The following is a 44,399-nucleotide window of genomic DNA, read 5'->3' as shown; positions in this document are numbered from 1 at the left end:
GGCAAAAATGGAGGCTTGGCGTCAGGACTACAACGAGGTCCGCCCACACAGTGCCATCGGCAATAAACCGCCGATATCGCTGCTCAATAGCTTGCCGGCGTGCTTGCCGGTTGAGCCCTAACCCCGGGAATTTCCAGCTCGCCCTGGCCTAAGATCGGGGAGCACTTTAGCAACCCACAGACCCTAACTCAAAACTGAGGGCACGTTCGGGGCAGGGTCAGGTGCCATGAACGCCGAAGGCCGCCTTTGGGGCGGCCTAAGCGTTTGTTATTAAACGGTTGGTTGCGGGGGCACGCAACCAAAGAAAACTGCTGCTTGCATGTGGCTTCGTTGACCGATTGGCATAGCAAAAAACGCCGGGATCCGATCACCCACTTACCGAGGGCAGTCAGAGTTTATATACGATACCTCAACGGATTGGTGATCAACACCACTTTTGCGCCCTGAATTTCCGCAGCCTATTAAGCTGCGGTTTCCGTTAAAAGAGCCCAACGGTCATGCTGCAAGGGCGACGCGGGCCGGATATCGCCCGGCATGAGAGGTCGTGCGCGATGCCATGGGCAGATCGGCAGGCACGGGTGCGGCGCGCTCCGTGGGAGCAGCGACCACAGCAAGCCCTGAAAGGCGGGCCTTTGCGGCTGTCAGAATTTCCCGAGAAATGTCGAATTTCAGGGGCACGGTCATGCGACCATCGAACCGGAGCGGCGAACCCAGGCGCCCAATCTGGCATCCGGTCCTAGCAAGAAGACGCTCCATTCCGGCATACGAAACCGAAATAAAGTTGCGCAGCCGGTTCGCCACTCCATATTCCAGAAGGGCGACCACAAGCTCCCCTACCGGATCGGTAACTGAGCCCAGACGCTCCCGCTCCGGCTCGACGACAAAGCGCGTTACCTCGAGGACGTCCTTACCCGTCGGCACGACGGTGCGTTCAAGATGCGGAAACAGCTCTCCGAGGAGAAAGCGCTGTGTTGTCTTGATGAGGCGAACGCCGGCGACGACTTCAACGCCGTTGCACACGAGAATGTAAGTAGCGTCTTCCGTATCGTAACTATCATACTCATGACCTGACGCGTCATCGTGTAATGGAAGATTCCATCTCAGCTTTTCGATGAAAACTCTATGACGAAGTCTCGCAAAAGACGCAATATAGTGAACATTAGGATTGATGTTTTTCGCGTTAACGACTTTAATCATCATTTTTCTCCAGCTTCGTTGCTGAAGTGAGAATGATGATTTGAGGTCATCCCGAGTAACCGGGCATACCACCCCCTTTATATGTACCCCCGGAATAATCCTGGGTGTTCGCAGCCTCTCAGGTCGACTGCGCAACCCCCGCTTCGCGCTCCGGGGCCTTCCGCGGTGGTGCCCCCATGATGGCCTTGATCTCCTGGTACGCATCCAATGCGCCATCGCCCCCCTCGCGCCCGTTCCCACTCTTCTTGAAGCCGCCGAATGGCGCTTCGAAATCAAACGCTCCATTGATTGATACTTGTCCCGCTTGCAGTTTCCGGGAAACGGCATAGGCAGCCTCGGTATCGGCGCCACTCACATATGCGGCAAGCCCGTATTCCGTGTCGTTGGCTATGGTAATAGCCTCCTCGATATCCTGGTAGCCGATTATCGCGAGCACCGGGCCGAATATCTCTTCCTGAGCAAGCGCTGATTTGGGATCAACATTGGCAAATATCGTTGGCTTGACGTAGAACCCATCCGGAAGACCCTCCGGACGGCCTGCCCCCCCTGCAACAAGACGGCACCGGTTCGCGATCGCGACGGCAATATGCATCTGAATGCTGTTGAACAAGGCTCTATGGGCCACAGGCCCCATTACAGGGTTGTCTGATGGAGCTCCGACCGTGATCCGTGACGCAGCGGTGCGTGCTTCCTCAATGACCTCCTCCATGCGCGCCCGGGGAACGAGCATTCGCGTGGGTGCATTGCAACTCTGGCCCGAGTTGAGCATCACTTGCCGCACACCACGGGCAACATTGGTCCTGAGGTTGTCGTCATCGAAAATGATGTGCGCGCTCTTGCCCCCGAGTTCCTGAGCCACCCGCTTGACGCCCGGCGCAGCCTTGGCCGCGACTTCGACCCCCGCCTGCACCGACCCCGTTATAGATATCATGTCCACACCAGGGTGAGCTGACAGTGCAGCCCCGGTCGTCCTTCCATCGCCGTGAACCAGGTTGAACACCCCTCGCGGCACCCCGGCTGCCGCAATGATTTCGGCAAGAACCTGCGCCGATGAGGCCGCCTGTTCTGACGGCTTGAGTACGATCGCACACCCTGCCGCCAACGCCGGGGCGACTTTGGCCAGTATCTGGTTCAGAGGCCAATTCCAGGGCGTTATGAAGCCACACACGCCTATCGGGTCACGAGCCAAATGCGTGCGTCCTCGAACGACAACCGCATCCTGCGCCAGAAGTGAGCGGATAGCGCCACTCAGGTGCGCCATACCCGCCGGCACCTGCGCCGAGCGCGCAAAACGGACAGGAGCGCCCATGTCCTCGACGATCGCATCAGCGAGCGCTCCAGACCGACGTGTATATTCTGCCAGGATGCTGCGTAAGAGGTCTGCCCTTTGTGCCGTCGAGACGCCTCTGTATCCAAGCGCCGCTCGCCTTGCCGCCGCCACGGCCCGGTCAATGTCAGCCTCGGATCCGACTGCGACAAGGCCGATGTTCCGGCCAGTCGTCGGGTCGATCCGCGGCACGGTATCCAAGCCCATTGGGTCAACCCACGAGCCATCAATGTAAAAGCTGCGAAAGTCCTGCATTTTGGATGATTCTCCGGATATTTACTTGTGCGCATCGTTCCTCCTTCCGAACGCTTGCGAGCACATTTCGACCAAGACAGTTAGTAGAAGCATGCCGGCCGGGCTGCCCTGCCGAATTTCCCCTGGGGTTTCTGCCAGTGCATGTTCGGATGCCGCGCATGCTTAAGTTGTCTCAGGGAGCAATCCTGATCCGACAAATAAGGACCCGGCGACATGAGCACCGTTACACAAACATTTTCCCACACGCCCTGGTGGGTTCTCGCGATCGCAGGCTTTCTGGTCTATCGCGGCATCCAGGCCGGCCGACCGAACACTACGCGCGTCCTGAGATTATTCGTCGTCCCGGCAGTATTCCTGTGCTGGGGCGGCAGCATCCTTGCGACCCGATATGCGATCAGCGTCGGGAACTGCATGCTCTGGGCGGCCTTCCTTCTCATAGGAGGCTTCGTTGGGCACCTAAGTGTGCACAACGAGGCTATCCTCGCTGACCATGACCGTGGCGTCATCAGTCGGCCAGGCGACAGGACATATCTTCCCCTGTTGATCGTCGCATTCCTGACAAACTACGCCTTCGCCACGATTGCTGCCATTCATCCGAGCTGGCTCGCCAGCCCCGGCTGCGCCCTGCTGAATATCGCGGTGGCCGCTCACATGGCCGGCATCTTCCTCGGCAAGGCAGTGACACTGACGCGGAAATACGCCGCGACCAGCCACACGTCCCTCCCCGTCGGCAATGTGATCGCCGCCTGAACCAGCACTCACAATCCACTCACTGCATGCGATTGGACCCGCCTCAATGCATTCCTTTCCACTTTCCGATGTCGGCGTTGTAGGTGCAACCCGATACCTTCCCGGGCCGCCACAAGACATATCCCGCTGGAGCACCGGCGAGGGCCTCGGCCAGTCGCTTGTCGACACTCTCACCGCCAACGGATGCCGGCATTTCCATGTCGCCGGACCCGAAGAAGACGATCTCTCCATTGTGTCGGCCGCCTATGCGGAGCTGAAGCGCACCGAAACGTTCGATCAGTCAGCCATTTCCATCGTGGCGCATGCTCACACCCAGGCTTTCAGCGTTCCACCTGCCCCTCGATCGATTGTCGCCGAGTTCGTCAATGCCGAAGGGCTGGCACCCGCACTGTCCTTTTCGGTGAGCCACCTCGCCTGCGCGTCCGTGATTAATGCAATCTGGCTCGTGGCACAGCATCTGCGGACCCAGTCCGCCGATGCACTTGGGCTGGTTCTCACCTCCGACCGTGTGTTCGGCGGCGGAGAATACCGGGTTCGACAGGATGCTGGCATCATGTCAGACGGGGGGTCAGCAATTTTGATTGGCCGGCGAAACCTCAAGACAAGGATCGCCCGTATCGGCCTGGGCAATTATTCAATCCATCATGCCGGGCCAATCAACTCGGCGGCGAGCGCCGCTATCGGCAAGACAGCATGGTATCAGACGCGAGACACGCTCAACCTGACCCTCGGCGCGGAAAACATCCCCTGGGATGATGTCGGCACCATCCTGCCGATCAACGCCGATCGCTCCTACTGGCGCATGGTTGAGCGCTCGAACGGGCTTTCCACAGGCACGGTGTTCGACCACAACATCAGTGCGAAAGGACATGCCTGCACGGCGGATTTCGCGATAAACCTGCTCGACCGTGGCCTTGAGGTCATTGAGGACGGCAAGGCGGTACTTGCTTGCGGACAATCCAATGTCGGCGCCCACGCCGTGGCCCTTATGCTGCCGCCGGACAGCACTGAAGACAAATACGCGAATGCCACTCCCCGCGTCGCGCCGGCTCTCGGCATCTACGCGATCGCGACCGACTTGCCGTCGTCACAGGAGGTTTCCAGTATTCGCGGCACGAACATAGTTGGTGTATTCCCGCACATGTTCTTTACCGAGGCCGGGCAACACTCGTGCCCGCCGATTGACGGGTTTGACGAAGTCCAGAGCATCGCTGCCATTCCGGTTGCACGAGGGGTCCGTATACCTGACATGGCGTCCGCCGCTGTGAACAAGCTCGGCCTCACGGAGGACACCTCCATCAGCCACGTGCTGCATGCGCAATGCATGCTTGACGAGAATATTCTCGGCTCGACTTGCCTTCGTATCCAGCACGACCATTTCCCGAGCGCCTTGTCTGCGATGTCACTGGACCAGCTCGGGACCGCGGGTGTTCCAACGGCGCTCAGGCTTGCCGGCCTCCAGCTCCTCGACAGCGACCAGAGCGGGCGGGTCTGCCTGAGTGCCGCCGACAAGTGGGTGTCCCCATTCTACCGCCGTCACCCGGGACTTGCGCCGCTTGGAGATGCAGCTGCAGCCTGCGTGGTCGGTCCGGCCAATTCGGAGGTGAAGCCGCTCGCCACTATTGGCGCCGAGTATCTTACGCTTGCTCAGGCTCCCGAAACACTCTGGGCAACCGTGGGCGATACCCTCGAGCAGTTCGTCAAAACCTCAGCACTTGGTGCAGTCGGTGGCCTTCTCTCCTCCACCGGAACAGATATCGATGCCATCGACCTGATCCTAGGCGACGGCATCGCCGATGCAACCCGGCGCGACATCGCACACTCGCTCGGCGTGCCGGCCGACCGCCTGTGGAACCCAGAGATCCACTACGGTTCCGCCGCCCCACTGTTCGGCATCGCAGAGCTGATCCGACGCGCAAAGAGCTCTTCCTTGCCGATGCGGGGCATCGTCTGGACGGTCTCATTGTCCGGCCACGCTGCAGCAATCTTGATCGAGTGCCCGGGAGAGAAACAATGAAACGGATCGCCCTGCTTACCCGCGAGGAAGGACCTGCATTTACCGACCTCGCTGGCCACCGTGTAATCGCAAGCCTCAATGCTGACATTGTGGTCCTGGCAGCCAGGGGTGATGCATCCTCGTTCAAGGGCTTGCGCAACGTTACCGTCGAGGTCGTCCGCTGGGATGTGTTCGATGATGAAAGCGCGCTGCTGGAGATCGTCTCCCGACATCACGCCATCGCCCCGTTCGACGCGATCCTGACGCTGAACGAGCTCCTGGTCGGCCGGGCAGCATCCCTGCGCGCCGCGCTGGGCGTGCCTGGCATGACGCCCAGCGTTGCCGAAGGGTTCCGCGACAAGATCCTGATGAAGGAGCGCGTGTCGGCGGCAGGTGTCGCAGTGCCCAGGCATGGGCCGGCCACGTCGCGGGAGCTCGCGGAGGAAATCCTCAAGGCCCACGGGCGGCTGGTCCTCAAGCCGCGTGCAGAGTGTGGCTCACGCGGTGTCGTGTTCTGCCGCGACATGGCCGCCTACGATGCATGGGTTGAAGAGTTCGCTTCCAGTAAACGGGGGGCGTCGATAGACCAGTATGAACTGGAAGAGTTTGTCGACGGAACCCTTTATCACGTCAACGGGCTGGTGATCGGCGGCACGCTCTCGCACATCGCGATCGCGCCCTATCTGCCAGGGCGGGCAAATATCGACTTTACAGCAGGCACCCCGTTCGTCTCGGCAATGCTCGAGCCTGGTGCACTGCATGACGAGCTCGCGGAGCTGGCCCAGAAGTCGGTCACGGGTCTCGGCATGGAGCGCGGTGTCATCCATCTCGAGGCCTTCGCCCCCGCTGGCAAGCCGGCCGTCTTCTGCGAGGTTGCCGCCCGCACCGGTGGTGGCGGCATCATCTGGATGATCGAGGCGCAGTATGGCTGGCACCTCCCCCTTGCCGCGCTTCAGGTCGAGCTCGGGAATGCGCCGGCTCCCGTCATGCAGGCAGGACACACATTCACGGCGGGCCTGATCGGCTTGCGACACGCACGAGGCGGCATCGTCAGCGCGGCGCCCAGCGAAGCGAGCTTTCAGGACCCGTGGATACTGCGAAAGCAGGTCAATGTCGCGCAAGGGCAGTTCAGGGCGTCTTGCGCGCACTGCACCGATTTCATCGGACTCTTCATCCTGCAGTCTGATGGCATCGACGACTTCGAGCAGAAGGCAGCTCTCATCGAAGAGCGCTTCTACGAAAAACTCGAACTCACCGCGCTGTAACGCCGGTTCAACTACACGAGCAAAGGAGACAGACAGCAAATGACGACAGTTCCACTCAGCAACTGCGACGTTCAGATCGTGGCACAGGACGGTCGCCTCGATGGCAGTACCTTCGAGGAAGTCTCGATGGAGAAAGCGACCTTCACCTCCGTCGGCCTTAATGACGCGGCTTTCCACCGTGTCAGTCTCGACCGCTCCACCCTGACTGCGGTCAGTCTCGTAGGAGTGGCAATCTCGAACAGCCGTTACGACGGAATGACAATCGAGGGGATTCCGGTCACCGAATTGCTGCGCTGCTTCGCCGAGACCACCTAGCGCGCCGCAGCCTGACCTTCCCCGCGTTCAATCACGATCCTTTCCGACAACCATCCGAAAACAGAAGAATTCCATCATGACCACCAACATGAAACTTCAGAAGCTCACAGCCGAAGTCGCCCGTATCCTGAACGTGGACTCCGTCGAGCCCGATGTCGGCCTGGGCGAACTCGGCGTGGACTCTCTGGTCATCGTCGAGCTGCTCCTCGCCTGCGAGCAGATCTACGGTGGGCGCGTGTCACCCGAAGACCTGAACATCGATCAGTACACGACGCTGAGCGATTTCGATCGCAACTTCACGAAGGCGGCCGCCGAGGCGCACGCTGAAGACGCCCTGGTCTGAGCCATGAACGCCGTCACACGCATCCCACCTCCGCCGATGACAACATCGACGAAAATCTCAACCCCAGCCTATATTTTTGATCCTGAAAGGGTGATCGAGAACTACACTGCATTGCGGTCGCGCCTGGGCACACGATTGATCGTCTCGGTCAAGGCCAACCCCAATTTCGAGCTCCTCCAGCGCTGCGCTCATGCGTTCGAGGACGGGGTCGATATTGCAAGCCTGGGCGAGCTCGACCTCGTCGTGGGGCGTGTGCGGTGCGAGCGGTACATCAACACCCCCGCCTGGGACAACACGTTGCTGCGCGGGGCCATTGCGTCCCGGGCAACGTTGATCGTGGACGACATCACCCAGGCGAAGACCCTCGCCGAAGTAGCCGGCGCGGGGTCGACCATCCGGCCTGTCCTGATGCGCGTCAACGTGGAATCCCTCATCGAGCCTCTCTCCGGGCACGGACCCGATCATTTCGGAATGAACCGTGACACGCTGGTCCAGGCCGCGCGCGTGTTGTCTGACGCGGGAATTAAGGTCCGGGGACTGCACGCCTTCGGCGGCTCGCACAGCTTCGTGCCACGCGGTATCGCTCTCGCACAGGCCATGCCGAAACTGGTTGATCTGATCGAGGCCACCACCGGGCGCAAGCTGGAGTTCGTCAATCTCGGTGGCGGCTTTCCCCGCGACTGGAGAAAGCTCGATTTTGGCCCTTATCTCGAGGCGATCACGCCGCTCGCGCAGCGCCTTACGGTAGCCCATGAGAGCGGGCGGGCAATCTTCGGTGATGCAGGCCAGTATCTCACGCGCATTCTCGCCGTAAAAGAGTTCGACGACCGGATCGTTGCGGTCTGCGATGGCGGCATGGCCCAGAATTTCCTCCTCGCTCAGACAGAGGCGGCCTACCGAAATTTCCAGGCACCCAGAGCCGTTGCCCGTGCGGGCGCGTCACTCACGCAGGCAAACAAGCCGGTCACCCTGACAGGAAGCTCGTGCAATCGTCAGGATCGTATCGGCAAGCTCGGACCCGAGGCTGACAGGCCCGCGGTCGGCGACCTCTACGCCTTCGAGGGATGTGGCGCCTACAACGCAACCTACACCGTCGCGAGCTTTCTCAGTCTCCGCCAGGCGCGGGTATATATCGGGAACATGCTGTCATGACAACAGGAATTGATATTCGCCAAGCGTCCTGCAGTGCCCGGGGCGTCCTGATCAGGGCACCTTTCGGCTCAGTGCCGATGGAGGTCGAGATGCGCTCGCCGGCCCTCGGCGACACGTCGGACTATGGCGCCCTCGAGGAGATTGCCAATACGTCGTCGACACCCGTCCTGCTGAATTACAGCCAGCATTACACCTTGCTGGCCGATCTGGTCAGCGAGGCCCGGGACGCCTTCAACGGTGTCACGATCTTCGCTCGGTTCTCCGGCCCGTACATGCTGTCGCTGCCGAAGTCGCTGCTGGCCCCTGACGTCTTCCTTGGTCACGATCCGCATACCTGGCTCGCCGGCGTGCCAGATCCGGGACCTGTGCTTCTGATTTCCGATCATTTCCGGCGGGACACCATCGAGCGGGGCGACAACAGTCTCACGTGCCAGGCATGGGGGATCGAAAACGATACCTTTACCTCGTGGTTCTCCCGGGCCCAGGTCACCGCCTCCCTCGGATCGATCACCTATGGCCACGACGCCGCCGAAGAGTGGCTCGACCATGCTGCATGACACTCCAGCCACCGAAACCCTCTCGCGCGCGACGTCGCAGCCCGCCATCTGTGTCTGGCGCGATGCGGGGTTCGGCAGGATTGCCATCGAAGCGCTCGCCCGCGGCACCGATCTCAGTGACGACCTTTGCGGCCTTGTATCAGAGGCCGTCACCCGGCTGCTGGACTCCGAAATCATCATCGAAAGCGCGTTCGACGGAACGCTGCGGGCACAGGCGGAATTTGGTTCCAGCACTACCCTGCCGGCCGACCTCACCGATCCGCTCGATGACATTGTCGAAACCATCAGAAAGGAAAGCCTTAACCCGCATCTTCTGACGCTGCTCAAAGGCTTCTCTCGCCTGACGCATCGTTTTTTCGTGGATGAGCGCCAGCAGGCCATAGGCCGCGAGTGGGCCCAACAGGGCTTCGGCACCCTCTTCATGATGACGGACGGGGGCGGGCCGGCACTGGCAAACTGGAACAGCGTGCTCAAGGTCGAAGACGGCGTACAGAAAATCCATGTCGACAAGTGCTGGATCATGGGGGCTAACAAGCCTGGCTTCGGTATCGTCGCGGTGCGAGCCGAGGGTGCGATGTACCCGATCCCCTATCTGCTGTCTCCGCAACAATGCGGCCAGCTTGCCAAGTCTAGCAATGGCGCGCCCTTCCTGGGGGGGGTGGTCCATCTCGGGGCATTCAAGGGCACAGTGGAAGTCACCGACGCTGATCGATGCGGGCGCGGCGGATTCACGATGATCAACCAGCTCCTGACAACGGTTCGGCCATTTTTCGTGCGCGCCGTCCTGGCGCATGTGCGCTGGCTGCACGACAGGGGCGACCTGAACCTGACCACCCGGCAGCGCGATCTCGTAGCCGAACTCGAGCGGATCGGCCACAGCATCACGGATGCCAGGCTCTACAGCAACCTGCTGCTCCAGCAGGTTCTCGCGCTGAAACTCGCCTGTAACGAGCTCCTGATGGACATCATCGTCCGCGGCAATGTCCGATCGCCCGCCATCGCGCGGGATCTTCAGGGCTTCGGAAAAATGGAGGGCAGCTCCTATCGCTGCTTCCGCGAACTTTATGGTCGCGCGACTCCCCCGCGACAAACAACCCGGATTGCACTCTCACAGGAATGGAGGAACGCATGAACTGCACGTCAGCAATGCGCGTGAATGATATGGGCGGGTCCGTTACCGGGCTGGCAGTCAAGCGCTGGCGACATCTGGAGACCTCGCGGCGCGAGGTGACCCAGGAAACGGCCCGGCTCATCTCGGAGTGGCTCGAACCCAAAACGGTGCACCAGTGGCTGGATTTCGGCGGCGGCCGTCAGACCTACACGCCCCAGGGCATGCATATCGCTAGCAGGTCGCCCGCCAACATGATCCGGGTCGTCACCACCGAACCCGATGGACGCCCGATCGGCGTCGTGGCCCTGGCTCACATCAACACCGTCTTCGGTACCGCGATGATCTGGGGCCTTCGACCACGCCTTCGCCCTCCCGCACGCACCAACATGGCGCGGGAGATGCGCGCGCTGATGCGCGAAGCCTTCGAGACACTCGATCTGCGCTCAGTTCACGCCTTCGTCGCCGACGGCAACACGATTTCCTGTGCGGGCATGCTCGCTGCCGGGTTTGTCGACGTCGGGCGTCAGCGACAGTGCCACGTCATCGACGGTGAAGTATACGATCGCATCCTCTTTGACATCACCCGCGAGGAGTTTTTTGACCAGGAGCGCGAACTAGAGGCCGAGCAGGCGGAAGCCATGTTGCAGGAAATGGCACTATGAGCACCCCGGACATCATCGAGATGATCGCACCATCGTTTTCAATGCCCGCGCCGCCCGCGCCCCCAATCGTCAACCTGACCGACATCCGCAAGGTGCACCGGCTCGGCAATGTCACGGTCGAAGCACTAGCTGGCGTGACCCTAACAATTCGTGAAGATGCATTCCTCGCCGTTACCGGCCCCTCCGGGAGCGGCAAGTCGACGCTGCTGAACATCATCGGGTGCCTCGACGCACCAACGAGCGGCGTCGCGGAAATCTGCGGCGTCGTACCGGCCCTGATGAGCGACAACGCCCGAACCGATTTCCGGTCACGGGAGATCGGCTTCGTCTTCCAGAGCTACAGCCTCGTGCCCACCCTCTCTGCCGTTCAGAACGTCGAGATGGGCCTGCCGCGCGGCGAGCGGGACCGCCGGGAACGTGCCCTGACAGCTCTCGAAGAGGTGAGCTTGGCCGATCAGGCAAGGCGGCGACCCAGCGAAATGAGCGGGGGTCAGCAGCAGCGCGTGGCCATTGCCCGGGCGCTGGTCAAACGCCCGAGCCTTGTCCTGGCCGACGAGCCCACAGCCAATCTCGACAGCCACTCCGCCGAGCTGGTGCTCGACGTCATGATGGAGATGCGGAGCCGCTTCGGCACGAGCTTCGTTTTCAGCACACACGACCCGCGCCTGGTCGAGCGGATGGATCAGATCGTCAACCTCCGCGACGGCAAAATCATCAGCCAAGAAGGACATGTGTCGTGAACAGTATCTTTCTCGCCGTTCGCAATATCCGCCGGAACCAGCGACGCTCGCTCGTGACTGGAGCCGCCGTGGGCATCGGTGGCGCAGTGATGCTGCTCCTGAGCGGCTTCGTGGCCCAGCTCGTATTCAGCTATCAGACTGTCACGGTCCAGAGCCGTGGTCACCTCACCCTGTACCGTGAGGGGTTCTACGATTTCGGAGCAGGCGATCCCGCAGCTTACGGCATTGCCGACTATGCGAAGATCGTCGATCAGATCCGCGAGGATCCGGTGCTCGCCCCCCTCGTTGTGGTCGCAACACCCTCCCAGCAGGTTTTCGGCGTTGCCAGCTACGACCCCGCGGAGCGCAGCAAGGTATTTCTGGGCACGGGTCTCGTACCGTCTGACCAGGACCACATGCGGGCATGGGACGGATTTGGCCTCGGCATCGGGCGCGCGCCGGAAGCCGTCGACATGAGCGACGAAATTACCCAGAGAGGCTTCGTAGGACCCGGCCTCGCCCGCATCCTCGGGCTGTGCACCGCATTGGGGCTGGAGCAATGCCCCACGCTGCCGCCATCGACCGCCGCGGCAAAGCCGGGCGCCGGGACCGCGGCAGATGCCGATATGATCCGCTCGCTCGGGGCAGCCGAAACCCCCACAGTGCCATCGAACCTCAAGTCCATCAACCTGCTCGCCTCAACGGCCGGAGGCGCGCCCAACGTGGTGCTGATGGACGTCGTGGCAGCACAGTCGCAAGGCTTCAAAGGGCTCGACGACAGCGCTGTCATCATGACCCTCCCCCTCGCCCAGCAGCTCGTCTACGGCCGCGGAATCCACAAAGTGTCCGCGATCACGATCCAGCTCCGCCACACATCGGACATCCCCATCGCGCGGAAGCGTCTGATGAATATCCTGGCGGGCGAACATCTCGAGATTTATGACTTCAAGCAACTCGATCCGCTCTACGGGCAGATTGTGGGCCTTTACTCGGGCATCTTCATTTTCGTCATGCTGGCAATGGCAGCGGTGACGCTTTTCACCGTCGTCAACACCGTGTCGATGAATGTCATGGAGCGCATCGCCGAGATTGGCACCATGCGTGCCCTTGGCGTGCGCCGCAGCGCCATCCGCTCCCAGTACCTGGCCGAGGGCCTGATCCTGGGCTCGATCGGTGCGACTGGCGGGCTTATCGCAGGCGGCGCGATTGCCCTCCTGCTGAACGGATCCGGGGCCCACTGGACGCCGCCGGGAGCCAGCCATTCGGTTGCCTTCCATCTCGACCTGACCGCGACCCCGATCCAGCTTGCCGCACCCTGGATGATCCTCGTCGTGGTGGCCGGCATCGCCTCCGTCAGCCCCGCCAGCCGCGCCGCCCGCATGAACGTCGTTGCCGCCCTGCGGCACGTTTAAGGAGAATACTGATGAGTAAGAACTTCGCCACACTGCGCCCCCGCCCGCTTTCGCTGTCGCGACGCTCGATACTGGGAGCCTTTGGCCTCACCATGATACCGGCCTTGTCGCCCCGAACGGCCCTGGCAGACGTCGTTGCACCATCTGCCGAAGCGGAGGTCACCAAGGCAGACGCAATCCGCAACCCCGGCGTTCCGTTTCGGATGACGAACACGATCGTCGACTACCGGGCGGGGGTCACCCAGAGCCAGGTCGTTCTCGAGACGTTCGGCAAGGTGATGGCGTCGACGGGAGAGTTCGCGAGCATCGTACGCTACCTCGAGCCCGAGCAGGATACCGGAAAGCTGTTCCTGAAGAACGGGAACGACATGTGGTTCTACGACGAGAATTCGAAGTCCACAACCCGGATCGCGCCGCAGCAGAGGCTTGTCGGCCAGGCATCCATCGGTGACGTCATCTCCGTCAACTACGCGAGGGACTACCACGCCGCCTCGATCGGCGAGGACGCGATCCTCGACGCGGCACATGCGGAGCGTGACTGCTGGCGCCTCGAAATGGTCGCTGCGGCGCCGGATGCGACCTATGCCCGCGTCCTCTACTGGGTGGAGCGCGAGACGAGCCGTCCGGTCAAGGCGCGCTATTTCAGCGACAGCGGCCGCGAGTTGAAGGTCATCTTCTACAAGGACTATGCGCCGATGCTGGGCGCGACCCGCGCAGGTACGGCCATCATCATCGATGCAGTGGACACCCGCCTCGCAACAATCATGCGCTTCAGCGATGCGATTGCCCGTGACGTGCCCGACCAATGGTTTGAGCGCGACTTCCTGGCGCGCCTGGCCGACCAATAATAACGGGGCCTTCCGGGAAGTTGCCATGATAATCGGGACCCGCGTTATTTTCGTCGCCCTGCCGACCGCCCTGCTGCCGATTACGGCATCTGCCGCTACCATTGGCAAGGGAAAGACCGTGCCGGCCGCGCACCATGCCCGGGCGACGGGTAATGCTACCGCGGCGGGCAAGGCGCCGGGTCCCACCAGAGGTCTGGCAGGCGCGGGCCCCGGCGCCGCATCCCGAGACGAGGCGAACCTCATCCCCGCCGTGGGCCTCTCCGTGCCAGGAGGTGCGATCCCAGAGGCCTCCGGTCCCGAGGCGCCTGTTCATCATGTTGTGGCGCACAGGTATGCCCGCCCCGAGGATCGCTGGGCTCTGACGGAGGAGACGATCGTCAACACGCCCCGCGGGGGAACGCCCGTTCCCGTAGCGCGGGGCATACCGTGGCTTAATTGGGTCAATCTCGATATCCGGCAAAACGTGCGTCTGGCGAAAAGCATAACCCTTCACGGAGGCTTTGGCTTCAACCTGTTTTCCGACCAGGCGCCGTCCATGACTCCCTATCGAGATTTTAGGTTCGACACCCGGGAGGCTTATGTCACCGTTGGAGCGGGAGATCATTTTTTTGTCGACATCGGTCGCTTCAACCTGAAAGCCGGTGTTGCCTCCGGATTTAACCCGACGGACTTTTTCCGCACCGCCACGGTGCTGAACGTCGATACGAACGACGTCACTGCCCTGCGGGAGCGACGCCTGGGTACCTTTATGGCCCATGCGGAGCTTTTCACGCCGACCATCGACGTGGCCGCTGCGATCGCTCCCAGGCTGACGCGGTCGCATGACGAACACTATCTTGCTGTTGACGAAAACTTCGACCTGGGCCTGGAGCGCACAAATCCCGACTGGCGGGAAGAGCTGCGCCTGACATTTCCAGGCGTTACCCGCTTTGCCCCGGCCGCCTACGTCTATCATGACAGGCACGCAGTCAAGTTCGGGGCATCCAGTGCCGTCTTGCTGAGCTCAAAGGCTACCGGTTACGCCGAATGGGCGGGCTGGAACCGCGGCACGATTGTGAGCGACGCCCTGACAAATGCTCTTGCGGCGGGACTGTTGCCCTCGTTTACCCCCGACCCCGACATCGGAGGAGGCGGCGAGCGCTTCCGCCAGCAACTTGCGATCGGCATAACATACGCACTGCTCCCCAAGGTGTCGCTGTCGCTCGAATACGACTACAGCGAGGCGGGGCTGACAAAAGGCAAGATGCAGCTTCTGACGAGCGCGGGCCAAGCGGGCGGGCTGGGTGCCGCGACATACTGGGTCGTGCGGCAATATGGGGTGGACCAACAAGATCCCCTGGGGCGACATACCGGTTTTGTCAGGTTCGCCTGGAGCGATGCGTTCGTACGCAACCTGTCTCTCTCCGCTATCGCCCAGATAAACCTCGGCGATGGCAGCGGCGCCTACCAGGCGTCCGTAACCTACAGTTTCCACGGCGGCTGGGCAGTTAACCTGCAAGGGAACCTGACAGCCGGAAGCACCCGTGGGGAATACGGCAGCGTGCCGCAAAGCGGCGCTGTCCTGACTCGTATCGTCAAATACTTCTGAAGGAAATTCGAAGCCATGGACACCACATTTGTGCAGGATCTCGGGGAGCGACCCTCCCGGGTTCCATGGAGACGCCGGTCGTTTCCACGAAGCGCCGCAAGAAAGGTCATCCTGCCCCCGGCGGAAACTCACCGCACGGTGCACAATGACACGGCTATCGACATTAAGACGATGTCGCTAAAGCGTGCGACCTTTAAAATGTCGGTCAATGAAGTGAAGGTCGGGAGCGGCCGCTGTCTCGCAATTGTCGGCCCGAACGGTTCCGGCAAGACCAGCCTCATGGAAAGCCTCCTCGGGCTCACCGAAGCGTCTGCCACCCTGTCCATCATGGGCCAGCCTGTTACTCTGGCCGCACGAAGCACATCTGCACGACGCGATATCGGAGTGCAGCTGCTCTCCGCCGGCTACCCGTGCATGCTTCGGGTCCGCGACCTGGTGGCAACCCACGCCCTGCTCTACGGCAAGGCAGCCCCCCAGGTGCACGAGTTGCTCGATATCGGGGCGCTGGCCGACAAGACATTTGGCGTCCTGTCCCAGGGTGAGCGTCAACGCTTCAAGCTCTACATGGCCTGGGCACATCGCCCCCGCCTCGTGTTCATGGACGAGCCTTTTACCGGGCTCGATCAAATGTTCGCGAGCGCCGTCGAACGACTGATCTCCGAGCGCGGTAGCACCACGGTCATGATGATCTGCCATTCCAGCGGAGAACTCGCACTGGCGGACGAGATGATCTGGATGACAGACGGGATCGTCCGGGATCATGGCCCGGTCACCGATATGAAGGACCGCCTCCTCGGCTCGCACAGGATCAGCATCCGGTGCGTCGACAAAGCAATGGTGGATTTTGTAACCGCATCCCTCAACGCGAGCGGCGAATTGCGCCATATAACGGCTCCGGACGGCCCCGGCCTAGTGGTCGCCTATGGCGGGGAGCAACTGGTCGCCTTGATGACGGCGGTGATGCGGGACCACGAAATAACGGAAGTGGCCATTGCTCAGCTGGGGCTGGGCAATCTTCTGACGTTCTGCGCAGCGGGAGGCGAGTATGTCTGACCTATTCCTGCGCCTCCTCCGCAACGAACTCACGATCATGCTTTCCAACCGCGCGGTGATCTTCTGGAGCCTGGTGTTCCCCGTCTTCCTTCTGACCGTAATGCTGTTCGCGTTCGGCTCGAAAGGCGGGCTTGGCAACGTCCCCATCGAGATTGTGGATCATGATCACAGCCCGGCATCGGCCAGATATATCGACACCGTGCCCTTGGTTTTTTCCTCCGGCGACGTGACAATCACCGAGCGCCGCCTGAGCGACGATCAGGCAAAAGCGCCGACTGCCGCCAGCAACGTTCGCGTAGAAGTGCCGAAGGGCTTCGGCCAGGCGGCGCCAGATCAGCCGGCACGTGTCGTCGTGTCCTACAGCTTCGGTGCTCCGATCGCGGTGAGAACAGTCGCCCATGCAATCGGCAATTTCAGCATGGTCTTCGACACGACGAGAACCCGCCCCAACCGGGTCGTCGACGTCGCCTACACCAACGCAGGAGGAAAAAATGTCGAGATCTCGTATGCCCAGTATATCCTGACCGGCGTCCTCGTCATGGTCATGATGTCGACCGGGATCATGACGACGTCGGTCGCCCTCGCAGCCTTGCGGGAAACCCAGACGATCAAGGTCTATGCCTGCATGCCGCTTCCGAGAACGGTATTCCTGGCCTCATTCCTGGCGGCACGCGCGATCATCGCCATCGCATCGGCGGTCGCACTCCTTCTCGCCGGACATTTTCTCTACGGCGTGCCGTTTAAGGCGACGCCGGCAGGCATCAGCGAGGCGGCCCTGCTTATCGTCCTCGGCACGACCATGTTTCTGGCACTTGGCCTGGCGCTGGGCGCTCGGACATCGAGCATCGGCGGCGCAACGATGATCGGCAACCTCGTCTACTTCCCGCTGATGTTCTTGGGTGACCTGACCATCCCGTTAAAAGATTTTCCGACCTTGGCGGGTAAAGCGCTCTCGATCCTTCCGGTGCATGGCGTTGTCTCCGCGCTCCGGGAGTGCCTTTTCACCGGCAGCCCGCCCGAAGCAGACCTGATGAAAATCATCGTAATCTTCGGATGGACCGCACTCTTTTTCGCAGTGTCGATCAGACTGTTCCGCTGGTCACAGCCCGCTTCCTGACAGCAGGGTCGCACGACCGCAAGACGAACCATTATATTCTTGGGAGACAACTCATGAGCAACAGAACGTCCCGCCGGGGTTTTCTGTCGGAAACACCGTTTGCGCCCGGTATCTCGTGCGGCCGCCTCGGCGAGGGCATGCCATTGCTGGTAACGCCATTTCCCGGATCCGCCTTGGCAACGGCCCCGGAAGCATGGCGGACGTGGCTTCGTGACAACAATGGCGCCGTCATGGCGGCGCTGAACGAAGCAGGCGCCATGCTGTTTCGTGGCTTCGCCCCGACGACGACCAGACAATTCGGCACCCTCTTTGATCATCTGATGCCTTTCTCCGAGGGCTGTCGCGGAATTGCCAACCCCCGCGCTACGAAGGATGGACGGGTGCTGACGTCAACGAGCGCGCCGCCCGGTTTCCGCCTGCATCTGCATCAGGAAATCTGCTATGCCCCCAGCTTCCCCGACCTTCTGGTCTTTCATTGTGTAAAGCCGTCACCGACGGGCGGGGAGACCACGCTGGGCGACATGCGCCGGATGCGGCAGATGCTTCCGGCGACCTTCAATGACAAACTCGATCGCCTTGGAATCATCTACCGTCGGCACTTCGTCCACCCTGATATGCCGCCCCACCCCTTCGCGCCGGCGATCCGGAATTTTCACCGGAGCTGGGACATGGCGTTCGGTACGAAGGATCGTAAGGAAGTCGAAGCCATCTGCTCCGATCTCGGATCGTTCGAATGGGGCGATGATGGAAGCCTCGAGATAACGTACGCAAGTCCGGGCACGATCGAACATCCCTTTTCGAGCGAGACCATATGGTTCAACCAGATCGCAACGCTCCATGCCAACCCCCGATCCCTGGGGCACTTCAGCAGTTCGATAAGGCGGCTCTACCCCCCAGGAGCGAAACTCCCAACCACTGTGACGTGGGGCGACGGCAGCGTCATCATCGACGCTGAACTCCAGCCCGTCTACGCGGCACTCGACACACTCACCGTGGCGACCCCCTGGGAGAGAGACGACGTGATGCTCGTCGACAACATCTCCACCGCCCATGGCCGCAATATCTTCAGCGGCGAGCGCGAAATCGAGGTGGCCATGTTTGACAACCTCCCGAATGAGGAATTCTGACCATGACAAAAAACGCATACCGGCACGACCGCCGCGAGATGTCCTTCTACCTAAATGAAATCGCCAAGCTCGACTCAGTTCTCGCCAACGCTCCCTACGACGGTCTGACTAGCGTCGACATCGAAATGCTGGTCGATCGTGCCGAGGAATTCTCGCGTCACCTCGGTGCCGCGTATATGCAAGCGGATCGGGAGGAGGCACGCCTCGAAGACGGTGGAAAAGTGCGGCTGCCCACCGTGTTTACCGATCTGTGGCGCCGTTACGTGACCTACTGGCGGGAAACGCACGGCACGGTAATCCCGTATGAGGCCCAGCAGGTTAACATGGAGATACTGTCGGGCGCCAATCCGGCATTCATCACCTACGGCGGCTTCAACATTCCTGCGATCCGTCTGATCAGCGAGCACGGCACGCCCCGTCAGAAAGAGGCTCTTCTGCCCAAGCTAAAAACCCTCGACTGGGACGCCTGCTTCTGCGTCACGGAACCCAAGGCGGGCAGTGACGTGTCGATGGTGACATCTTGCGCGACACCGGACGGTTCGGGTCTGCACTTGGTGACGGGTGAGAAAATCTTCATCTCGGCAGGCATGCACGAGATGACGGATAACACTGTCTACATCGTCCTCGCCCGCAGCAATGCGCGCAGCGCCGGCACTTACCAGATGACGTGTCTGCTCGTTCCAAAATATTGGCCGGAAGAGGATGGTACCTTCACGCCGAATAACGTGACCTGTGCCAAGATCGAGAAGAAGATGGGCTTGAAGGCATGTGCCAACGCCCATCTCCTGTTCGGCGCCGAGGGGCCCACGCGGGCCTTCGCCCTTGGCGATCGCGTAAATATCGGGCTCCTACAGCTGCAATCGGTCATGCAGGAAGCCCGCATGGGCACAGGCCTGTTTGCTCTGGGCATGGCATCGAGCGCCTATCTCCACGCGCTGGATTTCGCCCGCAAGCGGGTCCAGGGCCGCTCTTTCATGCGAAGCTTCGACATGAAGGCGCCTCACTGCCACATCATCGAGCACCCCGACGTCCAGCGCATGCTGCTCGAAATGCAGGGGCTGGTCGAGGGCTCCCGCGGCCTGATCGGCAAGCTGACCGGCAATCTGAGTGCGGCCGCCTCGGCCCGCGCTGCAGGCGACACCGAGCTCGCAGCCCGACACGCACAAATGGCGCAGCTCTACACCCCGATCGTCAAGGCATACGTCTCCGATCAGGCCTGGCGCGTCGCCGAATTGTCGATGCAGGTGCATGGCGGCGTTGGCTATTGTGCTGATCTCCCGATCGAACAATACGCCCGCGATATTCGAATCCTGTCGATCTGGGAGGGCACAAATTACATCCAGGCGCAGGACCTAGTGCGTGACAAGCTCGGCTTTGGGCGGAAATCACGCAACCTCGCGTATTTCGTCGAGGACTATAATGCGTTTCTCCTCGAGGGGGACGACGAGCCGTCCCTTGCGCGCGAATTTGCCGCTTGCGCCACGGCGCTCGAGGCCATCGTTCGCACGATGGAGTATATTGCCAGCGTGTCGGCCGGCGACACTCCGGAAGCCATCGGCCAGTACTGCACCCGGATCCTGCACATGTTCGGCACGAGCGTGGTTGCGCAGGTACTGCTCCGCGCTGCCGTCATCGCAGGAAAGCGCCTGAAGGAGCCAGACCTCTCGAGCGGGGACGTCACGTTCTACGAGGGCAAGATCGCCTCTGCCCGCTTCTTCGTGCACAACCTGCTGCCTGCGGTCGTCCGCGACAGCTCCGTCATTCTCGACAATTCGAGCTTCATCACCATGCACCACGGCATCGTTGCGCCGACCCACGCGGCTGACGAAGCAGGAGTATATGCGCTGTGACCATCGCCTCACCTTCCTACCATCGGCGCTCGATCCAGAGCGTCTCCGATATGCTTCGCAAGGCCGCTTGGGAGCGACCTGACAAGATCGCCCTCACTTACCGGAAGGATGCACTTGCGTTCGGTGCCTTCGATGATCGCGTCGACGCGATTGCCGCTGGGATGGTCGAGGCCGGGATCCGCTCGGGCGACCGTGTGGCGATCTACCTCGACAAGAATTTCGAATTCGCGATCGCGCTGGTCGCCTGCATGCGTATCGGCGCTATGGCCGTGCCGATCAACCCGCTGCTGAAAAACCAGCAGGCCGGACATATTCTGGCCAATTCCCAGGCGCGAGCCATCATTACCACCGGCCGGCGGTCGTCATGCATGGAGGCCGCATCCTTCGAGGGTATGCTGATCCGCACCGACACCAGCACCACCAACGCGCAAAACCTTGTCGAATGGAGCGACCTCGAGGCGTGTGGCGCGTCTCTGCCCGCACTCAACGGGTCCGAACTCGATCCCGCCGCCATTCTCTACACCTCGGGGTCGACCGGTGCTCCCAAAGGCGTTGTCCTTTCGCACCGCAACCTCGTCGCGGGTGCCCAGTCAGTCAACGCCTATCTCGGCACCAGGTCGGACGACACAATTCTCAGCGTGTTGCCGATGAGCTTTGATGCCGGGCTGAGCCAACTGACGACCGCGATTGACGCACAGGCGAAGATTCACCTGCTTACTTTCCTTGTCGCGGACGAGGTCGTGGCTGCCTGTCGCGAGCACGCGGTGACCTCCATAACCGGGGTGCCGCCCCTGTGGCATCGCCTGACTGCTGCGGACTGGGATGCCAGCACCGCCGGCACGATCCGGACGATCGCCAATACTGGCGGCCATATGCCTGCCCCACTTCTCGGCACGTTGCGCCGCACCTTCCCCAAAGCATCACCCTATCTAATGTACGGCCTGACCGAAGCCTTCAGATCGACCTACCTGGATCCGATGGAAGTCGAACGGCGCCCCAATTCGATCGGCAAGGCCGTCCCCAACGCGGATGTCCGCGTCCTCCGCGAGGACGGAACCGAGGCCGACAGCGGCGAGATCGGTGAGCTCGTTCATCGCGGCGCCTTTGTTACGCTCGGGTACTGGCGTGCGCCCGAAGCCACCGCCGCGCGATTTCGTCCCGTCCCCGACCCGTTTGGCGCCAGTCTGCGACAGGATATCGCCGTATGGTCCGGAGACCTCGTGCGCCGTGATGACGATGGTTTCCTGTATTTCATCGGCCGCCGCGACGGTCTGATCAAGACATCGGGCTACCGGGTGAGCGCAACCGACATCGAAGAGGCTCTTCTCGCTGCCCCTGGCGTCAGCGAGGCAGTGGCATTCGGCGTGCCGCACCCGACGCTTGGTCAGGCGATCGTGGCGCTCTACGTCGCCTCGGACAGCCATCCGGACAATGCGCGGGAAGGGCTGGATGCGATAGGACGCACCTGTGCACGATCCTTGCCGAACTATGCGGTTCCGCATGAGATCGTCATGCGGGCGGACCTCCCGCGCAACCCGAACGGCAAGATCGACCGGCCATTGCTGGAGGCCGAATACCGGCAGGTGTTCGCAACCCAATCCACGCTGGAGCCTGTCCGATGACCGGCCTTGTGCTTCGGGCGGCTACCTACCGCCGCTCGGGCTACCCGTTCGGTGGCGTGTCGGCATCTCCCCTGGCAGGCGCTGTCAGCGACCTTGCGCGATTGCTCGCTCAGGACGCACGTGAAGCCATGACCGCAACCGGCGTTGCGCCGGACCATGTGTTCGTCACATCGACAATCATGTCGCCGCGGGTGACCGAGCCCGGGCCAGAACAGCATGCCGTCACCAGGGCCCTAGCCGAGGCAACCGGTTGCACGCCCCTTTTGATCAACGCCTACGAATGCACCGGCTGGGGCTACATCCTACGCCACGTGACCCATCTCGGGATCACGGGGCCCATCATGATCCTCATTCAGGATTGTGATGTTCACAACTTCACTTTCTGGCGCAGGAACGATGCCTGGGGCAACTCAGGCTTCGGCATAACGACGCTCATCATCGACGTCGGCGCCGGGGCGGCGGCAGACGTATCTGTCGACGCCGTGCCGAAAGCCGGCGCGCTACGTAATTTTCGCAAGGCACTTGGCGTTTTCACCGCCGCCAAGCCAGCGCAGGTTGTCAGCACGCCGTTTTTCCCTGAGGCAACCCGCAAAGGGTTCCGCGCCACGTCACATCTACCAAACGAGTGCGCTGACCGTCACGGCGAATACGGCCACAGCTTCGGCTCTGATCCTTGGATCGGCTTGATCGAGGCATGCGCCGGCGCTAGGCCGGCAACCGCAATCGTCGGCTCTCTCGCCCTCAATGGCTACCACGCCATCGCCCATATTACCTTGTCGCCCAATGCGGTGATCGAACTCCACAATTCTGCGGCGGCAGACAAGACCTCGCCCCAGACCGCCATCTGATCCGAAGGAAGCAAGAAAATGAATATTGAACATGGTATTCCGAGCGCCATCGAAGCTGTCGCCAAGTTCCAGTTCGCCGACTATGTCGAGGACAACCCCACACTGTTGTCGCTCTACCACAAGGCGAAACGTAACCAGTGGGATGCGCACATGGACATCGACTGGACGTACGAGCTGAACGAGGACAATCCGCTCGCCATGCCGGACGGTACGATCGCGATCTACGGCTCGTCGACCTGGGACAAGATGTCGGAGAAAAATAGGGCCGACCTGCGCAATCATGTCCAAGGATGGAACATATCGCAGATCTTGCACGGTGAGCAGGGTGCCCTGTTCTGTGCCTCGCGGATTGCCCAGTCCGAACCGGACATGGTGATCAAATATTGCAACGCGGTTCAGGTTATGGACGAGGCGCGGCATATCGAAGTCTACAGCCGCCTGATGTCCAAGATGAAGAACAGCTATCCAATATCGGGGGCTCTGTATAAATTGCTCGAGCAGATCATGGGGGAGTCCCGCCATGATTTCGCATCCCTAGGAATGCAGATCCTAATCGAAGGCCTGGCACTGACTTTCTTCAAGAACGTGCAGGCATATTCCAACGATCCCTTCGTGAAAAACATGCAGGCGCTGGTGTTGCGCGACGAGGCGCGTCACTTCGCGACCGGACAGGTTGCCTTGAGCGGTTTCTATCCGCAGCTGATGGAGCATGAACGTCGAGAGCGCGAGGAATTCGTCGTGGAGGCCTGCCACACACTGCGCGAGCATCTGTTCGGAGAGGACATCTGGACCCCGATGGGCATCCCCCGCAGCGAATGTCGCGAGCTGATCCGCGCGTCCCAGATAAATCAGAGCATGCAGCGCTCCGTATTTCGGCACCTGGTGCCGGCCGTCAGCGGAATCGGCTTGATGGGTCGCGAGGCCACCCGGTTCTTCGACAATATCGGTGTGTTGTCCTACGCCGCGGCATAAGCACCATCTGACCGGAAGGCGACGAAGCAAAGTGCTGCGCGACAATCAGGGTGAGAACCCGTATTGCCTCATTGAAAAATGTTCCCGAGCGTCTGATTGTCGCCTCACCCTGTTGAACTCGTTGCCTCACGTATCGATCCCCGTTGCCGCCCGATCGGGCGGCAACGGGGATTCGGCCATACCGACCGCATAGAGCGCCTCCGCTGCCGCCCGTCGCCAGTCTTTGATCCGGCGCTGTACTGTTCGCAGCAGACCATTCGGATAGCAGCCCGGATAGGCGGTCTGGAGGCGTTCAAGCAAGTGCCGCCCTGTCCGCCAGGGCTCTTCGGTAAACCAAGCTTGTAATTCACCGACAACCTCGGCGAGCGGATCGGGTCGGCGCCGCTCCCGCGGTCCAGTCGTCTTGCGACGGTGGGTGGGCCGGATGATCGGGCCGTTTTCCCACGCCGTTTTCAAGCCGGCGAGGAATGCGTCCAGCGTCACCGCGTCCGGCGCGCCGTGGCTGCCGGGAACCGTTCCGTCCGACAGGCTGACCAGTTCCTCCTGTAACTGACGGATGGTCTGGAGCAATGCAATCGGATCCAGCGTCGCTGTCTCCACCGACAAGGCCGCCTTGACGCCATTGGCGATCCGATGATCGTCTTCAGCCCGTTGGCGCGGCGTCGCAGGCGCATGATACCGCTTCACGATGCGCGCGCCGTTCCGCTCCTTGCTCCGCAGCTTGAACGATGGCTGAAAAAAATTCACGTAAAGCCGAAGATGACCGTAAAAATGCGCCAGCAGGCGGGCCGCTTCCAGACCCTCATAGCGTCGGTAACCAATGGCGCGCCGCACGATCGATCCGTTCTTCTGCTCGACCCAGGCCTGATCGTTCTTCCTATAAGGACGGCAACGCGTCAACTCGATGCCGTGTTCAGCGCAATAGGTCTTGACCGTCTCGTTCATGAACACGCTGTCGTTGTCCGCGTCGATCCCCAACAGCGGAAACGGCAGGCGCGTGCGCACTTCGTCGAGAACTTTCGTCAGCAGATGCTGCTCGCGCACCAGCAGCGGCGCGCATTCCGTCCAGCCGGTCGCGATGTCCGTCAGCACCAGCGTCTGCACATAACTGCCCTTTTGTGTGCCGCCGCTATGTGCGACCAGGTCCATCTCCATATAGCCGGGCGCCGGGTCGTCCCAATCACGAACGTCCGGATCGGAATACTCCGGCGCACCGAAGGTACACTCGTCTTACGCCGCGTTGGCGGCCGGACGTTCTTGCGGTCCAGCGCCCGGTCTATCGTCGCCGCGCTCATCGCGATCAGCTTCGTTCGGATGTCCGGCGACGGCAATGCATGACCATGGCGTTCCATGGCATCGAGCAGAAGCGGAATCAGCACCTTCAGGCGGCGGCTGCAGATCCGGTCCGATGCCTCCCACAGCAGCACCAGCGCCTCGCGCGTGGCGTCGTTATACAGCCGCCGATCAAGGCGCTCTCTTTTCGGTGTCGGGCGCTCCGGGCGCAAAAGGCGCATCGCGTGCTTGCGATGAAACCCCGTCACGGCCGCGAACTCATCCAGAATTCGACCGCGTTCCTCCCGACCCGAACTCACGTAGCGCCGTTGCAGCGCCGCTACGATTTCATCACGTGTTGCCATGCTGACCCGCCTCATCCCCGTCTCCCCGAATATCATCCCAGGGAGCATTTCAGATGAGGCAACAACCGTCATTTCAGGAGCATTTTATACGAGGCAATGCGTCGCCAATGCCAGATGTCATGCCATGACCGGTCGCATAGTCGCGAAGCATTTCGCCGACGAACGCCCCCATTTGCGCGACCTTCCAGCGCATCCCTATGACGCCGTCCTGACGGTCGAACGCCGTGTCAGTCATGAAGGCATGGTCTCGGTCGGCGGCAATCTCTACAGCGTGCCGGACACCGCCCGACGACGCATTCTCGAGATCCAGAACCATCCGGCGGAAGTCCGGATTTTCGAGAACGGAATACTGGTCGCCCGGCACCCGGCGCTGGATGGGCGCAACCAGCGGCGTGTCGATCCCGCTCACCGTAAGACGGTGCCGGCAGCGCGACAGGTCAGGCCGCGGCCTGAGTGCGCTCATGTCGCACGCCGGTCGCTTGAATTCTATGAGGCCGTCGGCCGCAGGCTGGCCACCACAGGAGCGGGGGATCGGCCATGACACCGGTAACCGAACGCATCCGCCAGAGCCTAGCTAGTCCACCTGCATATGGCGCGGGCTCTGGAAACGCTCGACCAGACCCTCGGCCGTCTGGAGCGCGGCGACATCAGCGCGATCGAGGCGATCGACGAACTGCTGGCCGAGGAACTGAGCCTGCGGGAAGGACGTCGGATCGGCGTCGCCCTGCGGACCGCGCGTCTCTTGCCGATCAAGACGCTCGAAAGCTTCGATTTTTCCTTTCAGCCCTCTCTCGAGCGAAACCGGATCATGGCGATCGCCCAGCTCCAATTCATCGGCCGCGCGGAAGTCGTCCATTTCCTTGGGCCGCCCGGGACAGGCAAGAGCCACCTCGCCACAGCCATCGGTGTCGCGGCGGTCAAGGCGGGACGCAGCGTCTATCGCTGCACCCTCGCCGAACTGATCGAGGCGCTTGCTCGCGCCGAGCGCGAAGGCCGCCTCGCGGAAAAGATCCGTTTCTAGGCCCGTGCCGCGCTGCTGATCGTGGATGAAATCGGATACCTGCCGATCACCAGCGGTGGGTGCCAATCTGTTTTTCCAGCTGGTCAATGCCCGATACGAGAAGGGATCGATGATCCTGACCTCCAATCGCGGATTTTCCGAATGGGGCGACGTATTCGGGGATCCGGTGGTGGCAACCGCGCTCCTCGAACGCCTCCTGCACCACGCCATCGTCGTGCAGATCGGAGGGGGCCAGTTATCGGTTGCGTCAACGCGCGGACCTGGTGCCGGAACACACGCGCGCTCATGCCAGTCTCACCCCGCCTCCGCTACCAAAACGCCGTGGACGGCCACCCAGGAGAGAAACCGACGATCGAGGCTCTGGCTGATCCCCAAAAACCAGAAACTGGGGATTTTTCATCCAGCACTTCTGCGGACTTTTCATCCAGCATTTACAGAGCGCCGGAATACCGGGCCTGAGCAGCAGGAAGTGGGGAGGGGAGCAGGCCAAAGTCGGGATCACCTGCCCTGCCGGCCGGCTACACGTCTGGCCTGCTCCCATGACGTCGAACGCTCTGCGGGGAGTGCATTCATTGAAGCGACAAATGCGGGCCCGAGGCGCAGGTCGGATGCCAAGGCCGGGATCGATGGGGCTTTACCCGAAGGTAATGATACCCATAACAACGGCCTTCACCACGGCCTGCGTCCGGTTCGTCGCCTGGAGCTTCCGCTTCGTGGCATCGAGGTGGAAGTCGACCGCCTTCTCCGAGATGCCGAGAAGTCTCGAGACATCCCAGGTCGATTTGCCGCGGGCGACCCAGGTCAACACCTCATCCTCCCGTGGCGACAGGATCGATCGGCGGCGACGGGAATTCCGGGTCGCAGCCTCCTCGACGACGATCCGAGCCGCGCGGCTATGGAGGAATTCGCCCAGCAGGTGGACGTGATTATGGAGGCCCGGATCGTTCAGGGCCTCGGGGTCGAGCTTGTTCGGGACCAGACTGAGTGATGCAGTCTCCCCGCGGCGGGGCAGGAGGGGAATGGTCAGTCCATCCATGATCCCGATGCCCCTTGCGTCATCGAGCAGCCGCGACTGCTGGCGCGAGAGCGAGGCTGGATGGATGACACGGCTCCAGACGAACGGGGTCTTTTCCTCAAAAACCTTCTCAACTACCGGATCGTGGTTCACATATCCGTTCGAAACGTAATGCGCCTTCCAAGGCTCCGGATACGATGAGATGCCGGTGGCAGTGCGTGGCGCGACCTGGTCTATGTCCGGCGCCTGGATCAAATGGTAGGCAAAGCTGCCAAACCCCAGCGGCTCGATCACGCTCATCAGGTAATCACTGATCGCAGCACTGTCCGACAAGTCGGAAAGGCGCTCGGCGAAATCCCGGATGCTGGAACCCATGAACGCTGTCATATTTCTGCCTTCACGATCCGCCCCTGATCACGACAAACATTGGCCCTGGCGGGCAGCTGGCACGGTCGACTCTGCCATCTATTCCCCAGTTTCGCCCGTTTAAGGGCGCCCGCGCAAGCCCAACGGGCAATAGAGTCGCCAGAAAGCGGCTCATGCCAGAGAGACCCCGCCCGGTAGCTGAAGATGCCCCAATCACTGGGGAGGCCGAGGCTTGGTGCCACCATCTTGCTCGGCACCATAGGCGTCCAATATTTTGATCACCCGCTCAGTTCCATTGACGACAGGGCCAAGGTTGTACGCCGCAGCCTCATCGCGCAAATACCTGAACGCCATTCCAAGTCGCACAACCACTACCGATCGTGGCACATCCTCATCCGGTTGTGCCCGGATCAGGCCCGGGTACCTTTTCTTCCGCTGCTTGCTGCCTTTAGCCATTTTCTGCCACCTAGTTGAACGTTGCCCTATTCAACCGTCCTCCGCGGCCGCCGAACACCTGGCATTTCTCCCAGGCTTTGAACACGAGGGGCTTTGCGCCAGATGGTCGTTGCACTCAGGCTTTGAAATGGTCTCGCTGCAACACCATTGGAGCAACCGAAATGCTGAGGATCATCAATAGGCGCAACCTGGCTACAAACGCACACCGCGTCGCGGACTTTGCTGTACTGCGCCGCCGGGTATTTACCGACCGCCTTGGATGGCATGGTCCCGAGGCATCACGCGCAACGCCCCGGTCACCAGGACAGGAACAGGATGCCACACACGAGTACGATCGCTTCGATACGAGTGACACGATCTACATGCTGATGAGCAATACCTCCGATGAGGTGGTTGCAGGCCTAAGGCTGCTGCCGGCAAATGGGTCGTCGCTCATGGCCGAAATGTTTCCCGGACTCCCTGGTTGTGGAGCTGGCTGGCCGGACATGGTCTATGAGGTGTCCCGGTTCGTCGTTGACCCCTGTCGCATCCGGACAGCGGGGTGTGGCAATCTCGGCGCCCAGATGATCCAGGGTTTGCAGGATTACAGCATGCTCTGCGGTCTGAGCGAGTACATCTCCGTGTCCTTTAGTGGCATGGAGCAGCTTCTGCGGAATGTCGGCTGTCCGTCACGGCGCCTGGCGGCACCGATGATTATCGGCGGGAGGCGCTTCGTTCCCCTGGCGTTCGGCAAGGGGGCGCAGGCCGTTGCCAACACGGGCGAGGATTTCGACGTCCTGGAAAAGACCGGCGGCCCTCCTGCAATCGAAAATGCTGCCGCCGACACCACTGGAGCGGAGCCGCAAGAACTCACCTTGGCATAAGCGCGCCGCCGAAGGGACAGGTGCACGACTGATCGTGTTCCCCAGCCCTCGGGGGGCACGCTCGAAGCCGGAGCCTTGTCTTGGACATTTCATATGACGTTGAGAACTTTTCTCTATTCCATCCGTTGCGCGGGATTTTGGCCCGTGCTCTAATCGGTTCATTATTGTATCGATGGAGCTGGCCGTGAATACCACCGATGAACCATTCGACATCGACCGATTTGCCGACGATATTAACCGACTTAGCGACGGATCCAGCATTACTGACTGCGTCATGCAATATCTCGAACCCCTAGGGTATAGTAACTTCGCCTATCACATCGTGATGCGGGCCTCGGTCGAGGACGTGCGACCACGGGAGACCGTCGGCCTTACTTCATACCCGACAGAATGGGTAAAACATTACATAGCCAGCGGCTTCGTCAATGATGATCCGGTCGTCGCTCGGGTTCTGGCACAACGAAAAGGCTTCGTCTGGTCTGAAGGCGTCGACCCAGCGGATATCGGAGCCCGGCAGAAAGCGCTCCTGGAGGATGCGCGAGACGCGGGCATTTTCGACGGCGTCACCGTCCCCCTTCTCTCACGAGGCGGGGAAAAGGCGGCATTCAGCCTCCTCCTGACCAATCAGGCGGCATCATCGGCGACAAACCAGCAACGGTTCAATCTGCTTCGCCTGATCGGAGAACATTTGCATGCTCGTGCGGCACGCCTGGCCCAGGAGGAACACCTCATCAGCGGGTCCAGGCGGCGCAAATCGCTGCTAACGCCGCGCGAGACAGAAATGCTGACTTGGGTTGCCCGAGGAAAATCAACCTGGGACATCGCCCAGATCGTCGGTATCGGCGAGAAATCCGTCGAATTTCACCTCGACTCAGTTCGGCTGAAATTGCAGGCCTCAAACAGGACACAGGCCGTCGTCAAGGCTATCATGATCGGCCTCATCTCGCATGGGTGATATCCCGGTTACTATGCCGACGACCTGACACCAGAGAGAGGCAGCGTATGAACCGCATGCTTACCCCCGTTCAGCTTCGGGTTGTTAAGTATCGGAAGCGCCAATAGTTGCCCGCTCGACCAGAAGCAGCGACCGGGCATTTTCGAGAGTGGTCCTTTCCCTAACTACCTGACTGACGATGCGGAATGGAAGCTGATTGCGCCTTTGCTGCCGGAGCGCAAGCGTCTGGGAAGGCCCCGATGCCTTGACCTTCGTCGCATCGTGGAGGCGATCCTCTACATCGTCACGACCGGCTATCAGTGGCGGCAGTTGCCCGTCACTTCCCGCCCTTCACGACTGTGCAGAGCTATTTCTATCAGTGGATCCGCGAAAGGCGCTGTGAAGCGATCAACCATATCCTGGTCATCCTCTCGCGTGAGCAGGACGGACGCGAGGCGACGCCGAGCGCCGGGATCATCAACAGCCAGTCGGTCAAAACCGCAGAAAACGCTGGGCCGCGCGGCTATAACGCGGGCAAGAAGGTCAAGGGGCGCAAGCGGCATATCGCGACCGACACGCTGGGCCACATCGTGGCGGCCGTCGTGCATCCCGCCGATATCCAGGACCGCGAAGGCGCACCGCTGGTCGCCAGCCGGATCAGGTTCCTGGTCCCCTGGCTGCGCCACCTGATCGGTGACGGTGGTTATACGGGCGAGAAGCTTCGAAACGCCCTGGCCGAACTCGGCCAGTGGACCATCGAGACCGTCAAGCGCTCCGATCGCCCCAAAGGTTTTGTCATCCTGCTTAAGCGCTGGATCGTCGAGAGCAGCTTCGCATGGCTCGGACGGGGCCGACGTCTCACACGGGATGTCGAGGGAGCATTTCCTCATCCGAAGCGTGGCTCATGATCGCTCATATCCGCAGGGTTCCGCGGAAAATCAATCAGGTCGTTTTTTGAGCCAGGTAGTAGGACAGTTTGCGCTATTTTTGAGTTTATTCGGAGTAGGCTCGTAGCCAGCGAGCCGAATCGCACCGAGATTGGAGGCGACCCATCCTCGCATGCCACGAGCCACGTCCGCTTCGAGGAAACGTAGGGCTGTATTCCGGCATCCGGGATGGCGGCGGAAGCCGCCGCGGCAATCACGTCACCCGATCGGCTCGCGGCTTGCAACATCATTTCAGTGTAGCACCCGGCTGAAGAACCTTACCACATCCTTATCGAACACTTGGTGAAACGCCGCCCGATCAAAGCCCGCGGCGCTTTGGCAGATCGGCAGGGGCGCCGCACAGGGGGCCAGGAAATCGAAATGGCCGGCCTCTGGCACGTCATGGAATTCCGGCAGCCGGGTCAGGTCGGCACGCACTTCATCGGCGTAGAGCGGTGCCGGCAGAACATGGTCGTCATCGGCCCGCCAGAGCTGCACCGGGATCGTGACACTCGACAAGCCCTCGCGCCCGAACGTGTAGCCCAGCGCGGGCGCCGCGACCACGATCGCCTTGATCCTGCCATCACGGTGGCCGGTCCAGATGGGCAGCGGGCCGGGATGCTGCCTGACGAGCTGGCAGTCGTAATATTCGGGATGTGCGGAGCAATGCGCGGCCACACGGGAGAAGTCCGGTTTGCCACCCGCCGCCGCGAGCACGGTAAAGCCGCCCGAGGAAAACCCGAACGCGCCGATCCGGGCTGGGTCGATGATGGTGTGCGAGGACCACGTCGACAGCATGTAGGTGATCAACCTACTCAGCGCCTTCGGGCGATCCTCGACATGGGTGGCACGGCTTTCGTCGCGCCAATTGTCACCCGGATGGGTTAGGCTGGCCACAACGAAACCGGCATTGGCCAGAGCGACTGCGGTATCAAGATGGCCGGAGAACGCGCCACCATGACCATGGGAGATCACGACCAGTGGGAGGTCATGTCCGACGGGCAGCGCGTCCGTCACCACGTCCTGTTCGTAGATGCCGAGATGCTGGTGCGTGGGATGCCCTGTCGCCGGATACCAGATGCCGACTTCCGTGCCGTCCGGCATGTGCCGGTATTGGAAGCCGACCTGCGGGGCGGGAGCGGCCAAGGCATGAACGGAATGCAGGAGAAGGAGCAGTAGGGCAAGCGATCGGGCGGGCATGACGGACCTCAGCGACGGGGAAGAACGTTCCGGGCTGTACCAGCATCTGAAGGCCCGGGAAACCGGGGATTCACTAATGGGCGAACGGGCACGCGGCTGGGCGAGCAGGTCGTATCGCGCTGGGATACCGTCTAGCCGTCAGGTTTCGAGACGTCATTGTCATATATCATAATACGATCGACATCGTCCATGATGACTGCCTCGTTTGTGGCCTTGTAGCTGCGATTACGAAGGCGCGGTGTTTTCTGGATACGTTCGGCGACTTTGGCAGCGGGCGAAAGGCCGCCCAGAACCCTCTGTCGGCGTTGGTTGTAGGCGTGGTTGAACCCACGCAGCAGGGCTTCAAGATCCGCGTGGTGCGCGACGTTGATCGGCAGGACTTCGGTCGCGACACGGCCGTTAAACCGCTCGACCATGCCATTCGTCTGGGGCGAGTAGGCCCGGGTTCGCCGCCGATCCACACCCTGATCCTGGCATGCTTTCTCAAACGCGTCCGCAGTGAAGCAAGAGCCGCGATCGGTCAGGATATGAGTTATCTTGAATGGGAAGGCGGCTTTGGCGGCCTTGAGAAAATCGACGGCATTGGCTGCATTCTCGGCATCGTAGACGGCCAGATGCACGAAGCGCGAGCAGCGATCGATCGCGACGTAGAGGAACCGTTTGCGGGCCTCTCCGTCTGCGGTCTGCAGCTTCGGCAGATGCTTCACGTCGATATGGACATAGCCCAGGTCGTAATCCCGGAAGGTGCCTTCTCCCCGCGCCGGGCGGATCTTCTCCTTCACCGGCCGACGATTGAGCCCTGCATCCTTGAGGATGCGCCAGACGCTGTCGCGGTTGAGGTGGGGCAGGAAGTGCCGCAGCACGAAGGTCAGGTCATCGAGTCCGAACTCGGTGGTACGACGCAGATGGCAAACGATCGCGCGCTCTTCCTCGGTCGCTTTCCAGGCCAGAACACGGGGCTTGCTGCTACGATCCGTGCATCCCTCCACTCCGCGCTTGCGCCATTTGCGCACCGTCTCGTCGCTGATGCCGAAGCGTCGGGCTAACACGCCGGTCGCTTCCATCGACTGCGCGATTTCTGCCCGGACGGCTGGCGTAGTGCGGGCTTGCGGGTGGATCTGGTGCATCAGCGATCACTCCAGGATTCAACGTCAAACCAGGGGGGGGTAGGCGGCAATAGCCCACGATACCTCATCCCAATGACGTCTCACAACCTGACAGCTAGTCACGGATGATCTGCCGGTCCGTGCCCGCCAGACGTGCCGCACCGCCGCGCGAAGTCCCGTCATAGATCGCCGCCAGAGCCAGAAGACGGCGGGATCGGGCCCACATGTCCTGTCTTGCGCGCCAACCCGCGCAGAACCGCCGCATCGTAGTCACCCCGTAAAATCAACGCTCTGCTCATTCAGGATACCTTTCATTCAAGTTGGCATCCTATGAATCACGATTTCACGTTTCGCGGCACCCCAACGAGCCACAACATCAGCAGGTTGGAATTACTTCAAATTGATGGAAGTTTAGGGAGTTTTGGCAAAAATAATTACGAGAGCGAAAATAGACAATAATATGAACAACGTAATGCACAAATATTTTATCGTAAGATTCCTTTCTGCGAGAGATTTATTTAAACTCTCGATATGACGTTCCTGAGATTTCGACGTCTCATGCGCTCTGAAGTAGAGCCTGAAAATATCATCCAAGTGCATATCCGGTCCTTTAAGGGGTTTATCATCTAGAAGATCACCAGCTCGGTCCTTTTTGAATGATCCGCTCCTCATTTCTACATCGTTGTAAGTCATATCAAAGCCATGCGACTGATAAAATTCATTACGCCGTTGCTTGTTGTCCGGCGTTGCTTGGGCAGATGATAGACTTCCTGGTAGCACTTTTGCTTCAGGGAATTTTGTCTTCAACCAGCGAATAACCGTGGTCATGAGCGCAGATCCGAGTCCTACGCCGGGATATTGCATACTAATTTGGCTCGTTGGTCCGAACCTGGCCGTGGAGTTTTCCACGTCTACGACTACTTGAATGGAGTTTTGAAACATTTGAAACTTATCAAGTTTCTCTGCCATCCAGTAAGAAGTTTCGGTCCAGATCAATCTTGCTTCCGCTCGGTAAAATCGAAACTGACCCAGTTGATTTTCTCGTTCTCGTATTTCGAATACGCCCTGCTGCCCGAAGGAGTCTATCTGCAAGCGTAGGAACCAGACAGGCGGATACGGTAACTTCTCAAAAATTTTCTCCGCATCTTTGCATCTCATTGAAAGTCGTTCCACTATGTTTGACCTTTATACGAATTCCACTTTGTGCGAACCCATAGGTAAGATGGGCCCGCTTCAGCATCATGCCCGGATATCCGTGTTTCGAGTGAAAACCGATATGGGTTCGAACGAAGAGAGCTTAGTATTAATATATCAATATGAATCCAGTAATTAACAATTTCATCAAAAAGCATAGCCCCAGCGTCTCATGTGAAATGTAAGAAATTGCCCGCTCAAGCACCCGCCCGAACGCTGAACCACCAGAATCAGAAACAGCCGTCTCCGTCCTGACGGACAGAAAAGTTCAGAGAGCGGAGGGAATCCGCTACCATTTTCTCTAGTTTACGGGACGCATGGGCCAATTATTCGGGACTAGACCTCGACCGGACGCATGTGTCCACCGCTCCCGTGTTGCTGCCACGTAACGTGAATCGTCCGCGAAATAGGCGTGCTCGATGAGAATAACTTGAAGGTCGGGACGGCGGGCAGCTTCGGCGAACAGGAAGTCAACGTGGCGCCGCATGGCTGTGATATCCTCATCTTCTTCTTCGTCCTCCGACGATTCGATTGTCCTTTCGTCATGTTGCTCTTCTCCTTTTGCAGGAAAATAAGGCCGGCTAATCTGATCGAACACCAGCACGCCTGGGACTGGTGAGCCGACTTCACCTAGGAAATGCTGGAGGGCGAAAGAAAGTGCAATGTGGATGGCGAGATAATTCTGGTCCGAGCCGACATCGGTCATCTGTAGCACAACGCTGCTGTCTGCCTCGACCACTGCGATCTCTGGTTCGGATGATGAGAAGTCAAGCTCGGAGCCCACACACGGTTCGATGGTTGGCAAGTTCGAGAAGGCTTCGGTGGCATATTGCGAGATTTTTCGCTCTGCGCGACGCAGCCTGACGATCCTAGCGTCGCGGTCAACCAAACCTTCAAGCTCACGAATTTGCGATTTCAGAATACTAAGGTCCCTCCCTCCGGGCCGACGTTCATCATTCATCGTTTCGATGAAAAATGACACTCGTCCCAAGAGGTGAGCGCGCAGATGAGCAAGACTAGCGAACGTTCTGGCATCTTCCGACTGGCGCAGCCATGTTCGGATATTATCGTCAACGCGCTTGATCTCGTCATTAATGGTGATGCGCTTGCTTTGAAGCGTTCCATCATAATCGATCAGCCGTGGCTTCACGCGCTCCACCGCCGCACTTTCGCCGCTCACTTTCGAGAGAGTCTCTCGCAGGGCCTCGACGGCACTAACGCCTGCCTCAGACGGTTGATCACAAACGGGGCAAATGTGGCCAACGGCGTCGAGCTTGAGATGGGAGACTAACATCAGTTTCTCACGCTGCTTGCGGACTGTACCCTCGAACCCAGAAACTTCCTCGATGACAGTTTGCGTAGCAGCAGCCTGGCGCCTGACCTCGCCAAGATCGACCAGCAAAGCCTTTCGCTGCCGGTGAAGCTCGGCGAGTTGGCCTTCACTGGGAACGACCTTCGCCTTGACCGGATCTTGGCCCAACGAATTCAGCCTATCCAGCAACACGGCATCGGACGTGCCTGCCGGAACAGAATCAGTCATCTCCAAGCGCTCGGCCTCAGCCAGCAGACTGAACGCGCGTTCACGAAACACACTGGCTGCCGTCGCACGTGTGCGTGCGCGACGCTCTTCGAGCTCCAGCATTCGTTGCAACTGCCGCAAGCGGCGCTCATTCAATGCACTCGCTTCGTCAGTGGCTCGAAGGAAATAAGGCATCGTTGCGATAATGTCGGGTGCTTCGTCGGCCTGCTCGAGACCGTGGAGCAGCACTTGCTCGCTATAAATCACTTCCTTGGTGACGAACATATAGGGGGTAACATGGCGAACGGTGGCGCGCCCACGGGTCTTACCCCAAGCATCGGCCTCGCCGGGTAGATCGCCGATACCGAAAGCACGCTCCAAGAACGCCTTAGCAGCGTTAAGAGTGGTTGGTCCCTCGAACTCCTCGATAGTGGTTGGCGACGGCAGATTGCGCCCCGAGCTGGCAAACATGTGATAGCTTGTACCCTTCCCCATCTCGGGGATAAGGCGGCCAACGATCATCTCGTCTTCGCCGGCGACCCATTTGACACCGACAGCTATGCTGCGCTTGCGTACATATGCGGGCAATTCGCACCGGCTCGATCCCAAACAATAATCGATAGCCTTGATCAGGGCTGATTTGCCGGTGCCGGATGCACCGGTAATAATGTTGACACCCGGTTCAAAATTAACCGGACGTTGCCGGCCATCAAGACCGAGAAAAAAAATTGAGGCAATATTCCAGCGCTTCAAGAGGTGAGTCCTAGCATATCATAGATTGTCTTTGTCGATCCGGCCGTAGCACACCAGTAGCCGAGACGGTCGGCGTAGCGCACCACTTGCGCAAGCTCGCTCGAGAGACCAAAGGTCAGGTCCTTCTTCAACATACGTGTACCAACGGTGAGACGAGCCCCCTTAGTCAGCTGTACCGTATGCGAAAAGCAACCAAATCGGACGGCCCCTGACACAAAATCCATCGAATTGTTTAAGCGTTCAGCTAGGTTGATCTGGATTTGCGGACTGCGTTCAAGCCATTCTTGGAGACCGGTCTTGCGGTTTGTATGGTCAAAGGCAGACTCAAGATCGCCTGAGATCGCGAGTGGCAATGCCAAATAGGCAACCGGCAATTCCGGACCTTTAGCGTTTGCCCCAGCAAAGCCGCGCACGAAGGAGACAAGCAAATAAGCGCCGAACGCCGGATTCGTCTCGGCATAGAGGTCATACGCGATCATGACGACTTATCGGCCAGAAGTGTCGCATAATCGGGGTGCCACCCCACCTCTTGGTCAATCGCCAGCACCTGATAGCTACCACGAACATAATATGGAGCTTCGAATCCAGGAACGATTGGCCTGACTGTCGTCGGCGCATCGTTGTGCGCCCATCTCAAAAGCCCTAGGCCCTTGCTGCGCTTTTCCGCGTCCTCCAGATCCTCGCATGACTCGACAATTTCCGCGTGCCGATCAGACCAATATTCCTTTAGAATGTGGTCATATGTGGCAATTATAGCTGCCATATTCGGTCGATCGTTCACCCATTTTGAGCGCTGCTGGCGAGCCCTCCATTCTTCACGAATAGCCTTGGTAAGATCATGGCTTTTCCCATCGACGAGGTTGATCTGCCGTGTAAGCATACCGTCCGGCTGATAATCGCTTGGATGGGCTATTGTCTCGAAATCTGCAGCAAGTCTGTCATGCTCAATATCGCCGATAAGTTCCGTGATGTACTCTTGTAGTTCACCGCGCGAAATGAATTGAGGTCTTTTCTTGCAAAGAGAATATACGACCTGCCGATCCCACCATTCGATTAGGCGCCGCGCTACGCTTGCGCGATCTTCCGGCTTGATCAACGTGAGCATCTGCGCGATTGCACCTTCCATCTGATCGATCGGCATGGTCCCGGGTTGGATTCGGGTCTGACGCATGAGATTCAGCCTGCCATCCGGCGTCAGCTTCAGGAAGGCTTCGCAACCTGCCGCCCGGTCAGCGTACGGCAGCGGCTTCTTCGCCTGAGCTGCCGCCTCCCGCTCCGCCACCACGCGCTCTGCTTCCTGGACAAGTGCCGCGACAAGCGGCTTTCGATCGGCTCCTGGCGTCCCAAGAGTCTCCAGAATGTTCCCTCTGGTGATGGGGGCTACTGTCACAAGGTGAAACAGAGTCTCCGATAGTGTCAGGCCCGGAAGAACGTCGATCCAAGCCTTGAGTGTCTGCCAAAGCCCTTTCGATCTAATGGTCATCGCGGTTGGGGTAGTTTTCAGCGAATGTTTGAGCTGGAAGAGGAGACACTGCCCATTACCTTTCAGCTCGACGTCATCCGCGCTCTCGATAGCGACGGCACCGTCATCGCCGGTCAAACTGACGAGCGTCCTTAATGCAAAGAACGACTGATAATAAAAGCCAAGGGCTGCTGGCGCAGCTGCATGACGCCTATCGTCTGCCATCGAATTCCAAGCCCAATTTCATTCCACCATACACATACGGCCATTCAAGACAATACGTAACCTTCTGTCATATTTTCTCATCGGCATGGGTGTCCATTCCTCCCTTGAATTGGAGGCAAAGCATCCAGAAGAAACTCAAGCATCATGTGTCGTAGACATCCGCCCAAGACAGCAGAACAATCGGCGGAACAATCGGCGGAACACTCTGTCGATCTGTGACAATATAGTGCTTTATGCCATGCCCGCCGAGATCAGTCGAGTTCGAGCCGGTCGTTTCCCCTGGCTGCAATAGACGCGCTGTCCATGCAGGCTCGGCTCCAATCCAGCCGGTCGACTTGATGTAGACGGATCAGTAACTCCCGCTTGAAGTAAACCCTGTCCTGATGACCGGTGGTGGCTGATTTTAAGTTGGAAGGTCTGACTCTCCTGAATCTCTCTGTTCAGGCGACCAGCAGGTCGTGTTTAGTCCCAGGGTTTGACGACAGCACCAGATATCTCCAACTTAACCTGTGGTCCCATTTCCGGGCCATTTCAGTATGCCCGATCACAATGACGTCTCTTTCAATCTATCCAATCCAAAGATACCTTTCAAAATCATGCGATTGAACTCTTGCTTTCCGACGTTTCCAATGCGACACCTGCCGTGCGGTTTGCGTACTTTCGCATCGTCACACTCCGGCAGACATACTCAGACAGTAGGCGCGGCGCAGTTTTATTTATCTCAGGGGCATGCCGTGCGTGTTCGCAGAAAAAGTTTTCTCATCCTTACCCTGGCGGTTTTCGGAGGCTGCGTGCCGCCCGATTTCAACCGCCCCGGCCCCCTACGTGCCTCGGCGGTCTACGATGCGTTGTTCCCCGACTGGGCCGAACTCTGTGCCGTGTCGCAGATTTCGAAGAATCCCGGCAATGGCGCCGACACCTCCGGCGGACCGGGCGGACATGCGGTGATGTATCTTCAGGGGGCCTGCCTGGACACACGCTCTCCCTACCCCGTGCTGCGCGCCTGTCGCGGGGATGGCACGGGCATCAGCATGAACGCGCATTTCGTCAACGCCAACTGGGTCGGTATCCCGGGGCGCGCGTTTTTTTTCGACGGGATCTTGCGTCCCGGCGAGGGCCTGACACCAGCGGCGTATCAGGCCACGAAAGCTGAAGGGCAACGCCGGGGCCTATATAGCGCAATTGCCTTTCGTGACTGGGCTGTGCGCGATCGTCCGACGGGCACGCCACGCGAAGACTGGAAATACGAGGTGTCGATCGGCACCGATTATGCCGTGTCCTATGCTCGCGCCCGGTATTGTACCCGCGTGCCGATGACACAGGCGCAGATGCAGCGCGTGATCGATTTTCTCAACAGCCGAAACGCGCTTTATCGTAATGGGCCGAGGACGTTCGAGACCAATGTGTTTCAGGACAACTGCAACCACCTGACGCACAACGCGCTCGCCGCCGCCGACATCTGGCGCGACTGGCCGGTGGACCAATTCGTTCTCGCCGCGGCCTTCAGTTTTCCCGTGCCGAAGAACGAGGTCGTCAATCTTCTGGACCGGATCGCCAAACATAATCCCGCTGACCTGCGCGCGCTCTATCGCGATCCGCTGACGCGCCGGACGCTGTTGCGTGACGGCTGGTTGCCGGGTGAGCCGGGCGTCACTCTCGATTCCAATCCGGTCCGCGCGCCCAATGCGCTCTACAACACGAACCTGTCGTTGATTTTCTATGACGATCCGGTTCTCGGCCATTATCACAAGGCATTTCGCAGCTATCTCGACCAGCCACGCTATCACGATCTGCGCGCGAACCTGTTGTGGTATCGTGCGCTCTACCAGCGGATCGAGGGAGAGAAGAAACCCCGCGGGTGGTGGCTGGCGCGCGAGCCGGCGGATTTCGCGGCCTTCTATGACGCATATTATGCGTGGCTGGACCGGGAACAGGCATTGGTGGAGGCCGGTCTTACGCAACTCGACGCCGAGCGTGACGCCAACGCATCAAGCCCAGCACTGTCCGGAACGCCGCAAGGGGCGCCTGCACCCGCACGCGTCCCGTGAGATCCCCCGCCAGAAGGGCGATGACACCGTCGCGCATCCGCAGGATGTTCTTCGGATTGAGAAACAGCATACGTTGAACGGGATCGTTGATGCCATAAATCATCCACGACACTCGGCGCATTTCAGCGCGCGTACGCCGTTCCTCACGCGTAGCCGCCCGACGGCCGGCTTTGGGGTCGCGCAACCATGCCCGGGCGACGCGCGCGCCGCGATAGGCGCTCCGGGTGGCGAGCAGCACACCCGACGAAAAGACAGGATCGAGGAAAGCATAGGCATCGCCGATCATGTAATATCCCTCCCCCCAGTTGCGATCGGCGCAATAGGAATAATTCCCGGTGGTCGTGAGGTCACCGAGCAGTTCGGCGGAGGCCAATCGCGCGGAGACGCTTGGGCTCTGCGCGGCCTTCACCCAGAACAGGTCGGTCTTCTGCCCGCTTTGGGACTGAAAGGCGTTCCGGTTGCCCACGAAGCCGACGCTCATGACATTGTCGCGCAGCGGGATCATCCAGAACCAGCCATCCTCGACCAGGTGGATCGAGATATATCCCTCCATCTCCGTCTCGCGCTGTTGGACGCCGCGGAAATGCGCGAAGATCGCCGCCGTCGAGTTATTCTTGTCGGCGTGGCGCGTGTGCAGGCGATGGGCGAGAAACCCGTCGCGCCCGGAAGCATCGAGCACGAAGCGCGGCGCGAAATGATGCTCCTGCTTCTCGCTGTCCACGGCGGTGACGCGGGCCGGCTTCCCGGGCGTGAACTCAGCCTGCGTGACGCGCAGACCTTCATGCGTTGTAACGCCATGGGCCTGCGCGTTGCGGAACAGGATTTCGTCGAATTCGGACCGCCGCACCTGATAGGCGTGATCGTCCTTCGCGCCGATGGCAAAGCGGAACGGAAAAGCAACACGCCCTTCCCCCTGGTCGGAGACGAACTCCGCCCCGGGTTTGAAGACCCCGATCTCCTGAACTTTTTCAAGTACACCGAGATCGCGCAGGATCGGCAGGTTGCATGGCAGCAACGATTCACCAATGTGAAAGCGCGGATGCGGGTCTTTCTCCAGCATGATGACCGACCGCCCCCCGCGCGCCAGAAGGGTCGCCGCCGTGCTGCCCGCCGGGCCGCCGCCAATGACGAGAACATCGCATGTTTTCATGAGATTTTTCTCGATGCTCACACCATTCCTCCGTTGACCCCGATCGTCTGGCCGGAGATATAGGCCGCCCGGTCCGATGCCACGAACGCGACCAGATCCGCAACCTCATCCGGCCGGCCGAGCCGCTTGGCCGGCACGATCGCGCTAATATCGTTGGCCGTGAACCCGACTGTCGCGGGCGTGTCGATGATGCCCGGCGCGATCGCGTTGACCGTGATACCCCGGCTGCCGACCTCGCGCGCAAGCGACCTCACCGCCCCTTCAAGGCCCGCTTTGGCGGCGGCGTAGTTCACCTGCCCCCGGTTACCGAGCCGCGCGCTGACCGACGAAAGAGCGATGATCCGCCCCCAGCGCGTGCGCGTCATCGGCAGCAGCAGCGGCTGCACGACGTTAAAAAACCCATCGAGCGAGACGGCGAGAACGCCGCGCCACTGCGCTTCAGTCATGCCGGCCATCGTCACGTCGTCATGCGTACCGGCATTGTGGACGATGACCTGCGGCACGCCTCCGGCCAGCAGGGCGGCCAGCGCATCCCGTGTTGCCGCCGCATCGGCGATATCACAGCACCATATCTCAGCAGAACCGCCGCCTTCGCGAATCGCGGCGGCGACCTGCTCAGCCTGCGGCATCGAGCGGTTGGCATGCACGATCACATGCAGACCGTCCGCGGCCAGCCGGCGGCAAATCGCAGCACCGATCGGGCTCGCACCGCCCGTAACCAGCGCGCGCTTCATCACGAGGCGGCGGCCGGGCGGAACATCACGATGCCGCGCCCCGATACCAGAGGCTCATCATCGCGCGCGCGCACGACAAAGCCATAGATCATGCCCGCCGGGTCCATCTGTTCGCGCGCCACGTCGATGCTCAGCTCTCCGTATTCGGAACGATCGAGACGGTCGCAGTGGAATTCGAGATCCCGCAACGCCGCGAGATAGCCCGCAGCGCGCCGAACCTGCCCGTCACCCGCAAGTGTCGCGTGCAGCGCGGCAGCTTGCATCGCCATTTCGGCGCCCACCAGCGGATCGACCCTATCGCCGAAACGCAGGGGGTTGTCGGAGCGCAGATGGGCCATGGTATGGGCGCGCAACGCCGTCGCCGTCCTGCGCGTGCAGGAATCGATAAGACAGCTTGTCCCCTGATGTGGGATATAGTGCAAAATTTCGTCGCGCCCGATCATGTCACCTCTATCGTCAGATGGCCAGGCAGGCAGGGTATCCGTACTGGCGGCCGCGCGCCCGTTTCACGGCGCGCGATGGCAGCCAATAGAGGAAGCGATGAAGCCGCGGGATTGCCGTCGATCAGGGTGCTGCCCGGCTGCTCCCCGGCTTTTGCCGGTCCGATCGGCCCCGCCTGATATGAGAGGTCGAGCATGACACCTGCACGGGGCGTGCCACCGGGGACGAGCATCAGCGCGCAGCCGAATGCGTCGCGTGTGACGCGGGCAGTGCCGATCGGCCCGGGGATGGGCAGGTCATAGGCCACCAGCAGCACCGGGGCGTCCTCGACCACGCATTCCGCCGCAGCCTTCAGCAGCCCCTGCCCGAACGACCAGTCGAAACAGCCTAGCGCCACCGCTGGGGCAAGCGAAGCATGGCCGATCGTCCAGTATCCTGCGGCGGTGTTGTGGACGGAATTGTGGAATCGCGTAGGCGACACGTCACCCCCCGGCGTGGTCAAAGCGCGCAGGATATCGTCGAGCACCGCGCCGTCGCCATTGGAACTGGCAAACACGCCGCGCACCTCGGCTGGCGCAAGTCCGGCCTGCGTGCATGCATCTTCGGCCAGCGCCAGCGCGAGACGAGTTACCGCACCGGCGCGGCGGCGCTCGTTGGCCGGCAGGCTGGCGGGTGGTGGCGGCTGGACCGGGGCGGCTACCCAGGGGGCCTCGCCGCGCAAGACCCGAGCCGCCTGCGCCCAACCCGACAATCCCGGTCCCCAGACGGACACACCGCGCACCGCCACCCGCATCACGCCGCTCCGAATACGAGGCTGCAATTGGTACCGCCAAATCCGAACGCGTTGCTCATAATCGCGCGCGGCGTAGCGGCGCGATTGCCGGTCAGGACATGACTGCGGAACATGGGGTCGACAATCTCCACCCCCAGACATCCGGCCAGGAACCCATCGCGCATCATCAGCACGGAGAATAGCGCCTCGACGATGCCCGAGGCACCCAGCGTATGCCCGGTCCAACCCTTTGTCGACGCGCAGGGCACGGCGTCGCCGAAGACGGCATGCACTGCCCGATCCTCCATTGCATCGTTGGCGATCGTGCCGGTGCCATGCAGGTTGACGTAATCAATCTCCGAGGGATCGAGCCCGGCGTGGCGCAGGGCCTCGACCATGGCGCGAGTTGCGCCGCGCGCCTCGGGGTCTGGGGTCGACATGTGGTGGCCGTCGCTGCTGACGCCGTAGCCGAGCCAGCGCGCCATGGCCCG

At 60.6% G+C, this 44,399-nt stretch carries 38 protein-coding genes and 6 pseudogenes; 27 read left to right on the top strand and 17 right to left on the bottom strand.

Translation table 11 applies throughout. The features are described 5' to 3' along the window. Positions 1-121, top strand: a 121-nt coding sequence (locus HUK84_RS01275; protein WP_176638587.1) for an integrase core domain-containing protein, incomplete at its 5' end; no start/stop codon positions are given. A gap of 374 nt (positions 122-495) precedes the next feature. Here the strand turns inward: HUK84_RS01275 and HUK84_RS01270 are convergent. Next, positions 496-1,197 carry an acyl-homoserine-lactone synthase gene (locus tag HUK84_RS01270; RefSeq protein WP_218064132.1) on the bottom strand — a complete coding sequence of 234 codons (702 nt, stop codon included), beginning with the start codon at positions 1,195-1,197 and terminating at the stop codon, positions 496-498. Between the two features lie 118 nt (positions 1,198-1,315). Then, positions 1,316-2,779, bottom strand: a complete 1,464-nt coding sequence (locus tag HUK84_RS01265; RefSeq protein ID WP_176638585.1) for an aldehyde dehydrogenase family protein — start codon at positions 2,777-2,779, stop codon at positions 1,316-1,318. 213 nt (positions 2,780-2,992) lie between these two features. Between HUK84_RS01265 and HUK84_RS01260 the strand changes: the two genes are divergently transcribed. From HUK84_RS01260 to HUK84_RS01165, 20 genes are all read left to right on the top strand, one after another. Then, positions 2,993-3,529, top strand: a complete 537-nt coding sequence (locus HUK84_RS01260; RefSeq protein ID WP_176638584.1) for a hypothetical protein — start codon at positions 2,993-2,995, stop codon at positions 3,527-3,529. Positions 3,530-3,575: 46 nt separating this feature from the next. Further along, positions 3,576-5,546 carry a beta-ketoacyl-[acyl-carrier-protein] synthase family protein gene (locus HUK84_RS01255; RefSeq protein WP_176638583.1) on the top strand — a complete coding sequence of 657 codons (1,971 nt, stop codon included), beginning with the start codon at positions 3,576-3,578 and terminating at the stop codon, positions 5,544-5,546. Continuing rightward, positions 5,543-6,790 (top strand): ATP-grasp domain-containing protein, encoded by a 1,248-nt coding sequence (locus HUK84_RS01250; protein WP_176638582.1) that lies wholly within the window; start codon positions 5,543-5,545, stop codon positions 6,788-6,790. Before HUK84_RS01255 ends, HUK84_RS01250 begins: the two co-directional genes overlap by 4 nt. Before the next feature lie 39 nt (positions 6,791-6,829). After that, positions 6,830-7,105 carry a hypothetical protein gene (locus tag HUK84_RS01245; RefSeq protein WP_176638581.1) on the top strand — a complete coding sequence of 92 codons (276 nt, stop codon included), beginning with the start codon at positions 6,830-6,832 and terminating at the stop codon, positions 7,103-7,105. A gap of 76 nt (positions 7,106-7,181) precedes the next feature. Next, on the top strand, positions 7,182-7,448 hold the full coding sequence (locus HUK84_RS01240) for an acyl carrier protein (RefSeq protein ID WP_176638580.1): 267 nt from the start codon (positions 7,182-7,184) through the stop codon (positions 7,446-7,448). A 3-nt stretch (positions 7,449-7,451) separates the two neighbouring features. After that, positions 7,452-8,600: a type III PLP-dependent enzyme domain-containing protein gene (locus tag HUK84_RS01235; RefSeq protein WP_176638579.1), complete on the top strand. Its 1,149-nt coding sequence runs from the start codon at positions 7,452-7,454 to the stop codon at positions 8,598-8,600. A 77-nt stretch (positions 8,601-8,677) separates the two neighbouring features. Beyond that, positions 8,678-9,157: a hypothetical protein gene (locus tag HUK84_RS01230; RefSeq protein WP_176638578.1), complete on the top strand. Its 480-nt coding sequence runs from the start codon at positions 8,678-8,680 to the stop codon at positions 9,155-9,157. Then, positions 9,147-10,289 carry a hypothetical protein gene (locus HUK84_RS01225; protein ID WP_176638577.1) on the top strand — a complete coding sequence of 381 codons (1,143 nt, stop codon included), beginning with the start codon at positions 9,147-9,149 and terminating at the stop codon, positions 10,287-10,289. Before HUK84_RS01230 ends, HUK84_RS01225 begins: the two co-directional genes overlap by 11 nt. Next, positions 10,286-10,930: a GNAT family N-acetyltransferase gene (locus HUK84_RS01220; protein ID WP_176638576.1), complete on the top strand. Its 645-nt coding sequence runs from the start codon at positions 10,286-10,288 to the stop codon at positions 10,928-10,930. The genes HUK84_RS01225 and HUK84_RS01220 overlap by 4 nt, the downstream gene beginning before the upstream one ends. Further along, on the top strand, positions 10,927-11,670 hold the full coding sequence (locus HUK84_RS01215; protein ID WP_218064131.1) for an ABC transporter ATP-binding protein: 744 nt from the start codon (positions 10,927-10,929) through the stop codon (positions 11,668-11,670). The genes HUK84_RS01220 and HUK84_RS01215 overlap by 4 nt, the downstream gene beginning before the upstream one ends. Then, positions 11,667-13,061 carry an ABC transporter permease gene (locus tag HUK84_RS23625; RefSeq protein ID WP_176638575.1) on the top strand — a complete coding sequence of 465 codons (1,395 nt, stop codon included), beginning with the start codon at positions 11,667-11,669 and terminating at the stop codon, positions 13,059-13,061. The genes HUK84_RS01215 and HUK84_RS23625 overlap by 4 nt, the downstream gene beginning before the upstream one ends. An 11-nt stretch (positions 13,062-13,072) precedes the next feature. Then, complete coding sequence (locus HUK84_RS01205) at positions 13,073-13,909, top strand: outer membrane lipoprotein-sorting protein (protein WP_176638574.1); 837 nt, start codon at positions 13,073-13,075, stop codon at positions 13,907-13,909. A 25-nt stretch (positions 13,910-13,934) separates the two neighbouring features. After that, entirely contained in the window at positions 13,935-15,497 is a 1,563-nt protein-coding gene (locus HUK84_RS01200) for a hypothetical protein (protein ID WP_176638573.1), read from the top strand. 15 nt (positions 15,498-15,512) lie between these two features. After that, on the top strand, positions 15,513-16,550 hold the full coding sequence (locus tag HUK84_RS01195; protein WP_176638572.1) for an ATP-binding cassette domain-containing protein: 1,038 nt from the start codon (positions 15,513-15,515) through the stop codon (positions 16,548-16,550). Next, positions 16,543-17,667 carry an ABC transporter permease gene (locus HUK84_RS01190; protein WP_176638571.1) on the top strand — a complete coding sequence of 375 codons (1,125 nt, stop codon included), beginning with the start codon at positions 16,543-16,545 and terminating at the stop codon, positions 17,665-17,667. The genes HUK84_RS01195 and HUK84_RS01190 overlap by 8 nt, the downstream gene beginning before the upstream one ends. 53 nt (positions 17,668-17,720) lie before the next feature. Next, positions 17,721-18,794 (top strand): TauD/TfdA family dioxygenase, encoded by a 1,074-nt coding sequence (locus HUK84_RS01185; RefSeq protein WP_218064130.1) that lies wholly within the window; start codon positions 17,721-17,723, stop codon positions 18,792-18,794. Positions 18,795-18,796: 2 nt separating this feature from the next. Further along, positions 18,797-20,644: an acyl-CoA dehydrogenase gene (locus HUK84_RS01180; protein WP_176638569.1), complete on the top strand. Its 1,848-nt coding sequence runs from the start codon at positions 18,797-18,799 to the stop codon at positions 20,642-20,644. Next, positions 20,641-22,266 (top strand): acyl-CoA ligase (AMP-forming), exosortase A system-associated, encoded by a 1,626-nt coding sequence (locus HUK84_RS01175; protein ID WP_218064129.1) that lies wholly within the window; start codon positions 20,641-20,643, stop codon positions 22,264-22,266. The genes HUK84_RS01180 and HUK84_RS01175 overlap by 4 nt, the downstream gene beginning before the upstream one ends. After that, the gene (locus tag HUK84_RS01170; protein ID WP_176638568.1) at positions 22,263-23,114 is read left to right on the top strand and encodes a hypothetical protein; all 852 of its coding nucleotides are present in this window, start codon (positions 22,263-22,265) and stop codon (positions 23,112-23,114) included. The genes HUK84_RS01175 and HUK84_RS01170 overlap by 4 nt, the downstream gene beginning before the upstream one ends. 18 nt (positions 23,115-23,132) lie before the next feature. Further along, positions 23,133-24,086 carry a ferritin-like domain-containing protein gene (locus HUK84_RS01165; RefSeq protein ID WP_176638567.1) on the top strand — a complete coding sequence of 318 codons (954 nt, stop codon included), beginning with the start codon at positions 23,133-23,135 and terminating at the stop codon, positions 24,084-24,086. Between the two features lie 126 nt (positions 24,087-24,212). Here the strand turns inward: HUK84_RS01165 and HUK84_RS01160 are convergent. Beyond that, a pseudogene (locus tag HUK84_RS01160) lies at positions 24,213-25,738 on the bottom strand (integrase catalytic domain-containing protein). A gap of 85 nt (positions 25,739-25,823) precedes the next feature. Here HUK84_RS01160 and HUK84_RS23720 point away from each other — a divergent pair. Continuing rightward, positions 25,824-26,138, top strand: a pseudogene (locus HUK84_RS23720) (Mu transposase domain-containing protein); the annotation flags it as partial. A gap of 159 nt (positions 26,139-26,297) precedes the next feature. On the opposite strand, the gene HUK84_RS23845 reads toward HUK84_RS23720, so the two are convergent. After that, positions 26,298-26,870 carry a hypothetical protein gene (locus tag HUK84_RS23845; protein ID WP_456306655.1) on the bottom strand — a complete coding sequence of 191 codons (573 nt, stop codon included), beginning with the start codon at positions 26,868-26,870 and terminating at the stop codon, positions 26,298-26,300. Between HUK84_RS23845 and HUK84_RS23840 the strand changes: the two are divergent. Beyond that, positions 26,854-26,916: pseudogene (locus HUK84_RS23840) on the top strand (hypothetical protein); the annotation flags it as partial. The gene HUK84_RS23845 and the pseudogene HUK84_RS23840 overlap by 17 nt on opposite strands. A gap of 462 nt (positions 26,917-27,378) precedes the next feature. Here HUK84_RS23840 and HUK84_RS01145 read toward each other — a convergent pair. Beyond that, positions 27,379-28,146 carry a LuxR family transcriptional regulator gene (locus tag HUK84_RS01145; RefSeq protein WP_218064126.1) on the bottom strand — a complete coding sequence of 256 codons (768 nt, stop codon included), beginning with the start codon at positions 28,144-28,146 and terminating at the stop codon, positions 27,379-27,381. A 596-nt stretch (positions 28,147-28,742) separates the two neighbouring features. Between HUK84_RS01145 and HUK84_RS01140 the strand changes: the two genes are divergently transcribed. The 3 genes and pseudogenes from HUK84_RS01140 to HUK84_RS01130 all read left to right on the top strand — a co-directional run bounded on the left by HUK84_RS01140 (position 28,743) and on the right by HUK84_RS01130 (position 31,336). Then, a complete protein-coding gene (locus HUK84_RS01140; protein ID WP_176638564.1) occupies positions 28,743-29,444 on the top strand; it encodes an acyl-homoserine-lactone synthase in 702 nt (233 codons plus the stop codon). Between the two features lie 184 nt (positions 29,445-29,628). Continuing rightward, positions 29,629-30,399, top strand: a complete 771-nt coding sequence (locus HUK84_RS01135; RefSeq protein ID WP_176638563.1) for an autoinducer binding domain-containing protein — start codon at positions 29,629-29,631, stop codon at positions 30,397-30,399. Between the two features lie 138 nt (positions 30,400-30,537). Then, positions 30,538-31,336 (top strand): annotated as a pseudogene (locus HUK84_RS01130) (IS5 family transposase). A gap of 220 nt (positions 31,337-31,556) precedes the next feature. Here HUK84_RS01130 and HUK84_RS01125 read toward each other — a convergent pair. The 7 genes and pseudogenes from HUK84_RS01125 to HUK84_RS01095 all read right to left on the bottom strand — a co-directional run bounded on the left by HUK84_RS01125 (position 31,557) and on the right by HUK84_RS01095 (position 38,676). Beyond that, a complete protein-coding gene (locus HUK84_RS01125; protein WP_176638562.1) occupies positions 31,557-32,504 on the bottom strand; it encodes an alpha/beta hydrolase family protein in 948 nt (315 codons plus the stop codon). A gap of 131 nt (positions 32,505-32,635) precedes the next feature. Continuing rightward, entirely contained in the window at positions 32,636-33,631 is a 996-nt protein-coding gene (locus tag HUK84_RS01120; protein ID WP_176638561.1) for an IS481 family transposase, read from the bottom strand. Positions 33,632-33,728: 97 nt separating this feature from the next. After that, positions 33,729-33,909: pseudogene (locus HUK84_RS01115) on the bottom strand (IS630 family transposase); the annotation flags it as partial. 112 nt (positions 33,910-34,021) lie between these two features. After that, a complete protein-coding gene (locus tag HUK84_RS01110) occupies positions 34,022-34,783 on the bottom strand; it encodes a hypothetical protein (protein ID WP_176638560.1) in 762 nt (253 codons plus the stop codon). Positions 34,784-35,105: 322 nt separating this feature from the next. Then, entirely contained in the window at positions 35,106-37,076 is a 1,971-nt protein-coding gene (locus HUK84_RS01105; protein ID WP_176638559.1) for a DUF3732 domain-containing protein, read from the bottom strand. Then, positions 37,073-37,555: a three component ABC system middle component gene (locus HUK84_RS01100; RefSeq protein ID WP_176638558.1), complete on the bottom strand. Its 483-nt coding sequence runs from the start codon at positions 37,553-37,555 to the stop codon at positions 37,073-37,075. Before HUK84_RS01100 ends, HUK84_RS01105 begins: the two co-directional genes overlap by 4 nt. Then, positions 37,552-38,676, bottom strand: a complete 1,125-nt coding sequence (locus HUK84_RS01095) for an ABC-three component system protein (protein ID WP_218064125.1) — start codon at positions 38,674-38,676, stop codon at positions 37,552-37,554. Before HUK84_RS01095 ends, HUK84_RS01100 begins: the two co-directional genes overlap by 4 nt. Positions 38,677-39,299: 623 nt before the next feature. Here HUK84_RS01095 and HUK84_RS01090 point away from each other — a divergent pair. Continuing rightward, the gene (locus HUK84_RS01090) at positions 39,300-40,811 is read left to right on the top strand and encodes a hypothetical protein (RefSeq protein ID WP_218064124.1); all 1,512 of its coding nucleotides are present in this window, start codon (positions 39,300-39,302) and stop codon (positions 40,809-40,811) included. Here HUK84_RS01090 and HUK84_RS01085 read toward each other — a convergent pair. The 5 genes and pseudogenes from HUK84_RS01085 to HUK84_RS01065 form a co-directional block, all read right to left on the bottom strand. Beyond that, the gene (locus HUK84_RS01085) at positions 40,717-41,961 is read right to left on the bottom strand and encodes a tryptophan 7-halogenase (RefSeq protein WP_176638555.1); all 1,245 of its coding nucleotides are present in this window, start codon (positions 41,959-41,961) and stop codon (positions 40,717-40,719) included. The genes HUK84_RS01090 and HUK84_RS01085 overlap by 95 nt on opposite strands. 17 nt (positions 41,962-41,978) lie before the next feature. Further along, positions 41,979-42,695: a 3-oxoacyl-ACP reductase FabG gene (gene fabG, locus HUK84_RS01080; protein WP_176638554.1), complete on the bottom strand. Its 717-nt coding sequence runs from the start codon at positions 42,693-42,695 to the stop codon at positions 41,979-41,981. Next, the gene (locus tag HUK84_RS01075) at positions 42,695-43,138 is read right to left on the bottom strand and encodes a phosphotransferase (RefSeq protein ID WP_176638553.1); all 444 of its coding nucleotides are present in this window, start codon (positions 43,136-43,138) and stop codon (positions 42,695-42,697) included. The genes fabG and HUK84_RS01075 overlap by 1 nt, the downstream gene beginning before the upstream one ends. Further along, positions 43,135-43,929, bottom strand: a complete 795-nt coding sequence (locus tag HUK84_RS01070; protein WP_176638588.1) for a beta-ketoacyl synthase chain length factor — start codon at positions 43,927-43,929, stop codon at positions 43,135-43,137. Before HUK84_RS01070 ends, HUK84_RS01075 begins: the two co-directional genes overlap by 4 nt. Next, positions 43,929-44,399: pseudogene (locus HUK84_RS01065) on the bottom strand (beta-ketoacyl-[acyl-carrier-protein] synthase II); the annotation flags it as partial. The pseudogene HUK84_RS01065 and the gene HUK84_RS01070, both read right to left, overlap by 1 nt.

The organism is Nguyenibacter vanlangensis (assembly GCF_013376155.1).
Lineage (GTDB): Bacteria > Pseudomonadota > Alphaproteobacteria > Acetobacterales > Acetobacteraceae > Gluconacetobacter > Gluconacetobacter vanlangensis.
The sequence above is the reverse complement of the archived record's forward strand: the minus strand, read 5'-3'. Positions and strand labels throughout refer to the sequence as shown.

Excerpts from the sequence above, each read along its gene's own strand:
- HUK84_RS01270 (WP_218064132.1), bottom strand. The coding sequence starts at position 1,197 with ATGATTAAAGTCGTTAACGCGAAAAACATCAATCCTAATGTTCACTAT.
- HUK84_RS01265 (WP_176638585.1), bottom strand. The coding sequence starts at position 2,779 with ATGCAGGACTTTCGCAGCTTTTACATTGATGGCTCGTGGGTTGACCCA.
- HUK84_RS01260 (WP_176638584.1), top strand. The coding sequence starts at position 2,993 with ATGAGCACCGTTACACAAACATTTTCCCACACGCCCTGGTGGGTTCTC.
- HUK84_RS01255 (WP_176638583.1), top strand. The coding sequence starts at position 3,576 with ATGCATTCCTTTCCACTTTCCGATGTCGGCGTTGTAGGTGCAACCCGA.
- HUK84_RS01250 (WP_176638582.1), top strand. The coding sequence starts at position 5,543 with ATGAAACGGATCGCCCTGCTTACCCGCGAGGAAGGACCTGCATTTACC.
- HUK84_RS01245 (WP_176638581.1), top strand. The coding sequence starts at position 6,830 with ATGACGACAGTTCCACTCAGCAACTGCGACGTTCAGATCGTGGCACAG.
- HUK84_RS01240 (WP_176638580.1), top strand. The coding sequence starts at position 7,182 with ATGACCACCAACATGAAACTTCAGAAGCTCACAGCCGAAGTCGCCCGT.
- HUK84_RS01235 (WP_176638579.1), top strand. The coding sequence starts at position 7,452 with ATGAACGCCGTCACACGCATCCCACCTCCGCCGATGACAACATCGACG.
- HUK84_RS01230 (WP_176638578.1), top strand. The coding sequence starts at position 8,678 with ATGGAGGTCGAGATGCGCTCGCCGGCCCTCGGCGACACGTCGGACTAT.
- HUK84_RS01225 (WP_176638577.1), top strand. The coding sequence starts at position 9,147 with ATGCTGCATGACACTCCAGCCACCGAAACCCTCTCGCGCGCGACGTCG.
- HUK84_RS01220 (WP_176638576.1), top strand. The coding sequence starts at position 10,286 with ATGAACTGCACGTCAGCAATGCGCGTGAATGATATGGGCGGGTCCGTT.
- HUK84_RS01215 (WP_218064131.1), top strand. The coding sequence starts at position 10,927 with ATGAGCACCCCGGACATCATCGAGATGATCGCACCATCGTTTTCAATG.
- HUK84_RS01205 (WP_176638574.1), top strand. The coding sequence starts at position 13,073 with ATGAGTAAGAACTTCGCCACACTGCGCCCCCGCCCGCTTTCGCTGTCG.
- HUK84_RS01200 (WP_176638573.1), top strand. The coding sequence starts at position 13,935 with ATGATAATCGGGACCCGCGTTATTTTCGTCGCCCTGCCGACCGCCCTG.
- HUK84_RS01195 (WP_176638572.1), top strand. The coding sequence starts at position 15,513 with ATGGACACCACATTTGTGCAGGATCTCGGGGAGCGACCCTCCCGGGTT.
- HUK84_RS01190 (WP_176638571.1), top strand. The coding sequence starts at position 16,543 with ATGTCTGACCTATTCCTGCGCCTCCTCCGCAACGAACTCACGATCATG.
- HUK84_RS01185 (WP_218064130.1), top strand. The coding sequence starts at position 17,721 with ATGAGCAACAGAACGTCCCGCCGGGGTTTTCTGTCGGAAACACCGTTT.
- HUK84_RS01180 (WP_176638569.1), top strand. The coding sequence starts at position 18,797 with ATGACAAAAAACGCATACCGGCACGACCGCCGCGAGATGTCCTTCTAC.
- HUK84_RS01170 (WP_176638568.1), top strand. The coding sequence starts at position 22,263 with ATGACCGGCCTTGTGCTTCGGGCGGCTACCTACCGCCGCTCGGGCTAC.
- HUK84_RS01165 (WP_176638567.1), top strand. The coding sequence starts at position 23,133 with ATGAATATTGAACATGGTATTCCGAGCGCCATCGAAGCTGTCGCCAAG.
- HUK84_RS01145 (WP_218064126.1), bottom strand. The coding sequence starts at position 28,146 with ATGACAGCGTTCATGGGTTCCAGCATCCGGGATTTCGCCGAGCGCCTT.
- HUK84_RS01140 (WP_176638564.1), top strand. The coding sequence starts at position 28,743 with ATGCTGAGGATCATCAATAGGCGCAACCTGGCTACAAACGCACACCGC.
- HUK84_RS01125 (WP_176638562.1), bottom strand. The coding sequence starts at position 32,504 with ATGCCCGCCCGATCGCTTGCCCTACTGCTCCTTCTCCTGCATTCCGTT.
- HUK84_RS01120 (WP_176638561.1), bottom strand. The coding sequence starts at position 33,631 with ATGCACCAGATCCACCCGCAAGCCCGCACTACGCCAGCCGTCCGGGCA.
- HUK84_RS01100 (WP_176638558.1), bottom strand. The coding sequence starts at position 37,555 with ATGATCGCGTATGACCTCTATGCCGAGACGAATCCGGCGTTCGGCGCT.
- HUK84_RS01090 (WP_218064124.1), top strand. The coding sequence starts at position 39,300 with ATGCCCGATCACAATGACGTCTCTTTCAATCTATCCAATCCAAAGATA.
- HUK84_RS01085 (WP_176638555.1), bottom strand. The coding sequence starts at position 41,961 with ATGAAAACATGCGATGTTCTCGTCATTGGCGGCGGCCCGGCGGGCAGC.
- fabG (WP_176638554.1), bottom strand. The coding sequence starts at position 42,695 with ATGAAGCGCGCGCTGGTTACGGGCGGTGCGAGCCCGATCGGTGCTGCG.
- HUK84_RS01075 (WP_176638553.1), bottom strand. The coding sequence starts at position 43,138 with ATGATCGGGCGCGACGAAATTTTGCACTATATCCCACATCAGGGGACA.
- HUK84_RS01070 (WP_176638588.1), bottom strand. The coding sequence starts at position 43,929 with ATGCGGGTGGCGGTGCGCGGTGTGTCCGTCTGGGGACCGGGATTGTCG.